The sequence below is a fragment of the Paenibacillus hunanensis genome (genome assembly GCF_014645615.1).
GTDB lineage: Bacteria > Bacillota > Bacilli > Paenibacillales > Paenibacillaceae > Saccharibacillus > Saccharibacillus hunanensis.
The window spans coordinates 173,014-230,684 of the sequence record NZ_BMMB01000007.1 but is presented as its reverse complement, the minus strand read 5'-3'; the positions used below and the strand labels follow the sequence as shown (position 1 = coordinate 230,684).

Sequence of the window (57,671 nt, the reverse complement as noted above, 5' to 3'; positions counted from 1 at the left end):
CTTACGCGCCGCTTCCTGTTGCAGAGACGATGTGGTAAATGGAGCTGCTGGATGACGCAGTCGTTCGCGCTCCTTGATCTCATTCACTTCAAAGGTAGCATTCTCAATCGCTGCCAGAATTTCATTCACATCCTGCTCACTGTGCAGCTCTTTTTTCTCACCGTTCAGCTGATGGAACTTCGCTTCGAAGGTGGTATCGTTAATCGTCAGTCTGGCAGTAATGCTCCAGTACTCTTCCGGTGTGAAGTCTGAAATTTCATTTTCACGATCGATAATGATCTTAACGGCTACCGATTGCACACGACCAGCGGACAAGCCCTTTTTGACTTTCTTCCATAATAGGGGGCTGATTTTGTAACCTACAAGACGGTCAAGTATACGACGTGCTTGCTGTGCGTTGACCAGATCCATATTAATTTGACGCGGCGTTTTGAATGCATCCTTAACCGCTTGCTTGGTAATTTCGTTAAATACAACACGGCATGCTTCGCCTTCATTCACATCCAGCGCATGGGCTAAATGCCAGGCAATCGCTTCACCCTCACGATCCGGGTCAGCCGCGAGATAGACTTTTTTTACTTTTTTTCGTGCATCTTTTAATTCTTTTAGAACAGAACCTTTACCACGGATGGTAATGTATTTGGGATCAAAATCGTTTTCAACATCGACCCCAATCTGGCTTTTTGGCAAATCGCGGACATGGCCCATAGATGCTTTGACAATAAATTTGCTGCCAAGATACTTGCCGATCGTTTTCGCTTTTGCCGGTGATTCCACAATAACGAGTGAATCTGCCACAGGTTTGTCCCCCTTTCCGATATTCTATCTATAATTTGAATTATATTAAGGTATACACAGCGCCAGAGCACTGACTGATCTGTTTTTTTATGATTAAAGATAACAGAACAGTATGCAAAAGTCCAAAATCAAAATTCGATTTGGCCTGAATTTCGTCGATGGTTGCATCGCCCTGCTCCAATATAAGGTATATCGTCTTTTCCTGTTCTGTCAAATGAGAAATATTTGCGAGGTCACCAGAAGGCGGAATATTCGAGGTATTAGCTATTCCATTATCTTCCTGCTTCACGTAAGTTTTATCACACAAATCCTCTAATCTTGAATCATATTCATTTATAATATCATCCGCGCAGGTTACCATAATCGCACCCTGCTTGAGCAAGGATAATGTGCCTTTGCTTTTAGGTGAGGTGATCGGCCCTGGCACTGCAAATACATCGCGATTACTTTCCATAGCAAAATCTGCTGTAATGAGCGAACCACTACGCTCATCAGCTTCCACAACAATCGAACCATGCGATAAGCCAGCAATAATTCGGTTGCGCTGTGGAAAGGTACCGGGAGAAGGACGTGTGCCAAGCGGATATTCGGATACGATTAATCCATTTTCGCGAATTCGTTCATATAATAAACGATTTTCTGGTGGATAGATTACGTCTACACCTGTTCCAAGCACGGCGATGGTTTGGCCATGTGCCTGTAGTGTAGCCTCATGACAGGTGCTATCGATTCCGCGTGCTAATCCGCTAACCACCGTTATTCCTTTGGCAGTTAATCCCTGTACTAACAGCTCGGCTACACGCCGACCGTAGGCAGTAGGTACGCGTGTGCCTACCATGCCGATACAAAAGGATTGGAGTAGCGTACTATTACCACGCATATACAACACCCAGGGGGGCTGAGCAATTTCCTTCATTAATAATGGGTATGTATCATCCATCATCGTTATGATCTCGATGTCTAGATTATTATATCGAGCTAGCTTCTCTCTGATCACTGCTTCGCTTAATTCATGCGGAAGCGCTTGTGCCACTTTTTCGGGCATGCCCAAGCTACGCCAGCGTCCGGCACTCCATGTCGGCAGTTCGCGCAGGTCTACATGCTGTTGTAGTATACCATAGATCCGTTTCCAGCCAATACCGGGTGCTTCATGCAAGCCAATTAACACATGACGTTCATCCATCATATTCCATTTCCTCCAAATAGGAGTTAGATGAGCTCACCTACTCCATTTAATCGTAAGTTGTATTATATTGCAAGCGTTTACTTACTCAGAAAGCTATACGTACATGCAAGATTCATAGTGAAACGCAAAAAAGCAACCTGATCTGCCCGTGGGCATCAAAGGTTGCTTACCTTGCATGAGTGATAATGAACTCCGTATATTCTGTTCCATCTATTATAGATGACGACAGCACAGAAAGTCCATCCCGTTTCGGGACAGACCTTCTGTATATTTATGCACATCTATTGTTTGCTTGATCGCAAGGACAATATTAGTGTGTTGTGCACTCGCTCAGCAGACCACGCTCTTCCAGCACTTCAACAAGTGTAGAACCCATTTCGGATGGTGTTGGAGCAACTTTAATACCGCAAGATTCCAGCTTAGCGATCTTCTCTGCTGCTGTACCTTTACCACCAGAAATGATTGCGCCTGCGTGACCCATACGTTTGCCTGGAGGCGCTGTAGCGCCGCCGATGAAGCCAACAACCGGCTTGGTCATGTTCGCTTGAATCCATTCTGCTGCTTCTTCCTCAGCTGTACCACCGATCTCACCGATCATAATAACAGCACGAGTGTTTGGATCTTCATTGAACATTTTCAGAATATCGATAAACTCGGAGCCCTTCACAGGGTCGCCACCGATACCTACCGCAGACGATTGACCAATGCCACGAGTGGACAGCTGGTGAACCGCTTCGTATGTCAGTGTACCACTACGGGATACGACACCAACATAACCTGGCTTGTGGATGTAACCCGGCATAATACCGATTTTACATTCGCCTGGTGTAATAACACCCGGGCAGTTTGGCCCGATCAGGACGGTTTTTTTGCCTTCCATGTAACGGGATACTTTAACCATATCCAGTACTGGAATACCTTCTGTAATACAGATAACGAGATCGAGCTCTGCGTCAACGGCTTCCATGATGGAATCCGCTGCAAATGCAGGCGGAACATAGATTACGCTCGCTGTTGCACCTGTTTTCTCCTTCGCTTCGATCACTGTATTGAATACTGGCAGGCTTACGTTCTCGCCGTTTTCCAGTGTGATATCAACGGTAGTACCGCCTTTGCCTGGTGTTACGCCGCCTACCATCTGGGTGCCGTAATCAAGCGCGCCCTTGGTGTGGAACAGTCCCGTAGCACCGGTAATGCCCTGAGTGATAACTTTTGTATGCTTATCTACCAGAATACTCATTGTCCAGTCACAGCTCCTATCACTTAAATTGGGTTCGGATGTTAAACGAGTGCAACGATCTTCTGTGCACCGTCAGCCATGGAGTCAGCAGCAACGATATTCAGGCCGGATTCAGCCAGAATTTGTTTGCCGAGATCGACGTTCGTACCTTCCAAACGTACGACCAGTGGACGACTCAGACCTACTTGCTTCGCCGCTTCCACTACACCGTTAGCGATAACATCACAGCGCATGATGCCGCCGAATATATTGATAAAGATTCCTTTTACGTTCTCATCGGACAGGATGATTTTGAACGCCTCGGTAACCTTCTCCGTCGTCGCACCGCCCCCTACATCGAGGAAGTTCGCGGGTTCGCCGCCGTAGTATTTGATAATATCCATCGTTGCCATTGCCAGACCTGCACCGTTAACCATACAGCCGATGTTGCCATCGAGTGCGATATAGCTAAGGTCAAATTTGGAAGCTTCGATTTCTTTTTCGTTTTCTTCTGCAAGGTCACGCAGCTCCAGAATTTCTGGATGGCGGAACAATGCGTTGGAGTCAAAGTTCAGCTTGGCATCAAGTGCCATAACCTGACCATCGCCTGTTACAACAAGTGGGTTGATCTCTGCAATCGAGCAGTCCTTGTCCACAAATGCAGTGTACAGAGACATCATAAATTGAGCTGCTTTGTTCACCAGCTTGGTTGGGATATTGATAGCATACGCCAGCTTACGCGCCTGGAAAGGCTGCAAGCCTACGGCTGGATCGATCGCTTCACGGAAGATTTTTTCCGGCGTTTTCTCCGCCACTTCCTCGATCTCTGTACCGCCTTCTTCAGAAGCCATCATAACGACACGGCCAGTGGCACGGTCGATAACTACGCCTATGTAATATTCTTTTTGAATATCACAGCCCTGTTCGATGAGCAGACGCTTGATTTCCTTGCCTTCAGGGCCGGTCTGATGCGTTACGAGCACCTTGCCGAGCAGTTCCTGTGCATAGGTGCGCACTTCTTCAATGCTCTTGGCTACTTTGACGCCGCCTGCTTTACCGCGACCGCCGGCATGAATCTGTGCCTTAACGACACATACCGGGCTTCCGAGCGATTCAGCCGCTGCTACAGCTTCTTCAACTGTAAAAGCAACCTTTCCCTCGGGTACTGCCACACCATACTCTTTAAGCACTTGTTTTCCCTGATATTCATGGATATTCATCTGGTAAATCCTCCTATCGGCATGAATGCATTCCGGCAAAATTACCCGGCAAATCAACAACCTTTGCTATTGTACCATGTTTTTAAAACGCTTTCCTTAAAAATTTTACCATTTTAATCCACGCCATAGCCAAAATTAAACAGCAGTCGGTTGTCCCTCTAATTGGACAATTCACTCTGCCGTTTCTCGTTCTGACCCGGTGTACCTACAGGGCAGTAGGCCTATAGCTAATATACCATGTATACGTTAACAAAGTAAAAAAATAAATCCCCATTGGCGTTAAATGCCAATGGGGATCGTCTTAAATTAACCCTGCGCAGGGGTTCGATATTTTGCTATATACGATCGAAGAGCAAAACGGATTACTTACCGCTGCTATTCACATTTACTTCGTGTACAGTCTGAAGCAAATGGCGGAATTCATGCAGTAGCTCATCAAGCTTATTCAGATCCATGCAGGTTTTGCTGCGCAGATCATCAGGAATAGATACTGCCTGCTCCTGTAGCTTCCAACCTGCCTCAGTCAGCGTAATATGCACCTTACGCTCGTCCTCGGTTGAACGCTTACGAATAATCAGGCCAGCAGCTTCCAAACGCTTCAATAGTGGCGTCAGTGTGCCAGAGTCTAGATAGAGCGCATTACCCAGTTCTTTTACCGTACATTCGCGATGCTCCCACAGCACAAGCATAACGAGATATTGCGAATATGTGAGTCCAAGATGCTCCAGCAAAGGCTGGTACATTTTGGTCATTTCACGCGAAGATGCATAGATGGCGAAGCAAAGCTGGTTTTCCAGCTTTAATTGCGGATGGGGATATTCCTGTGAAGTATCCATAAATGTGATCACCTGCTTTTAAAATAAATTTGTTGGTACAAGATGTATACAAAATCATGCGCAAATAAACATGCATGTAGCTTGAAAAACTGTGTTGCGATCATTCGGGTGTATAGGGACATCATGCAGATAGAACAGCATGCCTTCCGCACCTGATTGGATCGATCAGCAAGATCAGGTAGAAGACATACGCGGTCTCTACTCCCCTTGAATGCCGACGGATCGGACACCATTACGAGAGGTTCCGTTTTCTAATATATGAACGGATGAGAATACATGATGCTTAGTGGACATTGTATCATAAAATCAATTGTTTGACATTAATATAATCATAACAATTTTACTTTTTTCATTAATTGTGATAAATTATATTTTGTAAAATTTAATTTATGAAAAGGTGGTTTATACTTATGCTGAATATTCAACAAAAAATGTACGAAACTTCTGTAAAAGCTGTGGGCGGTCGTAGTGGTTATGTAGAGTCCTCCAGCCCTGAACTTCGCCTTGATATAGCTACACCCAAAGAAATGGGCGGCGCTGGTGGTGCTGGTACAAACCCAGAGCAATTGTTTGCCGCTGGTTACTCCGCTTGCTTTGATAGCGCCCTGAATATGGTTGCACGCATGCAAAAAGTAAAACACGAAGGCACAGAAGTAACAGGTACAGTCAGCTTTGGTAAAGCGGAAGATGGCGGCTTTGCACTTGCTGTGACACTTGATGTGCTCGTTAAAGGTGTAGAGCGCGAAACAGCAGAGCAGCTCGTAAAAGCAGCTCATGATGTATGTCCATATTCTCGTGCAACTCGTGGCAATATCGCTGTTGAACTGAACGTACTGTAAGCGAAAAGGTAGTGATGCACATAAGCTACTGATGCACATATAATCTGCTTCCGCTGGTACAGCGCTGAACAGGCATTATATACTTTATATCTCCATTGCAATCTTTTGTAAAAAAGCGTCCCACTTGTATCTGTATGGGGCGCTTTTTGCTTTGTAGGCTAACGTAGTCTGTGCTTTATCAAGAGCGGTTCATTCTCCTATATCCAGTTGCATCATTGTCTTATTCCGATGTCATTACTGTAAGCATTGTGTCAAAATTTGCTCTGCCGTTTATGTATGTTATGATGTTGTAAGCCACATCAAGGCTTGCATCCATTTTCAGCAAATGCATACGTTATTCACAGGAGGTCAATCATGACGAAATTGAAAATCACTACACTGCTACTTGCACTAACGGTAGTTGCAGCAACAGGCTGCTCCAACAATAGTAGCATGACACCAACAAATTCCGGAACAACGACAACGAATGAGCAAAGCAGCGAAAACACGGATATGACAACACCAGAAAGCTCGGCTACTGGTAGTACTGAATCGACGACAGATACGACGGAGTCGACGACCAGCACAGAAGGTACGACATCTGCTACAGACAAAGACAACAGCTCGTCTACAACGGCAAACAGTGACCTGACAACAAAAGAAGTTGCTGCTGCGATCAAAAAACAGGGCATTAAGCTCACTTCTAAACCAGAACAGGGCTGGACACTGAACAATGTGAAGCCAGATCGTTATGTAACAGGTAGTGATCCGAAAGAGGCTGAGCCTGTATCGATCTATGTATTCAAATCCAAGGAAGATCTGCAAGCAGGTCTGAAGGATCTGGAGAAACAGGTGAACGGTGTACCTTTCCGTAAAACGGAATATACGAAAGGCAATGTACTGGTCATCTACTGGTTCGAGCCTGCACTGAACAAAGGTAGCACTGAAAAAGGCGTACTGGATGCGAAAATTGCTAAGGCTGTAGAAGGTCTATAATTGACTGATTTTTTCTATAGAATGTCTGTAGAAGAACAGACTGCTTATTTATATCTAAACTAAACATGCCCGCGTACGATTGCCAGATTCTCTACGGAGATAGCTATCGATTCGCGGGCATGTTTGCTATTGGTTTCAGTTTGATAGGATGGGCTGGCTTCATCTTGCACCCGTAAACGGATTAATTTCTTCACTCAGATCTCGTCCAGCTTTACGCTCTTCTTCACTTATACGTTTACCTATTGCGATATAATACCATGCCTGCGGTACAATAATCGCTGCCATAAACAAAATGGTTAATAGCATTTGCATCGTATCCTACCTCCTCATCCACGTAAGGTCATCCAAAAAATGGATTACTCTTTTACTATACGTTCAATTTGACTCATTGGTTACAGAAAATACATATCGCGATACACCAGCTAGATCCAGCATTCTGCATTTATTATAAAAAAGAAAGGGTTAATCTTCACATCAACCCTTTTTCTCGTATTGTCTACATTTTCTGCTAGAATAACAGTTTTAATCCGCTTCACAATACTTCCATTCATCCTCTGGCATTTCATATTCATCTGATGAGAAGCGTTGCTCTTGAAATGGATCGGCAATATTGTGGAAGCCGTGATCTTCCCAGAAGCCGCGGCGGTCTTCCTTCATGAATTCAATGCCGCGCAGCCATTTAGCACTTTTCCAAAAATATAACTGAGGTACGACCATGCGTAGTGGCCAGCCATGCTTGGCAGTGAGAGGCTTACCATCATAATTCCAGGCCAGCAGCACATCATCTGTGAGTAGTGCTTCCAGTGGTAGGTTTGTTTCATAATCCGGATCGGCATGTAGCATCACATAACGTGCCTCTGGCTTGACGTTGAGCTGCTGCATCAGGTCGGCAAAACGCACACCCTCCCATGCCGTGTCGAATTTGGACCAGCGTGTGACACAGTGAATATCACTTACAGTGTGGGTCACAGGTAAGGCTTGCAACTGCTCCATCGTAAATATGCGCTCCTCCTCTACTTCTCCGAACACGCGCAAATTCCAGGTGGATAGATCATATTCAGGCACCTCGCCATAATGCAAAATCGGAAAGCTGTCTGTTAACGTCTGCCCAGGTGGTAAGCGATGCTGTAGTTCATCACCGAGCTGTGGTTGCTGAGGTACACGCGCTTTTTTGAGACGATCGGCTTTATCTGACATCGTTGTCCCTCCTTATTTTAATGTTTTGTATTCTAGTATGTTACCGTTACGCTATAGCGACTCGTAAGTTATCGAATCTAGCCGCATATAATAATCCTTTTATCAGGTTGAGATAAGATCTATACACTAAGCTTGATCCCTACTACGATAATCATAGCATGCTTCTGGTTCATACTCATTGGATGTTTATTCATTCCTGATACGATATATTTATGAAAGCTCTAGCTCAGCGACCACTGGATAGTGATCAGACGGATATTTACCCTCAATCTGACGCCGATCAATGATACAGCTACGTATCTTCCACATCGATTCTGCCAGAATATAATCGATCGGCTCGCCGTCGATACCGCCCTCAAAATTATGAAATGTACGTCCGTATTCACCCTGTAAACTAGAATAGGCATCGTACAATGCAGGCAGTTCTCCTTCTTCTGGTAATCGTCCATGCAGGTATTGCAGAGGCGGATCAGATGGCACACCATTCATATCGCCCATCAGTATGACGGCACTCTCCGGTTCTGCGGCAGCATGCTGCTTCATCATCGCAACGACAAGCTTAGCCCCTTCCATGCGTGCCTGTTCGCCAATATGATCCAGATGCACATTATATACTCGAATGACCGCATTCGTTAATCGATGACGAAACCAGCCCCAGGTGCAGATTCTCGGATAATCGCTATCCCAGCCAAGTGAACCGACAAGCTCTGGTGTTTCCGATAACCAGAATTGTCCTTGCTCCAGCAGCTCTAGCTCTTGTGGACGATAAAAAATAGCACAATGCTCATCCTCACTCCCTCCACGTCGTCCTTCACCAATCCATTGATATTCGGTGAGCTGTGGCTGCATATCGTCCAGCATCACCCGATACGCTTCCTGCACACCGACAATCTGAGGGGCATGATCGATAATCGTTTGTACTACCCACGGTGCACGCTGTGCCCATTCATTTCCTTCATCATAAGCCGTATAGGTACGCAGATTGAAGGTCATGACTTTTACCAACGTATGTGACGATTGATTTTGATTGGTCAACTCGTTCATCCTCCATTCACTCTTCTATGTACATTATGAATTGCTCTCACTATCGTTCAGTTTATCATTCTATGTTGTAGCATTGTTCTATTATTTGATGAACGGAAATGAAAGACAAGCAAGCCAAACAAAGAGTAGCTCCGTCTAAGCTACTCTTTGTTTCAAGCTAAACCATTATTCGTGTTTAAGAGGGAGCATATCGCTTAATTTCTGGTGCACGGCTACCTATTAATGAATAGTACATGAGTTAGATAAGCTAACGATGTATAGACATTGTATCACCACATCAACTGTATTGCTTATTCCTCTACTCCATCTGTATTCTCACTCGTCAGCAGAGGCAATTCAATCGTAAAGGTGAACCATTTGCCCAGATGAGTGAAGTGTAGCTCGCCACCATGCAGCTCGACAATACTTCTGGCAATAGATAATCCGAGCCCCGTCCCTGATTGCATGCCATGATCATGGCGAGACGGATCGACCTTGTAAAATCGTTCAAACAGTCTGCGCTCCTGCTCCTTCGTAAGTGGCATGCCTTCGTTGGCAATCTCGATCATAATCCGTGTATCCGTCTGCTTCATCGCAATCTGGATTGTACTGGGAGTTAGGGAGTAACGAAGTGCATTGCTGAGCAAATTATCAATTGCACGTGCAATCTTCTCACTATCCACTTGAGTATAGATTGGAGTAGGAATGATATGTTTAACAGTGGTGATGCCCATCTCGTGTGCAATCGGTTCAAATTCAAAGTAGAGCTGATTGACCATCTGAGTCAGATCCACTGTTTCCCGATGCAGCTGCGCCTCCTTCCATGCAAGACGCGTATATTCAAACAGATCATCCAGCATTTTTTTTAAATGAATCGCTTTACTGTGCGCATTTTGTACGAAGCGCTGGTACTCCTCTTCATTACGGAAGGAAGCACTTTGTAGTAATTCGATATAGCCAATAATACTCGTCAAGGGCGTACGTAAATCGTGCGAGATTCCGGTAATCAGCTCCATTTTGCTATTTTCGATTTCTCGCTCCTGTGTGATCTTTTGTTGAAGCTGCTCTGCCATCGTATTCACGCTCTGTATCACTCGACCGAGCTCATCCTCACGCTCTGTTGGAATGCGATACCCCATATCGCCCTCTGCAATTGTGGCTAACCCTTTTTCCAGATTAACCAGATCATATACCATTCTGCGCGTCAAAATGTAAAAGGTGGCTACAAAAATACACATAAATAGAACAATAATGAGCACACCATAAAACGGTGCAATACTTTTTAATTGAGGAATGACCGTGCTCAATAAATAAGTGGTGTAAAAAGCTACAAACACGATCGCATATGTGATTATGAAGGTGATTACACAGCTAAATAACAGTCTGAGCTGAATACTTCGTCGGAACTTCACAGGTAAGCGTAGCTTATTCCACTTTATAACCAACACCCCAGACCGTTTTAATATATTGAGGCTCCTTTGGAGAATGCTCGATCTTCTCGCGCAAATTACGAATATGCACCATCACTGTATTATCTGAATAACCTGCCGTTTCATTCCATACACGCTCGTATATTTGCGCTGGACTGAACACCTGCCCCGGGTGACTGGCAAGTAGCTCCAAAATTGAAAATTCACGCGGTGTAAGCGATACAGGCGCTTGTTGAAGCGTAACGATATGCTTTTGGATATCGATAACGAGTTCTCTCACTTCAATTACAGTAGACGATGACGATCCATCCTTGCTCCATAGCGATTGCCTGCGCAGTTGCGCCTTCACTCGTGCAAGCAGCTCCAGCGGATTAAATGGCTTACCGATGTAATCGTCGGCTCCTGTCGTTAAGCCTGTAATTTTATCGATATCCTCTTCTTTGGCAGATAGCATGATAATCGGTACATCGGAGATATCTCTAATTTTCATGCAGGCGCGAATGCCATCCATACGCGGCATCATTACATCGAGAATAATCAGATCAACCGCTGTGCTCGATGTTTTCTCCACCGCTTCGATTCCATCCTCAGCTTCCAGTACCGTATATCCTTCATTACGCAAATAGATATGGATCACATCTCTGATCTCAGAATCATCATCAACCACAAGGATTGTAGGCATCGTTCGCGTTCACTCTTTCTATAGGTTAATAAAATAGTATAATGTATATTTATTGCATGTAGACGAATCGTAGTTTGAACTAGGCTGACTTGTACACATTCACAGAAAGCAGTCCGCATCGCAATTAAAGCTAGAAGCATAGCGGTCTATTCCTTTACTATTCATATACTGGCTTCTTATTTGCAATTCGTGTGCTACTTCTTGCGACATACATATACAAAGGCAGGCGGTATATTAAACGGCACAAAGTGAATGGCTTCGATTATAAATGTATCGGCAAGCATTCTTTTCATTTGCAATGAATACTGATAGGTGATGAATAGTCCGCCCGGCTTGAGTGCCTGAACGACCTGCTCCAGTAAGGCTTGCCGCATCGATACACTGAAATTGAAAAATGGTAGTCCGCTCACCACACAATCTAGCTCCGTAATGTTCAGCTCGTTCATCTTTTGTGTCAAATGACGTGCATTGGTGTAGCAGGGAAATTGTGGATATTGTTTCCTTATATATTCTCTCATTTGCTTGTCCATTTCAAATAAAATGACGTCAACCTCATCTCCCGCATGCTTTTGAATGAAGCTTGTAATCGCTCCCGTACCTGAACCCAGCTCAGCGATTTCACGTACATTGTCCCACGCAATGGGCTTCACCATTTGTTCAGCTAAAAAGCGAGAGCTTGGCATCACACTGCCTACTCTTTTCGGATCGCCAAAAAATCGATGTGCAAATAAAAAACCTTCTCTAATCTTCATCATGTTCTCCTCCACTAACCTGTTTGTTTACCATAGGACTGTGCCAAAATAATGGCCAATGATGAAAAAGAGCCCCGTCCAGAGCAGCGCGCTACTATAGGCAAGTACAGCAAACATGCGATAGCGCATACCATGAAACCCAGCAAATAAAGGCAAAACATAGCGAACGACGGGAATAAAAAATCCGATACATACCGCTTTATTGCCAAAACGCTCAAATAGCTTTTGCACCCTTGCGAGATAAGGCTTTTTCTGCAAATGAGCATAAAGACGTTGACCCGAGCATGTTCCAAGTACATACGAAATGGTAATTGCTGTGATCAGTCCAAGCAGCATACAGCCATATGTCCAGTACGGATTCAGCATGCCCGTACTGCTAAGCACCGCCCCGGTAATAATCGTCACCTCGTTCGGTACAGGAACACCGAAGGGACCTAATGTAAAGGCAAGAAAGAATGCCATATAGCCATAATTTTCAACTAGATGAATAATAATCGTATTGATCATCCTCAGCCTCCGTTCTGTTAAGTGATGAAGCAGCCCTCGCTTCTGTTCCATCATCATAAACAACAAAAATGAATATTCACCTGCTACAAAAATAAAGAAATTCTGAAGATGGGGATAAAAATGTATAAATGGGCGATGTACTGGTGTATTGAAGGGAGAATGTAAAGGAATATTTCAGTACGATAAGCTGAAGTACAGCTCCAGGCTAGAGATCATTGGATGAAAAAAATACAAAAAAGACGGTGCCAGGATGGGCATCGTCTTGAGTGTCATATTGCTATATCGTTTTATCTCATTCTAATCATGCAGTAAAGCTTCAACCTGTGTCATGATCTCCTGCACTATATCGGCAGCAGACTGCCCATCTGTCAGCAATCTGGTTCCCTGTCCTGCCCATAGCGCCATGTATTCAGCATTATTTTGGCGAGCAGCTGCATTGCGAAGCTCGCGTGTTAATGTATTTTGCGTTGGAAAGGCTAATGGCTGAATTCCTGTAGCGTTCCAGTGACGAATAAATTCATTCTGAATACCACGAGCAGGGCGCCCGGAAAAAGCAGTCGTCATTACCGTGCTATCCTCTGTACTACTTAGAAGTGCCTGCTTGTATACGGAATGTGCGCCAGATTCCACCGATGTTAGAAAGCGTGTTCCAAGCTGTACACCCTGCGCGCCGAGCGCAAGTGAAGCGACCAATCCGCGGCCGTCCATAATGCCACCAGCAGCAAGCACAGGAATGCTCACCTGATCAACAATCTGTGGCACCAATGCCATCGTGCCGACATTAGAACCCAGTGGTCTATTGCTGGTATCGAAGGTTCCACGATGTCCGCCTGCCTCACTCCCCTGCGCAACTACAGCATCGCAGCCACTCTGCTCAGCTTGTATCGCTTCTTCCACTGTCGTTGCTGTACCGATCACCTTTATGCCCAGCGATCGGGCTTGCTCCATATGGCTACTGGACAATAAACCAAATGTGGTGCTGATAATGGGCACTTTCTCCTCCAGCAGTACCGCAAATTGAGCTTCCAAATCATCCGGTGTACGAATCTGATCTGGAGATGGCGCCGCAATATCAAGCGCTTGCTGTACAGGCTGCAATTGCTGGAGCACTTCCTCCCAGCCCTCATACCGATCGCTGCCCATATGCGCAAATAGATTAACTGCAAAAGGCGCATCTGTCAGTCGTTTAATTTCTTGAATTGCCTGTCGTATCTGCTCCGGGCTCATATATGCGCCACCCAGCGTACCCAGCCCACCTGCATTGGATACAGCAGCTACAAGCGGCGGCATATTCGCAATACCTGCCATCGGCGCAAGAATGATTGGATAGCGAATCTGAATTTGTTTACAAAAGTCGGTGTTCCACTGAATGGGCATATTAGAGCCTCCTGTGTTATGGAGATGGATGGTGTATTACTGCATATCATATATGTCTACACTGAATAATTAAACTGCTTTGCTCCAACATACGATATATGTACGACTCCAAGCAATGTCTAGCAACCTGATTCCTAATCCAATGGAATCAGGCTATTTCACATGCCATCTAACCACATATAAGAAAATAGAATTCATATTAGCTCCTGAATCACCTCCTTTCAAAATATCCAACACTATTAAAAATTTCATTTTTATAATTGACAACTTGTATATACAGGTATAGAATCAACGAGGCGAGTCATCTTGTATATACAGGTTTGAATCTTATTCCAGCTATACTACCTACTGCTATATAGATAGAGATGTAGTGTAGTTTATGTCGTACAGCTTTGAAGCATTTACAGGAGGAATCATACAGATGAATAGGACGGAGTGGTGGCGCAGATCGACGGTTTATCAGGTTTATCCGCGCAGTTTCAAGGACACAACAGGTAATGGTATCGGAGATATTCGGGGACTGACCGAGAAATTGGATTATTTGCAGGAGCTAGGAATTGATATTATCTGGCTTCAGCCGATCTATGTTTCGCCGCAAAATGATAACGGTTACGACGTTGCTGATTATCGCTCGATTGATCCGATGTATGGCACGATGGACGACTTTGATGAGCTTCTGCAAGGCATTCGTCAGCGAAATATGCGTCTGATGCTCGATATTGTGGTTAATCATTCGTCAACAGAGCATGTCTGGTTCAAGCAATCACGGCAATCCAGAAATAATCCATATCGTGATTATTATATCTGGCATGATCCGGCACCAGGCGGTGGCGTCCCGAATAACTGGCAATCTAAATTTGGCGGCTCCGCCTGGCAATACGATGAGCAGACTGGACAGTATTATTTGGCTCTGTTCGATCCAACTCAGGCAGATTTGAACTGGGAAAATGAGCAGGTTCGTCAGGAAGCAGCTGAGCTGATGCGTTTCTGGACAGACAAAGGTGTGGATGGCTTTCGTCTCGATGTGATCAATCTGATCTCCAAGGATCAGCGCTTTCCAGATGATGAAGGCGATGATCTGATCATTAGTGATGGTCGGCGATTTTACACCGATGGTCCCCGGGTGCATGAATACATTAAAGAATTGTATGAAAAGGTATTTGGCCCCTATCAGCTCGTCACTGTCGGTGAAATGTCCTCCACTACACTGGAGCACTGTATTCGATACTCTAACCCGGAAGAACGCGAATTCTCCATGACGTTTAACTTTCATCATCTGAAGGTGGATTATCCACAGGGGAAGAAATGGGAATTGATGCCGTATGATTTTGAAGCGTTAAAGACACTGTTATCTCAGTGGCAATCCGGCATGTACATAGGCGGTGGATGGAATGCACTGTTCTGGAACAATCATGATCAGCCCCGCGCATTATCCCGTTTTGCCGATGATGGACGATATCGTGTCGAGAGCGCCAAAATGCTGGCAACTACACTGCATGGTCTACAGGGTACACCGTACATTTTCCAGGGTGAAGAGATTGGAATGCCTAATCCGAACTGGAACGATATCTCGGAATTCCGGGATGTAGAATCCAAAAATATGTACCGTATCATGATTGAAATGGGCAAAACGCCAGAAGAAGCCTTCACCATCATTGCACGTCGCTCACGTGACAATGCGCGTACACCGATGCAGTGGGATTATAGCGCTAATGCTGGCTTCACGACCGGAACACCGTGGATCAAGCTGGACGAGCGTTATCCTGAGATCAATGTCAGTCTACAGCAGCAAGATCCGAATTCGATCCTCAGTCATTACAAACGACTGATCGCACTTCGTAAAAAAGAAGATGTGCTGATCGATGGAAGCTATATCCGTCTGGATAAGCAGCATCCACAGATTTACGCGTATGCCCGCCAAAATGATCGTGATACTCTGGTCGTTATGTCCAATTTCACCGATCAGCCTGCTCAATTCGACTTACCTGCCCAGTTACGCGACATCGACTCTGCGTCTGTAGAGTTGCTTGTCCAAAATACGGAGTTCGTTCCTGCTTGGGAGAACACTGTATCGCTTGAATCTTATGCATCTTATATGTGGGTCATCCGGGGGTAGCCCCCCCGGTATTTTGCGACAAAGAATGGAGCTGAACACATGTCGGTAAAAAGAGAAGACGTCGAGAAAATTATTGAAGCCATTGGTGGTAAAGAAAATATTGAGGTCGCTACACACTGTGTCACGCGACTTCGCTTCTCCCTCGTCGATGAGGGAAAAGTCAATAAGCAAGCGCTGGATGACAATGAGCTGGCGAAAGGCTACTTTTCCACACAGGGTCAATTTCAGGTTATTATCGGTCCAGGGATTGTGGATAAAGCGTACGATGAATTGATAGCGATTACCGGAGGTCAGCGTGCCAGCAAAGAAGATGTAAAAGCAGCCGCGATTAAACATAAAAGTCCAATTCAGCAGTTCATCAAAACACTATCCGATATCTTTATCCCCCTGTTGCCAGCACTCGTTACCGCAGGTCTACTGCTCGGTATTAACAACCTGCTGACTGGGACAGATATCTTTTTCAAAGGACAATCGCTTGTACAGGTATATCCGCAATGGGCTGACTTCGCAGCGATCGTCAATACGATTGCCAGCACCGCCTTCACCTTCTTGCCTGCATTGGTCGGCTGGTCAGCAGCGACAAGGTTTGGTGGTAGTCCCTTACTCGGGGTCGTACTCGGTCTGATTCTCGTCAACCCGTCACTGCTTAGTGCCTATGATTATGCAAAGGCATACAATGAAGGTACAGTGCCAACATGGAATTTATTCGGCTTCCATGTGAATGCGGTCGGTTATCAGGGACAGGTTCTCCCGATGCTCGTTGCCGCTTATGTACTCGTGGTGATTGAGAAATGGCTGAATCGTAAAGTTCCTGATTCGCTCAAGCTATTAGTCGTTGCTCCAGTCGCATTACTCGTTACCGGCTTCCTCGCCTTTGTCATTATTGGCCCGGTTACATTTACACTGGGAAATTGGTTAACTGCTGGTGTGGTATGGGTATTCTCTACGGTGCCATGGCTTGGCGGTCTGCTATATGGTGGTCTGTATGCTCCACTCGTTATTACCGGGATGCATCATACATTCCTTGCTGTCGATCTACAGCTTATTAACTCAACTGGTGGTACATTCCTGTGGCCGATGCTGGCACTGTCCAATATCGCGCAGGGTGCAGCCGCACTTGCAATGATGTTCGTGATTCGCTCGCAAAAAATGAAAAGCCTTTCAGCAACAACATCAATTACTGCCTTCCTTGGTGTGACCGAGCCCGCCGTGTTCGGTGTCAATGTACGCTTTAAATATCCGCTGTTTATGGGTATGCTCGGTTCGGCGATTGGCGGTGTTCTGCTGACGATGAACAATGTACGCGCATTTGCTGTTGGTGTAGGCGGTCTGCCTGGCTTCCTCGCGATTGATGTTGCCAATTGGGGCATTTTCTTCATCGGTATGGCAATTGCACTGGTCGTTCCATTTGTAGGTACACTGCTATGGGGTAAGCTGGCTACGCGTAAACAAACAGCAGGCGGTGAAATGAATGCTGCTGAAGCTGAGCTTGCCGATGACGATGTGAAAAAGGTAGAGCATGGTCAAAGCCCTTTGCCAGTAGGTGAAAAAACAGCTTCGGCTACACAAGCTTCGACTGCATCCAATTCACTGGATGTGCTGGAGTTAGCTGCACCGATTACAGGTCAGGCCGTTCCACTGGATCGTGTCCCTGATCCCGCTTTTGCGGAAAAGCAAATGGGCGAAGGCATTGCGATTGAGCCAACTGACGGTAAAGTATATGCTCCATTCGATGGTACAGTGGCTCATGTTATCGATAAAAGTAAGCATGCTGTCATTCTGGAGCATAGCAGCGGTGTACAAATTCTAGTCCACGTTGGCATCGATACAGTTGGACTGAAGGGTGATGGCTTTAAGGTGCATGTCGCTACTGGGGATAAGGTGAGTAAGGGACAATTGCTACTAGAATTCGATATGGATACGATCCAAGCAGCCGGTTACCCAACTATTTCGCCTGTAATTGTACCTGTAGGTCAGACGATGATCGAACAGATCGAAGAAGTAACCGGAGCTGTAGAAGCTGGCAAAACGCCAGTCTTGCGTATTCATCTGACCAAAGCACATGCCTCATAAAGCACATGCTTCGTAAAAGTTTGGCAGGTCGCTTGTAAAAAAACTAATATGCTCCACTTTCATCTGAATCGCCTGTCATCCAGCAAAACTACTGGGCAGCAGGCGATTTTGCTCGTTAGAAGCTAGTCCATGATTATAAAGAAAACACAAAGTTCATAAAAAGAAAACAAAGGCCATGAACCCTCATCACATCCGATTATTTTGCTTTTTTGCATAATTATTCGTACAATAGATGGCGGTGATGCAGATGAACAAAAATATTTTTTCGCAAATTTACAACGATTATACACAGCAGATTGAAGCTGGCACACTCAAGCCCGGTGTTAAGCTTCCTTCCGAAAATGAACTAACCGAGCACTATAGTACATCGAGAGAAACGGTGCGCAAGGCATTACACCTGCTATCTCAAAATGGATATATTCACAAAATGCGTGGCAAAGGCTCATTCGTGCTCGATATGAATCGGATGGAATTTCCAGTCTCCGGTCTGGTTAGCTTCAAAGAGCTATCTCAGCGACTTGGACGCACAGCACGCACACTTGTATATGAAGTCTCCCTCATCCCGTGCCCACAGCATATTGCACGTCAACTTCAAGTGCAGGAAAAAGAGCCTGTATGGAAAGTCGTACGCGCGCGCGAAATAGAGGATGAAAAGGTTATTTTGGATAAGGACTATTTTCTCGCATCGGTTATCCCTTCGCTTACTCAAGATATTGCCAGCGAGTCGATCTACGAATACCTGGAAGGCGAATTAGCACTCAAAATTGCCTATGCTAAAAAAGAGATTTCAGTAGAGCAGGTCACCGCTGAAGACAAGTTATTACTCGATCTAAAGCGTGATACGCATGTGGTGGTCGTGCGGAACTATGTGCATCTGGAAGATACGACGCTATTCGAATATACTGAATCTCGCCATCGATTGGATAAGTTCCAGTTTGTGGAGTTTGCGCGTAGGATGCCGAATGAGGAGTAATGGTTCGATAGACAATAAAGCTAAGTACGATGTAAAGGCTGGTTCTCTAGGAGACCAGCCTTTTGCTATAAATAGTAGCGTATATACTCCTTGTATCAGTCAAAAAGTAAACAATATCCTTGGATAAGATTCAATTAAGTTAAGATTGTATAACAATTCTTATTCTGAATTGATAAAACGTGTCTGAAAAATAATTATTGAGGAAGTCTCGTACGATAAGAAGCAAATAGAGCTTGAATTTACTCTCATTACTCATCATTAGGTTCATAGCATCTTTGAGTGTTAAAAATTTCTTCCTCTCTTTTTTCTTAAGCTTGTCATAAATCAGTTTAGTTTTCAGACACGTTCTAGTTAATTTATAAATCATAATACGAAGGCGAAAATAATGAAACGGTAGTAAAGTAAAAATTCCGCTTTTCGTATTCTTGATTCTCAGGACTTAATTCCGTCAAAAATTCTTTTGAATTCAATATATCGTCTGTCATAACACCTGGTCTCCAAAATGCAAGTCCTAACTCTTGGAAAATAAAATTAAAGCCCATTTGGGATTCATCATCTTGAATATACGAGGCCTGCTTACTTATTGACTCTATAATATCTTTCGCTTTAGTTTTAAATAGATCGACCCCGTTATATATTAATTGCAGATTAAATCCATCAAAAGGATTGCTCATTTCAATGTAATGTAATTTATTAGTAGCATCATATTCTAGCCTGCTAAATAATTCTTCATGATTATCAAATGGCGAATTTTTCAATTCTTCCTCAACTTGTAGTTCAGTCATTCCTAATTTTATTGGATCGATTCCAACTAAAGGAGTTATTTTAATAATTGTCATAATCAAGCTCCTTTTTAATTTAGTGAAGTACCCATGATTGTTAATTCTAATATTAAAATTTAATAAATTCCTGAATCTATAATACTTTTAATCTTCCAGATCAATCGCAGTAAATGTTATGCTTTTTGAAAAAATGTTAATAATCGATCTTAATTGATGATGCTTTATCATTTGTAGTCATTGCAAATAAAAACTAATTAAAAGGTGAAACCACTTATACAGCATAAGTGGTTTCGTTTTTTTGTATCTGATTGTAAACGTCAGTATACGTACTTATAAGTATAGGATAACGGGGAATTCACATAAACTGACTATGATCTATTTTGTATACAATAAAGCCTGCAAATTGACTCTGTGCAGTCAGTAAAATATCCAGTGTATCCGTCACTTTAAGCTGGACGCTTGTATCTACTCCTTTGCGTGCAGCAATCAAACACGAATCTGCAAGCGATACAACGATATCAGCCAACTCGTCATAGTAATAGGAGTTGTGGCTAAGAGAGGTTGTATCAAATGCCGGGTATCCCTCGATGTTCGACAAGACTGTAAGTGGATAACTATGCTGTTGTTGGAGCTGCTGTTTATTAATAAATATAGTCATTTCTTTCAATAGCCCGGTTTCTGAATCGAATGATACATCTAATGGTGGAAAATCGCCAAAATCATATCGCCAATGATAAGGTCTTGCGTCCCAGTAGAGCTCATCACCATGTAGCTCAAGGTTAAGTAATATTAGGTTTTCACTGACTGACTCTACATTTTGAATAGAAGTTGCGTTTATAGAGTATGTTTTTGCCAATGTTAAATTCATATGGATCACTCACTTTGTACAAATGATATAGCCTGCTTATACAGCATACGATCTAATCTTGTACTATAACAGCTTAATCTCACTCTATTCTATGAACTACATTTTTCATCTTCACAAGCTAGATCAGCCCAATCTCTAATCTGCAATAGCAACTTAGTCCCGTAAGCTTAATCTCTTTATGCCCTGTCTTATCTACTCATCCCCGATCCAATTGCCGATACTGAATCGCCTCTGCAATATGTACCGCATCAATCTGCTCTTGCTCCTCCAGATCCGCGATCGTTCTGGCTAATTTCAAAATACGATCTCGTGCACGCATACTCATACCTAGCTGTTCAAAAGCTGTATCCAGTAACGTATTCGCTGCTGGTGTGAGTGGCGCATACTGCCGTAGCCATTTACCAGATAATTGACTATTCCAGTGAATTCCTATTTCTCGATACCGTTCCAGCTGTAGCTCATGCACACGCAGTACACGCTCACGCATACTGGAAGAATTATTACCGTCCACGTCTCCTGCTGCGCTAGATTGAAGCTCACGTTCACTCGGTCTGGGCACCTCAATCTGTAAATCAATCCGATCAAGTAATGGGCCTGAGATTTTAGCGCGATAGCGAGCAATTTTGGCATCGGTACACGTACAAGGATGGAGCGGATGACGACTACCAGCAAATCCGCACGGACATGGATTCATTGAAACCGCGAGCAATATATTTGCTGGAAATGTAAATACGGCTCTGGAACGGCTAATATGGATTTCGTGATCCTCTAATGGCTGACGTAATAGCTCCAAAATCGTACGTGGAAATTCAGGAAACTCATCCAAAAATAAAATACCCTGATGAGCTAGACTGACCTCTCCCGGCTTCGGAATCGCTCCGCCTCCGATCAATGCAGAAGCAGTAATACTATGATGAGGCGAACGAAAAGGACGCTTACGCATCAGTGCATTGCCACTATCCTTCAATCTGCCTGCCACACTCAAAATCTTAGTTACTTCTAGTGCTTCCTCATCTGTTAACGGCGGTAAAATCGTAGGCAGACGCTTAATAAGCATCGTTTTGCCTGTACCCGGCGGGCCGATCAGCATAATATTGTGCATGCCGGATGCTGCGATGGTTAAGGCTCGTTTTACATGCTGCTGCCCAAATACATCTGCATAATCCTCAATCATCGTTGGCTCTGTAGCATAGGTATAGGCTTGAGACTCACGTACAAATAAATGAGGAGCGAGCTGAATATGATGACGCGGATCAGAACTGCTGGATCTTTTCGATAGAGATAGAGCTTGCTTAGCCGATGTAGAATCGGATGCATGCTCAGCTGCTGACTCCGTCTTTGTCGGGTCGTGTTCAGGTTCTTCTTCTTTCACCTGCTGACTGTGATTATAATCTGCTGGAACCCCCGTAGAATGTTCTGCTGAATAAGCACGATCTGTAGGGGATAATACACGTACTTGAATATCAGGCTGACCCGGAATGCGCATGTTAAACTGCTGTGCACCTGCCTCCTGTTGCATGGAAGCTACATTTAGATTTTCCGAATTCTCTTTCTCTTTCTCTTTGGTAGCTAAGTCAGTAATGTCTACTCCAGCGGCTTTAGCAAGTCTGTCGGCTATCGTCATTTGCTCGGAGACGTGTAATAGATCCCGCATATGTCGGATTCCATATACATTAATCCCTTCAACCAATGCAGCCTCAGCCGCATTTTCCTGCGGCACAATGACAGCCTTCAATCCACGCTGACGTGCCACATCCACCATCGACAGTACACCATGCACCGGACGTAGATTACCATCCAGCGCCAGCTCACCGAGTAGTAGGAAGCTTTCCTGCTCTGGAAATATCAGCTGGTCACTCGTGACCAGAATCCCAATAGCGATAGCCAGATCAAACGCCGAGCCTTCCTTGCGTAGATCAGCAGGCGCAAGATTAATAGTTACACGCTGAGCAGGAAAGGTAAAACCGCAATTTTTAATCGCTGACCGTACACGTTCCACCGACTCGCGAATAGCCGAATCTGGCAAGCCGATAATCGAAACAAGTGGCAAGCCATTAGACAAATCCGTCTCCACCTCAACCAGCACACCATGAATTCCTTGAATACAAGCACTGAATTGCTTTCCATACATCACAAAACACCCTTTCTTCTATTCGTTATGAGCTGCGTATCCGTTTGTCTGTCTATGTGTGTATATACGATCTAGTCTGCCAGCTTCTTATCATCTGACAAATTCGTATTTCCATAGCAACAAACGAATCGCATTATAATCTCATTCGAAAAAGGGTGCTTCCTCTATTCTCGTTTTTACTTTTTCTATTAAGCAGTTGTTGTGTATCGATTTCTCGGCTATTGTTGCTTTCTAATTCTACAAGCTATCGATAACGACTAAAATGATCCTTTATCCTCTAACAAAGCTACTATATAAATGCTTCCATACAGTGCTCCAGCTCTACTGCCTGATAATGGTCATTAAGCTTGATCGTAATGACATCATAGCGAAATAAAGCTTCATGCTGACCTGTATGATGAGCATATACTGCCGCAGTCTCACGTAATTGCTTGCGCTTGCGCCAATCTACCGATTCAGCAGCTGTTCCGTGCGTGCTTCCTGTACGGCTACGTACTTCTGCAATGACAATCACAGGTATTGTTTTTGCAGCCATTCTATTAGATTGAACATCCGACGGATCACTGTCATATGTAATTTCTGAATGAGCTACAGACGATTCCCTACTAGCTTGAACCTCGGCTATCTCAACTTCATCTGTATTCCAATCTTCCTCTACTTTTCTATCCCATGCGTTGGCGTATTCATCTGCTTGTCTAGGAGCTAATGCAATAATATCCAGCTCACCACTACGACAACGCCAGTTACGCTCTAATAAATGATAGCCCTGCTGTTCTAAGTAATACGCAGCAACATCCTCGCCGATTTTTCCTTTTTGCTTGCGATCATCTCGGATCGCTTTTTCGTTGTCCTTCATCTTATTCTCCTGACGGGTATAAAGGGGATAAGCTTGTACTTGGCTTGTACTTGGCTTGTACTTGGCTTGTACTTGGCTTGTACTTGGCTTGTACTTGGCTTGTACTTAGCTTGTACTTCGTCTTGATTCAATCTATGTACATCCTTAGATTTATTATAATTATGGTTGAGCCTCTACACATCACTCATGCAGAGACTCAACTGTTATCCAATCTCACCTAGCTTATAAGCTAAATCTACTCCAGCGATCATGCTCACATCATCAACCTGATCTATGATCGATCTTTATTCATTACCAGCCCTGCGGATCGGTTCCAAAGTTCTTATCCGCACGATAGATAAAGCTTAGAATCTCAGCGACGAGATTATATAGCTCACCAGGAATTTGCTGATCCAGATCAAGCTTGGATAGCACCTCAACCAGCGCTGCATCCTCCTGAATCGGTACACCCGCTTCATGTGCCTTTTCCAAAATTGTTTCTGCGATACGTCCACGTCCCTTGGCAACGACTATAGGTGCTTCGCTACGAGAGGGATCGTATTTTAATGCAACTGCGCGCTTACCTACAAGCGAAGAATCTGTATCTTTGGGAGGCTTAGAATTGCTCATATCTTCATGTCTACCCCCTTATATTCAGACGGTGCAAATTGATCGATCAGCTCACCCATATTGCCCGCTGTACCTATTAGATTATCTGCGTTATTGCGTACAGGTAAAGGTGCAACATGCAGCGATAACAATTGATATCCGAGCCCAGCAATCGCCTCTGCGACTTCCTGTCGTTTATTCTCAATTACGGGTCCCAGCTGCTCCAGATCGTTATGCACTTTGAGTGATACGATCCGATCCGTCACCTGAACATCCAGCAACGTATGCCCCAATGCCTTCATATCGAGATCAAACCACAGGCGACAATTAGAAGCATCCAGCTCACCTTTACTGCCACGACGAGATTGGATATGCACTGAAGCCGTCTCCTGACCGTCCGGGCCATTAAATGGAACGAACATCGTCACCTGGGCAAATGGAGCAGTACGATCTGTATTTAACAAAAGCTGCTGTCCGGTTAATTGCTGAACAAGCTGCTGTGCAGCATCCTTTAACATAGGTGGTGCATCGTCTGCGACACTGAGCTGTAATAACAGCCCTTTTAGCGTATCCTGAGCCTTGGACAGTGCTTCCTCTGCTGCGGCTGCATGTGTCGTCATATGAGCTGGATGTGGTAATGCGTCTGTCCGCCCATCAGCTGTCTGCGGTGCAAGCAATGAGCTGGCATTAACCGCATTAGCTGCTTGATTGGTAGCGGACACAGCTACTTTCCCCTCCGCTGATGCTTGCGCTTGAGCTGGATTAGTTGCAGCAGTCGGCGTATCGGGCGCATCTGATAACGAAGCCGCTGTTGCTGGTAGGGGCTGATTCACTGTTGGAGCATTCGGTACAGTCGGTGGCGTTGGGATAGCGGGCTGATTCGGATTAGCTACAATACGCTCACCACCTGCTTGTGTGGCTGCCTGCTGTGCATTCGTTGCTCCAGCTGGATTAGCTGTTCCCTGCTCCTTCGCCGCATCGGCATGCTGTGCAGTGAGCGTTAAAGCTGCACGCACGCTTTGCTGTTCATATTCTGTACCCATCAGCTTGAGTAACTGACCGAGCCATGGTGAAGTCGAGCCGGATGGGGCATTGAAGTTAGCCGTTGCGGGTTGAGCTGCATTTCCAGCATTCGTACCATTTGCAGGTGTCTGCTCGGCTGTTGCTGTGCTCGCTGTCGCAGTTGCCTGCTGTCCAGCATTGCCTGCCACAGGATTAGATGTACCTCCTGTCGAAGGAGGTAGCAGATCATTGATTTGCTGTAGCACCTGCTGAAGCTTGGCTACAATTGTTGCTGTAGCGTTCCCTGATGCAGCATTTGCACCTGTAGGAACCGCCTGCTGTCCATTCGGGTTCGTCGTACTTGCATGTGGTTCATTAGCTGCTGTACTGCCCGAAGGTGTAGCTGTGGATGCTTGCACTGGAGGCATGTTAGCGCCATCCGCTGCTTCATTAAGCGTCGCAGTCGTACCAGACTGAAGCTGTGGCAAAATCGTACGTAACAGATTTTGCATTTGATCCAGCGATTCATGCAGTGGCGGTCCAAAAATCGCCTGCTGCAAGCCTGCTACACTTTGTCCCGTAACAGGTAGACCACGCTGTATCGCTACAGCTGCGGATTGAACCCATTCGCCCACCGATACACTGGCAGGCTTTTGTGCCATGGAGGTCTGAATACTTTTGACATTATCTGCTGTAAGTGCTATACCTGCTGCACGCATCTGAGTCAGCATCTCACGATTATCCTTCGTATCCGGTAATTGAAAAGAATCCAATAGATCATTCATCGTGGATGGAGGAATCGGCGTTTGGCTGGCAGTTACAGGCTTTAATACCGTCATGCCATCCTTGCCCGGCGGCTGCACCTGTAATAGCGTTGTCTCTCCCTGCTGTAACGGCGCTTCCAGACGAGCGCGTACCTTGACGCCCTGAATCTGTACGACCGCCTCCTGTCCATCCTCAGACACACTGGTCACTACTCCGCGAACGACCTGGCCTTCTTTCAATTCCATCTGCTTGGCCTCACCGGGCTTGCTATCTCCCATCATGCCACGGAACAGTGAACCGATATTCATAATCTCTCCTCCTATCATTATCGTTGTCAAAGCATGGCTTTGTTAAGCGATATGTAGCGCCGTTTTCCTTGACGTTTGTATGTTTATTTATCGGTCAAAATGAACAGAATGATGAGTCATAAATGACAAAGCCTGCGATGATCCATGTCCTTTTATATACAAAAAGAACCCGATCTTCAAATAACAAAGATTCGGGTTCTTCCCTGTGCACAAGCACTTCTGTTCCTTATCGTAACGGATTCCGTCTGAAAGAGCAATATTCTTTTGACGATTACCATACAATCGTTCTACATGCTTGCTGTGCTTTTTATACCATACCTATCAGACAATTACTTGCCCTATTTAAAATAGTGTCGGTTGTTCCAGCAGCAGGTTGCCAAGGAAGCTTCTACGATGCAATGGTGTCACACCCAGCTCCAGAATGCGCTCACGATGTAGCTTGGTTGCGTAGCCCTTATGTCCAGCAATGCCATAGCCTGGATACTGCTGCTCCCATTCACCCTCGCACAGACGGTCACGCGTGACCTTGGCGATGATCGACGCAGCCGCAATGCTATGACTGTTCGCATCACCTTTAATAATGCTTTGCTGTGGCTGGGGCATATCAACCGTCTCTGCATCGACCAGAATGTAATCGGGCACAACGCTTAGCTGCTCCAACGCTTGCTTCATCGCTCGCAGTGCAGCCTGACGAATATTGATCTCATCGATCACCTCAGCAGGAACATAGCCTACACCGACAGCGAGTGCCTGCTCCATAATTTCGGTGTACAGACGCTCACGCTTTTTATCAGTCAGCTTTTTGGAGTCGGTCACACCTTCGATGATTACGCCCTGCGGCATAATGACCGCAGCTGCGATCACATCGCCGAACAGGCAACCACGACCGACCTCATCCACACCTGCAATATACTGATATCCTGCTTCCCAGCATGCACGCTCATAATTTAGCAAGTCAGACATCGTATCTCCTCCCATCCTCTAATCGATTCAGGGTCTTTCCATAGAGATTCGACCCAGCTTGCCTGCACGAAGCTCACGCAGGATCACCTTGGAAGCCTTCTCCAGATCAACACGGCCTCCGCTCATCAGACAACCACGTTTGCGACCAATCGCTTCCATGATCTCCACGACATCGTTCGGATTATCCATATCCTGTGGCGGCTCATCCAGTTCAAAGCGCTCTGCCAGTCGATCCCAATAATGCTCGCAAATGTACTTCGTACCAAAGTACGCTACATCCTCAACATTCAGAATCTCCTCGCGAATCGCACCGGTTACCGCCAGACGATAACCAACGCCTTGATCCTCAAATTTAGGCCACAAAATACCTGGTGTATCCAGCAGTTCCATCTCTGTACCGACCTTGATCCACTGCTGTCCCTTTGTTACACCGGGACGATCACCTGTTGCAGCGATGCTTTTACCTGCAAGACGGTTCGTCAGTGTCGATTTACCAACGTTCGGAATACCAACGATCAGTGCACGGATTGCACGCTGGTTCATCCCCTTCGCAGCACGCTTATCGCGTTGCTCCTTTAACAGCACCTTAGCACGCTCTGGAATTTCGCGTGTCCCCTGTCCGCTGGCTGCGTCCAGTGTGAGCACCTCATGTCCTTGGTCTTTAAAATATTGTACCCAGGCATCCGTAATTACCGGATCAGCCAGATCAGCTTTATTCAAAATGATCAATCGCGGTTTATTTTGCAAAATCTCATCAATCATCGGATTACGGCTTGATAACGGCAAGCGCGCATCCAGCAACTCGACTACCATATCGATCAGCTTGAGCTTTGCCTCGATCTGGCGTCTTGCTCTGGTCATATGCCCGGGAAACCATTGAATGGTCATAGGTTTTCCCCCTTACTTCCTAAATAATAATGGCTAGAGTCTATCAATAATGATTGATCCACTCTGCTTTGTTCAATGGCCAGAAGATCACATCGGCCCGTCCAATAATATCGCCAAGCGGTACATAACCGATCATACGGCTATCCTGACTGTTGGAACGATTATCTCCCATTACGAATACATAGCCCTGTGGAACTTTACCATCTGGAATCTGTTCCGTTGGGAAATTGTTAATATTGTAATTACTACCCTGTGCATGTGCATGATCGATAGCGGCTTGAATGTAAGGCTCACTAATCGCCTTACCATTTACCGTTACGGTATCGCCATCTACCTTTACCGTATCGCCACCAACCGCAATAATACGTTTGATGAAGTCACGATTTTGTGAAGGGACTTTCAGCACGACTACCTCGCCCGGGTGTGGATCACGAATATCGTACAAAATTTTGTTTACGATAACACGCTCACCGGTATAGAAGTTTGGCTGCATGGAAGGACCATCCACGATAAATGGCTCAAACAAGAAGCCACGAATGATGATCACAAGCACAAGAGCGACGACAATCGCTTTGATCCACTCTTTTGCTTCACTTTTTTTCTTTTTAGGAGGGTTTTGCTCTGATTCAGGCGTTTCGCTTACTACAGGCTCCTGTACGGCTGTAGCCTCAGCTGCGTCTGCCCGATTCTGATTTTGTTTATCTTGCTCCATCGCAATGCCTTCTTTCCTGGTTGAATTGGCGCTTTGTATATGTACCGGTGGTATGATTCATCCGGAAACAATCCAGTGTCAATGTACCCAAGTACCTATACGATTCCTTAATCTATTTTACACACAATTTTGGAAAAACCAAATTTTGAAGGATTAACCTTGTCAAGCACCGCTCCCATTATAGCATGACAATGTGTACATAAAGAGGGTACAAAAAAATCCGTCTTCAGTTGTAGCGTCATTTTGCCACAGAAATAAACCAATGCTCCATTACATTATGCAGTACAGGAAGCTGCTTATTCATTCAGCTCCAAAGCTAATGACTGCCAGGTTGGTTTCTCTGGAAAAATGCCGTGTCTGTATAACTGTACGGCGGAATAACCATTTTCCTATGCAATTAAAAGGTTTTGAAAATAAAGAAAAGGGCTTGTATGACAAGCCCTTCTCAACCGCAGCTCCCAAAGGATTAACGGCGCAATTCTTTAATTCTCGCTGCTTTACCGCGAAGTTCACGAAGATAGTACAGCTTCGCACGACGCACTTTACCACGGCGAGCCACTTCGAGTTTATCAATCTTAGGGGAGTGTACTGGGAAAGTTCTTTCCACACCTACACCGTAAGAGATTTTACGAACTGTAAAAGTCTCACTAATGCCTCCACCTTGACGTTTGATTACAACACCTTCGAACAACTGAACGCGCTCACGAGTTCCCTCAATAACCTTAACGTGCACTTTCAAAGTGTCACCGGCACGGAAATTTGGAACATCTTTACGCAGTTGATCTTGAGTAATCGCCTGAATGATATTCATCTATGACTCCCTCCTTCCGCACAGATGTTCTTGCGTCTCAGGAAGACCTATTGTCTTCTCATCATTGATCGCAGAGGACCATCGTATTCACACAACATTTGAATTTTAACATATTTACAGGGTGGATGACAATACTTTTTTTGAACGATATTCAGCTTTATTTTACACTCAGCCAAAACGCTCCTGTATCAGCATTTTTTTGAGATCATTCAACCGTTGAATCTCGTCGCTATAGCGATTATAACCGACCCGATCGGACTCCTGCACATTCAGGCGAGCACTTTTTTTGGTGTTCTCCATCTGCTCCAGCAGCTTAATGACCGTGTTGCGACCTGCATAATCAGCAATAAAGTACTTTCTACGTTCATCGGCATGAATATATAGCAAATATTTAAACTCCGGTAGTAGCTGTCCGATAATCTTATCTGCGTCCTGATCGTCAAAAGGCTGATTCAATATAGACGCATAGCCCTGGCTACGCAGATCACTGCCAAGCTGCTGTACCCAACCTGTGGGCTGACCGGTTACTTCATTCGAATTCGACATGTTCCAGACTCCTATCTTATTACCCTGCAAGTAGGGTCGCGGCGTTCATTTCAGCATAAACTGCTGCAAAAAAAGCATGGTAGATATGCATTTTATTTATGATACAGAACGGATATCGATATCGTATGCTTGAGCTTTTATCGACAAAAATAAATCATGGCCTGCAAAAACATAACCGAGTATATAATCATCTTCATCCACTTCCCGATAAACACAGGGCGGATCACCAGCAGCATTCGTATAGGAAGCTAGCCCAGATTCTCTATCGGTGCAATACAAGGAATCAAAACTCGAAAAGCTGAACTCTGCGATACGATAACCCAGATGATTATAGTGCTCATCAGGAATTTGCTGTTCATTCTGAAGATTATACACAGACAGCCATTTACCGATATCCGCATAGCGAATCTCCTGTCCCAAAAATATCATAAACGATACCTTTAATCCGTATTCATCGTAGCTAAATAACGGATCACTACAACTTTCCATTCGCCATGAAAAGTCAATCTTTTGCAGCATGTTCATCACTACACCTGCCTCGTTACCCGTCACATCTTTACCTAAAGTTCGTTATTCCGATGCCTCTGAGCGTTTATCCTGTAGTACAAGCCAGCGACGCTCTGCTTCCGACAGATCAGCGTGTTCCAGCAGATCCGGGCGACGCTGTAGAGTACGCAGTAGCGACTGCTCACGGCGCCATTTCTCCACGTTGCCATGATGACCGGACAGCAATACATCTGGCACCTTCAGTCCACGAAATTCAGCTGGACGCGTATAATGCGGATATTCCAGCAAGCCTGTACTGAACGAATCGGTCACCGCACTCATTTCGTTACCTAGCACACCCGGCAGAAGACGCACCACACTATCCACTATCGTCATCGCAGGTAGCTCTCCACCGGTGAGCACATAATCTCCAATCGATAACTCGTCTGTCACCAGATGCTCGCGAATACGCTCATCATAGCCCTCATAATGACCACAGATGAAAATAAGATGCTGTTCCTGTGACAGCTCCTCTGCCTTCTTCTGTGTAAACGTCTCGCCCTGTGGACACATTAAAATAATACGTGGCTTTGCAGCCTGATCGGGTACAAGATCCTCTACAGCTGCAAAGATTGGGTCTGGCTTCAATACCATTCCCCCACCGCCGCCATAAGGCGTATCATCTACGGTTCCATGCTTGCTGGTCGAATAGTTGCGAAAATTGACCGCATTCAGCTCCACAATGCCTTTTGCTGCCGCTTTACCGAGAATACTGGAGCCGAATACACCCGTAAACATTTCCGGAAAAAGGGTCAATACATCGATCTTCATCATTCCAGTAGACCTTCCATAATCTGAACGATGATCTTCTTGTCATCGATATTGATCTCCTGTACCACATCATGAATGTACGGAATTAAAATATCCTTACCTTGGGCAGGCTTCACAACCCATACATCATTCGCACCGGGTGTCAGAATTTCCTTGATCACACCAAGCGACTTGCCTTCATCCGTAATGACTTCGCAGCCGATAATCTCATGGAAATAGTACTCGTCCTCTTCCAGCTCGACCGCTTCGTCTTTGGATACACGCAGCTCCCAGCCCTTGTATTTCTCGACTTCATTAATGTTGCCAAAGCCTTTAAAGCGCACGACATACATATTTTTTTGCAGGCGTGAGGTCTGGATTTCGACTTCCTGTGAAGTACCTGTTTCTTCATTTAGCATCATCAGCTTGTTACCAGGCGCAAAGCGTACCTCTGGAAAATCAGTGTTCGGATATATTCTTAATTCACCGCGAATACCGTGTGTATTGACGATTTTACCAACATTCAGCCATTGTTTTGACATGTAGCTCTCCTTTGTATCCTTGTAATCTATCATTAGTATAACGGTACTCTATCATCATGTGACTACAAAAAATGTACGAAAAAAGGCTAGGAGTAACCCTAGCCCTTTTTCGTACATTTTTAAGACATGATATCAACCGTAACCCGTTTATGTGTTTTGACGGCTGCGGAGGTCACTACTGTGCGGAGTGCCTTAGCGATACGTCCCTGCTTGCCGATCACTTTGCCGGCATCGTCCGGATGGACGCTCAGTTCGTATACGATCAGGTTCTCCTTTTCCACCACATTTACCGACACATCTTCCGGATGATCCACCAGAGCTTTAGCAATAACGATTACTAATTGTTCCATCGTTTCATCCTCCGGAATAGGCAATATTTTGCGAAGCAAAATCAGTTGTGTCAAGCAGGCTGCAATGTGACAGCCTGATGCGTCGCTGTCGCCGATTTGCTCGCAAAAACGCAGTTCTGTATATACAAAACCGCGTTTCGACCAGCCAATTCAGCGTTAACCAGCGAACGCCTTACAGGGCCAAGCTTGTCAGCAATTATTTTTGCTGTTTCAGCTCATGGAATTTTTTCATAACGCCCGCTTTGCTAAGCAAGTTGCGAACAGTATCAGAAGCTTGCGCTCCATCTTGAAGCCATTTCAGAGCTTTTTCTTCATCAATTTTAGTTACAGATGGTTCTGCAACTGGGTTGTAAGTACCGATTTCTTCGATAAAACGTCCATCACGAGGAGAACGGGAATCGGAAACAACGATACGGTAGAAAGGCGCTTTGTGGGCACCCATACGTTTCAGACGAATGCGTACTGCCAAGAGAATTCACCTCCTTAAACTAATTCATTATCATATCAAACGCTTCATAAAGAAGACGCAGGATTCATTGCCTTCACAGCTGCAATTCGGAACTCAACGGAACGGGAACTTGAAGCCGCCGCCACCCTTGGTCATCTTTTGCATCTGCTTCATCATCTTGCCTTTGCCGCCCTTCATCGCTTTCGGGTCCATCATATCCGAAAATTGCTTCATCATACGGCGCATCTCATCAAATTGCTTGATCAGACGATTGACCTCAGCAACCGAGGTTCCGCTTCCGGCAGCAATACGTTTACGGCGACTGTGGTTGATCACTTCAGGCTGCTGCTTTTCTTGAACCGTCATCGAGTGCACGATCGCTTCAATGCGGCCTACCTGCTTGTCATCCACCTGCAAGTTTTGTGTTTGTTTCATTTTGCCCATGCCGGGTAGCATGTCCATAATTTGATCCAGTGGACCAAGCTTTTTGACCTGCTCCATCTGCTCCAGGAAATCCTCAAAGGTAAATTCAGCGTTGCGCATTTTGCGCTCCATCTCTTTTGCCTTTGATTCATCAATGTTCAATTGCGCCTTCTCGATCAGGGACAGCATGTCACCCATACCGAGGATACGGGAAGCCATACGTTCCGGATGGAACACTTCCAGCGCATCAAGCTTCTCGCCCAACGTCGCAAACTTGATTGGGCAGCCGGTTACTGCTTTGACGGACAGCGCCGCACCACCGCGGGTATCGCCATCCAACTTCGTCAGTACAACACCGGTCAGTGCAAGCTGATTATTGAAGTTCTCTGCGACGTTAACAGCATCTTGACCTGTCATCGCATCGACAACGAGCAATACTTCATCCGGATTCGTCAGCTCGTGAATCTGGCGAAGCTCGTCCATCAGCTCTTCATCGATATGAAGGCGTCCAGCGGTATCAATAATGACATAGTCATTGTTGTTGGCCTTTGCTTCTGCCATCGCCTGACGAGCAATTTCAACCGGGCTTGTCTGATCTCCCATAGAGAAGACAGGAACTTTAATCTGCTCACCCAGAACTTGCAGCTGCTTGATCGCAGCCGGACGATAAATATCGCCTGCTACAAGCAATGGACGATGGTTTTGCTTTTGCAGCATTCGCGCCAGCTTACCAGAGGTGGTTGTTTTACCTGCACCTTGCAGACCGACCATCATGATCACGGTAGGCGGCTTCGTCGCTTTGGCGAGCTTCGCCTGTGTACCACCCATTAGCTCAGTCAGTTCTTTATTAACGATGTCGATAATGACCATACCAGGTGTGAAGCTCTCCATCACTTCTTGACCGATCGCTTTTTCCTTCACCTTGCTGATGAATTCCTTAACGACCTTGAAGTTAACGTCTGCTTCCAGCAACGCAAGTCGTACCTCGCGCATCGCTTCGCCTACATCCTCTTCGGATACTTTGCCTTTACCGCGTAGCTTGCTGAATACGTTCTGCAGTCGTGTTGTTAATCCTTCAAATGCCATCGCTGTCTTCACCTCGCTTCCTGCTTTGATCCTGTATGCCTGAATGCTTCAGATGCATCATTTCATTCTATATTTATTCATCATACCGCTTCTTCATCTAAAAGGACGGTATCTGTATAGTATACCTTATTTGGTGTTACAGTTCTATTTTGAAATGGAGCTTCACATCGTAATGTCTCAGTCCATTCGGTCGATCGCTTCAAGCTGCTCAATGACATTCATTACAGCGCCTGCCTGCTTATCGTTCAGATCACTCTCTTGCAGCTGCTGCTTGAGCTTATCCAGCTCACGCGAGCGACGATAATGCTTGTCCATCAGTCCAAGCTTCTCCTCGTACATCTCCAGCACCTGTTCGGCACGCTTAATGTGCTCATACACCGCCTGGCGACTAATACTAAATTCAGCAGCAATCTCACCCAGTGAGTAGTCATCGTGGAAATAATATTTAAGGAACATTTGCTGTTTATCTGTCAGCAACGGTTCGTAAAAATCAAACAATAAATTGATTCGAGTCGTTTTCTCGAGTCGATTCTCCTGACTCATACGGGGCACTCCCTCCGTCAAGGAAAAACACTTTACAGTCATGTTCAACGTTTTATATCATATCCAAATCTACAGGGGATGTCAAGTGTTTTTCCTTAACATCTTTTGAAGGAGAATGATAGTGAATTGCTATCGTTGCAACATGAGCGTTTATCGGACGTTTATTGACCCTAAAGCATCATTTTTGCTCATAAAAAAGCCACCCTGCAACGAGCAGGAATACACTCCTGTGCTCGCTCGGATGGCTTGCTTTCATTTAACGCCACGGCAGCAAATAGAACAATACAGCGAAGAAGTGCAATACGCTACCGACAAGTACGAATAAGTGCCATACAGCATGATGGAAAGGGAAGCCTCTCCATACATAGAACACCGTGCCCAGTGTGTACATAAGACCGCCTGCCACGAGCAGGACGATTCCTCCTGTCGCTATCGCGGCAGTGAGCGGTGCCCAGGCAAGCACGATCAGCCAGCCCATCAGCAGGTAGAACAGGGTAGACATAAACAGGAAGCGCTTGGCAAAAAATGCTTTGAATGCACAACCGAGTATGGCTATGCCCCATACGGTGCCGAAGATCGACCAGCCGAGTGGGCCTTTAACGGCTAATAACATAAATGGAGTGTACGTACCTGCGATAAACAGGTAGATCGCCGAGTGGTCAAAAATTTCGAATAAATCCTTTACTTTTCCATCGCGGAAGCTGTGTACCAGGGTAGAACAGCTATACAGTAGTAGCATGGTCACTCCATATACGGTAAAGCTGACGATATGCCATGGTGTGCCTTTCAAGCTTGCGAATACAATTAAAATAACTAGCGCTGCTGCACTTAGCGCTGCTCCGATGCCGTGTGTGATGGCGTTAGCCACTTCTTCACGGCGTGTGTACGTATACGTATCGGCCATGATTCACTTCCTCTCTTTATCCTGTCCGTTGTCTGTCTCTGTGTTATTCGGTTCATCCAGCGTGGTGATAAGGCATGACCGGTTTCGATTACATGATCATCGCAGTCACATCAAAGCTAAGTCTGTCATTTTTGTAATGGTCAACTGCATTGTCCTTATAGCTACGATTGTATGTAGCACTGTATCTATTGTAACTCTTTAAGCGGCTGTATTTCCACAATACGTGAAAATAACGTTGAAATGAAAAAGCAACCGACCAGGTAAATGTCACTATTTCGGCATTTACGCGGACGGTTGCTATGTGTAGTATCTGTTGCTATTTGTACTATCTATGGATGCGATTACGCGCATACAAATGGATTCGGTGCGGGGTATCAGGCTATCCTGGCTGTAAAGCGATCACAAGCAAGCTGAAAAAAGGGATTCCTACCTTCCACTACGCTCTTATACTTACGGGCGCCTTGCTATGATGGCCTTCATTGGTGCTTATGCCGATTGCCCATTATTCGGACTTGCTTACGTTACGCTTGCTCTTCTTCCTGTTCTACTTCTTCCTGAATCAGTCCAGCAAATAACGCATGCACAAACTGCTCGCTATCAAATGGCTGTAGATCGCCGATCTTTTCGCCCAGACCGACAAATTTGACCGGAAGATTCAGTTCCTGACGAATCGCAACCACGATACCGCCTTTGGCTGTGCCATCGAGCTTGGTCAATACAAGACCGGTCACGCCACTCTTCTCGCCAAATAGCTTTGCCTGACTGAGCGCATTTTGTCCGGTCGTTGCATCCAGCACCATCAGCACTTCATGCGGTGCATCTGGAATTTCGCGCTGAATAACACGGAAAATTTTGTTCAGCTCTTCCATCAGATTCGTTTTGTTTTGCAGTCGACCTGCGGTATCGCATAACAATACATCCACATTACGCTGCTTGGCTGCACGTACAGCATCATACATCACTGCTGCTGGATCAGAGCCTGCTTGCTGCTTGATCACTTCGACACCTGCACGCTGTCCCCATACCTCAAGCTGTTCAATCGCTCCGGCACGGAATGTATCGCCTGCTGCCAGCATAACCTTTTTACCTTCCTGCTGGAAGCGGTGAGCCATTTTACCGATTGTCGTTGTTTTACCTACACCGTTAACGCCGACAAACAGAATGACCGTGATGCCATCTGGATTCATATTCAGACCCGGATTCTCATCACCACGCAACAATTCGGTCAGCTTCTCCGACAGGACAGGCTGTAGGTCTGCTGCATCCTCGATCCGTCTTTTCTTCACTTCGTCGCGAAGCTCATCGATCAGCTCCATTACGGTATTCACGCCCACATCGGCGCCAATCAGAATTTCTTCCAGCTCTTCGTAAAATTCTTCATCGATCTTCTTACGGCGAATGACCAGATCGGTTACTGCTCCAACCAGGCCTTTACGTGTTTTTTCCAGACCATCGCGGAACTGCTGGGTTACGGCTTCAGTTTTCTGGGAAATGCTTTCCCGCAGTTTTTTGAAAAAGCTCATGAGATTCCTCCGTCAACATCATAGTTATGATTCAGATATTTATTTTGAGAAAAACAAAGCTGATGAAGATTCTGATCATCACATTTATCACACAAGACCGATCAGGACTGCCAAACATTGCTACCACAATTTATATAGATGTGAACGCATCCTATCTAAGCGTATCATTCCCATAAAGTTCAACCGGTATCAAGCAATCTCAACCTCGTCCACATCATCCAGACGAACAGATACCAGCTTGGATACGCCGCCTTCCTCCATCGTCACACCGTATAACACGTCCGCTTCCTCCATTGTACCTTTGCGGTGCGTCACGACAATAAATTGCGTCTGTCCAGCAAATTCACGCAAATACTGCGCAAACCGCGTAACGTTAGCTTCATCCAGTGCCGCTTCCACCTCATCCAGCACGCAGAATGGAACAGGCTTGACCTGCAAAATAGCAAACAGTAGCGCCATCGCAGTCAATGCACGCTCGCCACCGGAAAGCAGCTGTAGATTTTGCAGCTTTTTCCCTGGCGGCTGTGCGACGATATCGATCCCTGTTTCCAGCAATCGCTCCGGATCTGCCAAAATCAAATCTGCACGTCCACCGCCAAACAACTTCGTAAACACCGTACCAAACTGACCTCGAATCGCATCAAATGTATGCTTGAAGCGTTTGGACATTTCATCGTCCATTTCCTTGATCACCTGATACAGGGCGGTCTTCGCTTCGATGAGATCATTTTGCTGCACGGTCAGGAACTCATAGCGTTCATTCACGCGCTGATATTCCTCAATCGCACCCAGATTGACGTCACCCAGCTCCACAATTTGACGCTTCAAGCCGCGTACCTCTTCACCCGTGGCAGCAACGTCCTCCGGTAAGCCATAGCGCTGCTTCGCCTGTTCATAGGTCAGCTCGTATTCCTCCTGAAGCTTCGCCAGAATATTTTCCAGCTCTACATCCAGACGATTGACCTGAATCTCGGTTTTGCGCATCTCGTCCTCGACTGCCTTGAGCTCGCTCCGCTGCTCGCGTGTCTTGTTTTCTTCCTGCTCCAGCTTTTGCTGTAACGCGAGACGCTTCGCACGCGCTTGCTCCAGCTCGGTGCCGGTTTCGGTACGCTGACGGCGCAGACGCTCTAATTGCTCCTGCTGGCGCTGCTGATCCGTAGTATTCTTTTGCAAATCCCGTTCCAGTGTAGCCAGCTGAGCACGGTTACTTTCCAGCTCCTGTCCATAATCCTGCGATTCCTCGCGGGTACGAGACATTTGCTCCTCCAATGAGAAGATTTCCTGTGCCAGCTTGCCTTCACGGATTTTCAGATCGGTCACTTGCTCCTGTAATTGCTCTTTGACCGATTCATTGGATTTACGCTTTTGTTCAGCTGATTGAATATCGTTTTGCAGCTTTTGCTCCTGCTTTTGCAGCTCGGCTAGCTTTTGCTCGGCTTCCTTGCGCTTTTTAGCAATCGCATCCAGCTCCGAGGTGTATGCGGTCTTCTCCTGACCATACAGCTCGTACTGCTCATTCACATGACGGAATTCATGCTCCAGCTGCTTGAGCTCTCCAGCAGTCTGTTGCTCCTCGCCACGCTTACGGTCGCCATCGGCACGCAGACGATCCAGCTTACTTTCTGTCGCTTCCAGTCGCTCTCGTACACTTTCCTGCTCACTGCGTATACGCTTGATCTCCTGTTCGCTCTCCGCAATCTGTTCGCCAAGCTGATCAAGCTGACGTTTCCGCCCTAACAGATTGGTATTCTTTTTAAACTGACTACCACCTGTCATCGAACCACCCGCATTGACCACATCGCCTTCCAGCGTTACGACGCGGTAGCGATAACCAAGCTTGGCTGCGATTCGGTTCGCCTGCTCCAGCGTCTCAGCGATTACAACGCTTCCGATCAAGCTTCCGATAATCGAAGCATAACGCTCGTCATACTCAACCAGCTCTGCACCGATACCGACAAAGCCCTCCGCACCTTCTGCCAGACGCTTATCATTATCTCCAATACGACGTGGACGAATAACGTCCAGCGGTAAAAACGTAGCTCGTCCTAATTGACGCTGCTTCAGAAAAGCAATCGCTCGACGAGACACATCCTCATTTTCCATAACGATATGCTGTACCGATGCACCCAGTGCGGTTTCCATCGCTTGCTCCAAATATTCAGGCACGCGTACCAGTTCGGCAACTGCTCCATGTACACCGGTCAGTGTATTATTACGGGAAGCTTTAAGCACTTCCTTAACACCGAGCATAAAGCCTTCAAAATCTTCCTGCATCTCCTGCATCGTATCCCGGCGTGAAATGAGTGCCTCGCGGCGCTGTTCCCACTGGCGAATCGATGCTTGCAGCTGCTCGGCGGATTTTTGCAGACTATGAAGCTGTTCGCTCTGCTTAATGTAATCGGTACGTACACCCGCAATATCTTTGGCAAACTTCTCTAGCTGCGCCGTTAGTGTCGCCTTACTCTGCTCCAGACGCTGCTTCTCCTCACGCCATTTGCCTGATTCGCTCTCAGCGCGTGCCATACGGCGCTGTGTGGATTCGGTTTCCTGATCAGCATACCGAATCTCGTTACGAAGCTGTGCCATATCGTTCATCAGCTGTAGTAGATCGCCCTTCAGGCTTTCTTCCTGCTGCTGACTGATCCCACCATTAATTTCGTTTAAACGAGCTTCTTCTGCATTCAGTGTGCTACGTAGCTGCTCCAGCTGTCCATTCAGCTCAGTCAGCTTGCTTTGAAGCTGCTCGGTTTCACCCGTACGTTGACTGGTACGCTCTTCGCTTCGCTCCAGTGCGACACCAAGTTGCTTGCGATTTTGCTCCAGATTGTGGCGACGTTCCTTGAGAAGCTCAACCTGACCTTCTGCCTTCTCTGCTTGCTCGCTGTATTGCAGCAGTAGCTCTTGCAGGCGCTCGACCGTTTGCTCGGCTTCACGAAGAGCTGTACGCTCATCCTCCAGCTTGGCATCATGTCCAGCAACGACGCTCGCGAGTGCTTCCTGCGTTTTTTTATACCGTTCCAGCTGCTCACCAGCAGTCGTCCATGTGCTATGAATACGCTCAATATCATGCACATACATCCCGATTTCCTTGTGCTTGAGCTGTTCCTTGAGCTGCTTAAAATGAATAGCCTTTTCCGACTGCTCACGTAGCGGCCCAATCTGATCTTCCAGCTCATGCACCAGATCGTGAATACGTAGCAGATTCTGCTCGGTATCATCGAGCTTGCGCACAGCGTCTTTTTTACGTGATTTATATTTGACAATACCGGAAGCTTCCTCGAAGATTCCACGCCGATCCTCAGAACGCGTGCTCAAAATCTCCTCGATTCGACCCTGCCCGATAATCGAGTACGCTTCTTTACCGATCCCTGTATCCATGAACAGCTCGGTAATATCCTTGAGCCGACAGGACTGACGATTAATCAGATATTCACTATCCCCACTGCGATGCACACGACGTGTAATCGTCACTTCGTTATAATCGAGCGGCAATGCCTGATCCTCGTTATCCAGTGTTAGCGATACTTCGGAATAGCTGACCGGCTTACGCGAATCGCTTCCGGCAAAAATAATATCTTCCATCTTGCCGCCGCGTAGCGACTTGGCAGACTGTTCACCGAGTACCCAGCGGATTCCATCGGAAATGTTACTTTTGCCACTGCCGTTAGGTCCAACGACGGCGGTAATACCCTGGACAAACTCCATTTCTGTTTTGTCGGCAAATGATTTGAAGCCCGATAATTCAATTCTTTTCAGGAACATAATGTATTGTTCACCTCTACTGCTATTGTAGCATAATTGCGTGCCTTGCCATCAATGGAAAAAGAGCAAAAAGCGGTCGTGCCTCTTGTACGCTTGCAAGGGGGCAATGACTGCTCTTTGCTCTTTGTTTGTCCTGTAATCGCCAGAAAAGAGAGAGATGTTATTTCAGCTTCAACTGGTTCAGGGCTGCCGCAGCCGCACGCTGCTCCGCTTCCTTTTTGGAACGGCCTGATCCCTGGCCAAGGCTTTCATCCCCCATATAGACTTCCGAGACAAACTCCCGCTCATGGGCAGGACCTTTTTCCTCAATGATGCGGTATTCCAGTACACCCATATTGTGATGCTGGGTAAACTCCTGTAGCTCCGTTTTGAAATCCATCATCTGAAGCTGTCCGCCAGGTGAAAGACTGGAGAACACATGCTTTTCCAGGAAGACTTTCACTGCATCCAGACCTTGATCCAGATACAGGGCTCCGATAAACGATTCAAATACGTCTGCCAGCAGAGCAGGGCGCTGCCGTCCTCCGGTCAGCTCCTCCCCTTTACCAAGCAACACATAACGTCCGAAATCGAGCACCTCCGCAAACTTGACCAGCGAAGGCTCACAGACGATCGCTGCACGCAGCTTCGTCAGCTCGCCTTCGGGGCGGTCGGGATACTCATTATACAGATACTCCGACACCGTCAGTTCCAGTACCGCATCGCCAAGAAACTCCAGTCGCTCGTTATCCTGATGCTGACTGAACCGATGTTCATTCACATACGAGGCATGCGTAAACGCCTGCTTGAGCAACTGACGATTGTGGAACTGGATTTGAATTTGTTGCTGTAGCTGTTTCACATCTCCGTTCAAGAAACTGACCCCTTACGCTTCGAATTTCTTCAGGACGATCGAGGCATTATGTCCCCCGAATCCAAAAGAGTTGGACATTACGATGTTCAAATCGGCTTTGCGTGCCACATTCGGAACATAATCCAGATCGCATTCCGGGTCCTGGTCATGCAGGTTGATCGTTGGTGCGATGATCTGATGCTGTAAGGACAGCGCACAGATTACCGCTTCGACACCACCAGCAGCACCAAGCAAGTGTCCGGTCATCGATTTAGTGGAGCTAACCGCAATACGGCTCGCATGATCGCCAAGCGCCATTTTGATCGCTTTCGTTTCCGATTTGTCACCTACTGGAGTAGATGTACCGTGTGCATTAATATACTGTACGTCTTCTGGCTGAATACCAGCTGTACGCATCGCCATCTTCATGCAGCGTGCGGGTCCATCTGGATTCGGCTCTGTCATATGGAATGCATCTGCACTCAGTCCATAGCCGATTACCTCAGCATAGATATGTGCACCGCGCTTCTGTGCATGCTCCAGCGATTCAAGAATCAGAATACCCGATCCTTCTGCCATTACAAAGCCATCGCGACCTGTATCAAATGGACGGCTTGCTGTAGTTGGATCATCATTACGTGTAGACATCGCACGCATCGAGCAGAAGCCGGCAAGTCCAGTTGGACGAATCGTTGCTTCCGCGCCGCCTGTGATCATCACATCAGCTTCGCCAGATTGAATAAATTTGAATGCATCGCCAATCGCGTGGCTACCGCTCGCACAAGCCGTTACCGGCGCTACGTTCGGGCCTTTCGCTCCATGAATGATCGATACCTGACCGGAAGCCATGTTTGCAATCATCATCGGAATGAAGAAAGGACTTACGCGTTTTGGACCTTTTTCAAGCAAAATGCTGTGCTGATCCTCGAAGGTACCCAGCCCGCCGATGCCGGAGCCAATAATGACACCCACACGTTCGGGATCGGTATCCTCGCTAACGTTCAGCTTACTATCCTTCAGCGCTTCTGCTGTTGCAGCAACGGCGAACTGAACAAAGCGATCCAGCTTACGTGCTTCTTTACGCTCCAGATAGTCCTCTGGATTAAAATCATGCACCTGACCCGCAATGCGTGTCGTATAGGCACTCACATCAAATCCCTCAATCGGGGTAATTCCGGATTTACCTGCCATCAGGTTATTCCAGAATGTATCTTTATCCTTACCAAGAGCCGTAGTGACTCCAAGACCTGTAATTACCACTCTATGTTTCAAACACATTCACCTCATATCGACTGCATGTGTGTATTTTTGGTTCAATTCTGATAGACGCCATGAATGAGGAGAAGTCCCGACCCGCAATAATATGCAGGTAACGGGACTTTTTAGCCTTAGGTATGAGATTGTATGTAGTTCACAACTTCACCTACGGTCGTAATTTTCTCCGCGTCTTCATCAGAAATTTCAAGATCAAACTCTTCTTCAAGTTCCATAACGAGTTCCACTACATCGAGGGAATCTGCGCCAAGGTCATCTTTGAAAGAAGATTCTAATTTAATATCAGCTTCGTCAGCACCTAAACGGTCGATAACGATGCGTTTTACACGTTCCAAAACATCAGACATCCGGTTCACCTCCTCTTCCAAGTATTATACGTAAATTGTACTTAAAAATCCATACAGGCATCTGTAAGCCAATCCTGTTTCTTACATGTACATGCCACCATCAACATGTAGCGTTTGTCCCGTCATGTAAGACGCAGCAGGCGACACCAGGAAACCAACAACCTGTGCTACTTCATCCGGCTGACCCAAACGTGCAAGCGGAATCTGGCCCAGAATGCGACCCTTCTGCTCCTCGTTCAGCTCATCCGTCATATCGGTAGCGATAAAGCCAGGTGCTACACAGTTCACGGTGATGCCACGGGACGCAAGCTCCTGCGCAGATGCTTTGGTCAGACCGATCACACCTGCTTTGGCAGCTACGTAATTGGCCTGTCCCGGATTACCCAGTACACCTACGACGGATGAAATGTTGACGATGCGGCCATAGCGCTGCTTCATCATTGGACGCGTTACTGCTTTGAGACAGTTGAATACGCCCTTCAGATTCGTCTCGATAACCTGATCGAACTCCTCTTCCTTCATCCGCATGATCAGGTTATCGCGTGTAATCCCAGCATTGTTGATCAAAATATCAATTTTACCAAAGGTATCACTCACCTGCTTGACCATCGCTTCTGCTTCAGCAGCTACGCCAACATTTGCCTTGACAGCAAAAGCCTTCACGCCGAGTGCTTCAATCTGCTGTACCGTCTCCTGTGCAGCAGCTTCGCTGCCTGCATAGTTGACTGCTACATCCGCTCCGGCTGCTGCCAGTGCGAGTGCAATGCTACGGCCAATCCCGCGGGATGCACCGGTAACAAGTGCCGCTTGTCCTGCTAGTGGTTTACTCATTCATACGCACCTCCTTCACGAAATATTCGCTCTTCCAGCTCCAGCATTCGCCTTATAGTTCCAGCGAAGCCAGGCTATCCAGACTGCTGATATTAAACAGACGTACATCCTTGTCTGTCTTCTTGATCAAGCCAGTTAACACATTGCCTGGTCCGATCTCGATAAACGTATCCACACCCTGCTCGATCAGATAGCGTACACTATCCTCCCATAATACAGGGGAATACACCTGTTCTACCAGCAGCTTGCGAACTTCGTCTCCAGAAGTGACTGCCTGCGCTGTAACGTTAGCTACAACCGGTACAAAAGCATCCTCGAAGGTAACGCCTTGCAAACGCTCCTCCAGAAGCTGTGCAGCAGGCTTCATCATAGAGGAATGGAAAGGTCCACTCACTTCCAAAGGAATGGCGCGCTTGCCGCCAATCTCTTTTACCCGCGCACCTGCCGCTTCGACACCCTCACGAGTACCGGAAATGACAATTTGTCCCGGGCAATTCACATTGGCGAGCTCTACCGCATGTCCATCGGCGGTTACGGCTGCACATAGCTCGCTAAGTGCAGTACGCTCGGCGCCAAGCACTGCTGCCATCGCGCCTTGACCCGCAGGTACAGCCTGCTCCATGAATTGTCCACGAGCACGCACGATCGCAACGGCATCCTCGAACGACAATACACCTGCCGCTACCAGTGCACTATACTCGCCCAGACTGTGACCAGCCACATAATCGGGCTGAATGTCATGCGCCTTGAGCGCCTCCAGCAGCGTTACGCTAGCTGTAAGCAGTGCAGGCTGTGTGTTGGCAGTCTGCTTCAATTCATCCTCTGGACCTTCAAATGCCAGCTTGCTGATGTTAAAGCCGAGCACTTCGTCCGCTTTATCAAAATATTGCGCTGCCGCAGGATTGGCATCATATACATCCTTTGCCATTCCTACCTTTTGCGCTCCCTGACCCGGGAATACAAATGCTATTTTACCCATTTGACAGTTACCTCCTGAATAACGCGAGTTACCAGACGATGACGGAAGCTCCCCATGTGAGGCCGCCGCCGAAGCCAACCATAACGACTTTGTCGCCTTCTTTGATTCGTCCTTCTTCTACCGCTTCAACAAGCGCTAATGGAATGGAAGCCGCAGAAGTATTCGCATACTTTTGCACATTGATCATAACGCGGTCTTCGGTCAAATTCAAACGCTCCATCGCAGAGTTGATAATACGCACATTCGCCTGGTGCGGAATGAACAGGTCAATCTCGTCCTTGGATATGCCTGCTTTGTTCAGTACATCCACTGTTGCTGTGTTCATTACCTTCACGGCAAACTTGAACACTTCACGACCGCTCATCTGGATAAAATGCTGCTTCGCTTCCAGTGTATCCGCAGAAGCTGGTGTACGAGAACCGCCAGCAGGTAGCTTGAGCAGCTCGCCACCAGCGCCCTCAGCGCCGAGATCGAATGCTTTGAAGCCGCGTCCTTCGCCCACTTCACCGATCACAACCGCACCTGCCCCATCGCCAAACAGTACGCAGGTGTTGCGATCTGTGTAGTCTGTAATGCGGGAGAGCGTATCTGCACCGATAACGAGTGCATTTTTGTACATGCCCATTTGCAGCATACTTGTTGCCGCACCAAGTGCGTACACAAAGCCAGAGCAAGCGGCAGACAGATCGAATGCCGCTGCCTTTTTTGCACCCAGCTTATCCTGCAAAATGCAGGCTGTAGAAGGGAACGACATGTCTGGCGTGATAGTGGCTACAACGATCAGATCCAGATCAGCCGCTGTCAGACCCGCAGTCTCGATCGCTTTGATCGCCGCTTCATAAGCGAGATCGGATGTTGCCTGATCCGGTGCTGCGATATGACGCTCGCGAATACCTGTACGGCTAACGATCCATTCATCGTTAGTTTCGACCATTTTTTCCAGATCAGCATTCGTTAATATTTTTTCAGGCACATATTTCCCTGTGCCGATAATTCCGATAGGCAAAACACTCATCGTTGTCACTCTTTTCTATACGTACGAATTTCCTTATCGATATGGTAAGGATCAAATAGAGTTCGAACAGCCTCGAGAGACGATTCGAAACAGACCAATGAAGCTGTGAATCAGCCAATAACTTCCTGCGAAATACTTGAAACGAGCTTGCCCTCAATCGCAATACGTGCTTGACGTACTGCATTCTTGATCGCGCCAGCATCCGAAGAGCCGTGACCCTTGATCACCAGTCCATTAAGACCTAGCAGCGGTGCGCCGCCGTGCTCCTTGTAATCCATAATGTCACGCAAGCCGCGCAGCTCCGGCATAATTAAGGCAGCCGCCAGCTTCGTCTTGAGTGATTTGGAAAATTGCTGCTTGAGCAGTGAGAAGATGCCAGCAGCCGTACCTTCCATCGACTTGAGCAAAATATTACCTGCGAAGCCGTCGCATACGAGCACATCGCATACGCCATTCAGCACATCACGCGCCTCTACGTTACCGACAAACTGAATCGGTAAAGCTTCTAGCAGTGGATAAGCTTCTTTGACCAGCTCATTCCCCTTCTTCGCCTCTGTACCGACATTGAGCAGACCGACACGCGGATTGCTCACGCCTTGAACCTTCTCCCGATAAATGCTACCCATCAGCGCATATTGCGCCAGATGCTCCGGGCTTGCATCCATATTCGCGCCAAGATCAAGTGCCAGCACACCCTTGCCATTGATCGTTGGAATGATCGGCGCCAGTGCAGGACGCTCAATCCCTTTAATACGTCCAACGACAAGCAAGCCTGTCGTCATCAGTGCGCCAGTATTCCCAGCCGAGATCATCGCTTCAGCAAGTCCTTCTTTAACCATCCGACCTGCAACGACCATCGAAGCATCCTTTTTCCGACGAACCGAACGTACGGGCTCATCCTCAGGCTCAATCACTTCGGAAGCATGTACCAGTGTCAGGTTAGACGGAATCTCCGGTAACAATGCCTTCATCCTTGCTTCGTCACCGACAAGAATAATCTCCGTATCCTTCCACTCTCTGGCTGCCTCCAGGCCGCCCAATACATTAGTGTCTGGAGCATGATCTCCCCCCATCGCGTCAATCGCGATTCGCATGATCAAGTCCTCCTTCATCGTGTTCTTCTCCATCTGATCGGTATATCACAAAGTTGCCCTGAAATACCATTTCTTCACCGACATAGGTCAAAACCTCAACCTTTGCCTTTCCTCTGCGCGCAGGGCTCGTTTGGACATAAGCCTTGGCAATACATTTTTCACCCAGATTGACCGGACGGACAAAACGCAGATCCGCCGATGCGGTCAATGCGATCGCATCGTTAATGACGGCGACTGCAAGTGAGTTCGCCTGTGCAAAGATGTGGTGACCACGGGCAATATGGTTCCGTGAAAATACATGCTCTTCTCGAATCTCAAAAATCGATATTCCACTTCGATCCAGCTGTAAATCGACAATATCCCCGATCACTTCATCCAGTGGCAAGGATCGAACCTGATCATAGGAACGCTCGGCCATCAGCTTCATACGCTCACGCAGCTCGGGAATTCCCAGCTCCATTCGGTCCAGACGAATCGTCTGAATGCTAACCTTCAGCTGACGAGTCAGCTCCTGGTCCGTCACAAACGGGTTATCTTCAATAATTTTCACGAGCCGCTGCTGGCGTTGCCTTTTCGGCAATCGTTCGATGGTCACAAAGCCTCCCCCCACTTTCAGATGGATTTTGCGAAGCACCCGAGCATGTCCCCTGTCCGGTGCTCCCTGTGTATCAACATCATGATATCTATATAAACCTTTCGGTTTCCGTGTAGCTTTTACAGGAACTTGTATACGACAACAGGTACAAAAGCATCGCCTCTGTCCTTATCGCTTCGTTTTAGAACCTGGTACTAAGATTGTAGTATAAAGCATATTCTCGTAAAAAGAAAGAGGCAGTGTTTTGTTATTATGTAATTTCGGTGTCATACCGCACCAGCTATGGCAAGTGATGCCTTTACGCAAAAAAACAGCGTCTCATCAAACGACGAGACGCTGCCTTTACAACAATTACTGTTGTACGATTTCTCTTTGCTTGTAAGTTCCGCACACTTTGCAAACGCGGTGAGACAATTTCATTTCTCCGCAGTTTTCGCATTTTACCATACCTGGTACTGCCAGTTTAAAGTGTGTACGACGTTTGTCACGGCGTGTTTTGGAAGTTCTCCGTTGAGGTACTGCCATCGTTAAACACCTCCTTCATCTAGTTGAATGCCATTTAACACTCTGAGATCAGAGTTATCAAATCACTTGAAAAAATCCTTGAGCCCTGCCAATCGAGGATCGATCGGCCGGTTATCGCAATCACAATCCTGTTCGTTCAGGTTGACTCCGCATGTCTGGCACAGGCCTTTGCAATCGTCCTTACATAGAACAACCGCCGGCAAGTCCATCAATGCAGCTTCCTCCAGATAAGGACGAAGATCTACTGTATCGCTATTCACGTATATTGTATTATCTTCTTCCGCTACATTTTCCGGTTCTTCGCCGTGTCTGAATTCCTCATCCATGCTGAATTCACGATGGAGTTCAACAGGCTTCAGACAGCGAGCGCATGCCACCTGCAGATCAAGCTTCAACGTTCCGTTCACTTCCACAACTTTATCGACTCGATAACGCGCCTTCACATCTGCCTGCAATGGTTGTGCATGCAGGATGTCGCTACGTTCGAATTTTACAAATTCGGAGTCCAGTGTCTGGTGAAACTCTATAGGCTGATCGCTCTGCGCCATTTTTCGAAATTGGAATTGCATAGTTATCACTCCAAACAAACAAAAATTATTTTACCAATGAATAGAGGTTTTTGTCAATCAAATTTTGTATTTTAACAACCTGTAAGGGTAAATCCCTTTACTGTAGCGGGATTCCCAGTGTTGATGCGGGTTTCTGGCATCTGATATTCACCTGAAATCCATCCAAAATTCGTCCAAATCCACTTGTGCTTCACCGCATATTTTCCAGTTGATCACATGAATTGAAGCCGCTTTTACGCTTCCAAAAGAGGAATGAGGTATAATGGAGCAGCCGCTGTCCAGGACAGCTTCAACCCGATCAGAAATCACACGGGTAGCATTGATTTTACCATACATATCCCTGCTGTATGCTATACAAATTATAATTATATCATGAAGCTTACAAAGGAGAATACCATGATGAATATCGCTGGCGTTATCGTTGAATATAATCCGTTCCATTATGGGCATCAGCTTCATCTGGATCGTACACGTCAGCTTACCGGCTGCGATGCGGTCGTCGCTGTAATGAGCGGCGGCTTCACCCAGCGCGGGGAGCCGGCTAGCTTTAGTAAATGGGCGCGTGCTGAGATGGCGCTACGTGCAGGCTGTGATGTGGTGCTGGAGCTTCCCTCCGCTTATGCCGTACAGCCAGCAGAATGGTTCGCTTATGGCGCTGTAGCGGTGTTAGAGGCGACAGGCGTAGTAGATCAGCTCGTGTTCGGTAGTGAGTCTGGCTCACTGGAGCATTTGCAGACCGTAGCGATGCTAATGGAGCAGGAGCCAGAGCAGCTCCAGCAATCGATTCGCGACTATCTGAATCAGGGATGGAGTTACCCAGCTGCTCTCAGTCGCGCTGCTACGGCTTCTGGTCTGCTATCCACTGAAGCGGTAGCAATGCTCCAGCAGCCGAATAATACACTTGGGTTGCAATACCTGCGAGCAATTCATCAGCTGAATAGTCGGATTACTCCGCTTACGATCCAGCGTGAGCAGTCAGGTTATCATGATCTACAGCCAACACATGAGCAGATTGCAAGTGCAACCTCGATCCGACGTATGCTACAGCATGAACCTGAGCGAGTAGCCGCCTATGTTCCTCCAGCGACATGGGAGATCATGCAGCGTGAAATTGCTGCTGGACGTGGTTCTGTACAAATGGACGCCTTATGGCTTCCCCTGCTGCAACGAATTGCTACTTCATCGCCCGAGATGCTGGCAGAATATTATGATATGAACGAAGGCATTGAGCATCGCCTCAAGCGTCTGCTGCCTTCCTTACCGGAGCCGTCTGTCAATCAATTGATTGACAGCTTGAAAACAAAACGGTATACACGCGCACGATTACAGCGTCTACTCGCTCATCTACTGCTCGGTCATACTAAGAATAGCTTGAATGAACAGATGCTACGTCGTGGCCCAGGCTATTTGCGAGTGTTAGGCTTTACGCAGCGCGGACGCAGTCTACTTAAACAAATGAAAAGTACCGCTTCGCTGCCAATCATCATGCGAGCAGCCGACTGCGAGCATGAGCAGATAATACTTGATATACAGGCAACGGTGATGCAAGCCTCCGGATTCACGGTTCAGCAGATGCGGGATCTGTATTCGGACTACTATTATCCACCGGTTCGTGTGTGATCTGAGCTGGGGAGATCGAAGATGCAGTTAAGCTGCTGTTCACCGTGTTTTATGGAGCATTTCTGACAGCACGGTTATATGCATCTGCGGATATTCGCAGCTTTTATGAACTGCATATGAAGCAATTGAAATGACATTGAGGAGGAAATAGGATGAATCCGATTATGCCAGGTCGCCAGACCGCTTCGATTGAAGGGCCGTTTGTCGTTTTTATTATCGGTGTTCGTATTAATAAATGGCTTGCAATCAGGCAATGGTTTCCTGTCCTGCAAGCGATGGGACCTATGCTCAAGGAGCTGTACGAGAACCGCGAGCTGGGTTTTCTGGATGGGGCTTCTTTTATATCCGGGCGCGGCGTGTCGATTGTGCAATACTGGCGTTCGTATGATCAGCTAGAGCACTATGCGCATGGTGCCAAGCATCTGAGCGCATGGCAAAATTTCAATCGTAAGTCTCGTGCAGGTGAAGCGGTTGGAATTTATCATGAAACGTATCTGGTCGAAAACGGGGCGTATGAATCGATTTATGTGAATATGCCAGCAACCGGGCTGGGACGTGCGGGTGAATTGCGTCCGATTGGTGCAGGACGGGAGACGTCGCGTGAACGGACGAATCTTGGTCATGATCACGAGATGAAGCATGCCCAAGATTCGTTGAAATGATGTTGTAATGTGTGACAGTATCATACGATACATTGTACGAAAAAGAGAAGGCTGCCGTGCGCCTTCTCTTCTTCACGTACTTTTCCAAAATGTTGACCACGCTTAATTTCATTTTGATGCTGGTCTAAGTCGTTCACTCCAGTAATACGGGCAACTCATAACACGACTAGGAGCAGCGATCAATGTACCAGAATGTTTAAAGTCACGACTTATTTTTAGTTAATTTCTGAGGTGTTTTTGGATCTAATTGATACCATGTATTAAGATCAATATCACGATTAGTAAAGATGAATTTTTGTCCGGGATCATCAGCAAATTCTACATAAACTGGATATTTAGGCATGGAGCTCAATTTTGCTTCTACGCTTACAATATCAGATGGTTTATATCCTTCAACTGTAATTAAGTAATTCCGCAGCCCATTTTCAAGAGAAGTATATTTAATTTGCAAGTAGCTGTAGATTGTAACACTTGTCAGAACGATAACTCCTAAAATAATAAAGAGTACTTTCTTTTTCATTATTCCCCTCCTTATTGTATTAAAGCTTTTCATTATGGCGCTTTAAAGGATGTTACGTAAACAAGCTTAGGTGAATTAATAATGTGTGTAGGCGTAACATATCCATTTGTATTTGCATTCAACTCATTTTGCCCAATGTTTACTCCCTCTCCAAACCAAAATGCCTGCCAAATAAATTTTGAACAATAATTAGGATTTAAATCTCCTAATTTTGCAAACGGATTAATATAGTACTCATTTATAGAAGAATAGTTATATGTTGCCCATCGTGCAGCAGCTACTCCCATCCCGTTTTTGGGTCTGTAAACCTTTATCGTTTCACCAGACCCATGTCTTCCCATGTACGTAGACATATTATCTACTACTCCCCCGTCCACAGGTAAAGTGACATGAACCATTTTAAAATTGGAATTAACGATACCAACATGGCCTACAATTTGTGAACTTGCTCCTATTGTTTTAGTTGAATACAGTATGTCTCCAATTCTCATGCTTATATTTGTACTTGGGTATGTAGGGCCAATTTCAGCTTGCGGTTCTATCACATTTGAAGAATTCGGCAATTGCGGTGAAGGAAATGGCAATGATGATTTAGGAAGCTCAGTTATACTATCATGATCTTCTCCGTATACATTCTGCTGAACTGATATGTCTAAGTTATTATGTAATTTTGACTCATTATTTTCGTTGTTAGCAGAAGCTAAAGCTTCATTTGCTCCAAAACAAAACTGTAATAAAAGTATAGCTAACAATGCAACATACGCTAATCTTATCCTCATTTACACTTCTCCTTTTTTGGTTTTATAACCATAAAATAGCATAAATAAAAAATTGTATACAATTACTTGCTAAGTAAATTCACAAAATAGACAAACTCCTTTTGATTTGAGGATGTTGCTCTGTAGATTTAAAACATATTACATTATAAAATCAGGCTCTATATGGATCATTCAACTTGAATCTATGCGCTGAACAATCAATATAGAGCCTTACACTATACTACTTTAAAGTTGCATATCATTATGATTTTGCTGGTAAAGCTGCAATTGCCTTCAGCGCATCATCCATCGTTTGTACGGGAATAAGCTTGATTGTAGAATGCATACGATCCAGCTGTGCTTTGGCATCAGCGTAATTCCCCTGTGGCACAAGGAAAATCTCTGCTCCATTGTTCTGTGCAGCGACCACCTTATGCTGTACACCGCCGATAATGCCTACTGTACCATCCGGGTCGATCGTTCCTGTTCCGGCGATGCGATATCCCTTGGTCAGATCGCCAGGGGTTAATTGATTGTAGATTTCCAGGCTGAACATTAGACCTGCTGAAGGGCCGCCAATGCTCGTATCGGCAAATTTCACCTCGTGTGCTGGATCATCCGGTGTTACCTTTTGTACTTCTCCAATCGATACCCCAAAGCCAACACGAACACGTCCAATCGCATCCTGAAACTCGGTTAATGTAATATTTTGCTCTACGGTAGTGCCAGCGCGGTCGATAACGACCTTGACTACCTCACCTGCTTTTTTACTGCCTAAAATACTCTCCAGCTGCTGGATCGATGTGATCGCCTGTCCATCCACCTGCACGAATTTATCCCCGGCATGTATCGTTGTATTCCCATCCGGTACATTCACGACAAATACATACTGAGGCTCGATTTTGAAAGGAATGTTTGCCTTTTTATAGGCAGCGGCAATCGCATTCGATTGGGAGCTGTTCATATAATAGAGCTGCTCGGCTGCATACTCCTTGCGATCACTTTGAGCTGGCTTAGGGCCAATCTCCTCGTCAGGATCAAATAAACTGCCGATTAGCATCGCCGTATTCGCATAGCTGATTGATACGGTGGTCAGCATAAATGTTCCCTTTTCGGTCGGATCGCCGCCTGATACGCTGACGATCGGCTTTAGCTCATTGGCGCTGCCCGGCGCATTAATCACATAGGGAGTCGGCATATACACAAGCACATAGACAAACAGGAGTAAGCAAAGCAAATAAACCCATATTCGCTTTTGCGAAAACGGGGATTTTAGGGATGAGCCGGACATGCAGTTCTCTCCTTTACACTCTAATGCCTGAACAGGCGGGATATTCGCCACGGCACGTCTTGCCGTTCCATTCCAATCAATACAGGCTATGATCCAGGATGGCTGTACTCGCTGGAAAGGAACGGACAGACCGTTGTCGATAACGACCTATCTGTCCGTCTATTATCCCATGACCAGCGCAGCAAATCCACTTTGACGCTAGCTACTCATTTGGAGCAATTATGAATTGGACATCGCTCCGAATTTGAGCTTCAACTCCTGCTCGATCAGCGGTGGGACGAAGTCAGATACTGGCCCGTCAAAGCGCGCAATCTCCTTCACCATACTGGAGCTAAGGTAGGAATAGCGCGGATTGGTCATCATAAAGATCGTCTCTGCATCAGGATTCAGCTCGCGGTTGATCGAAGCCATTTGCAGTTCATATTCAAAATCGGTCACCGAGCGAATACCACGCACGATAACATGCGCTTCACGCTCGCGAATATAATTCGCCAGCAGATCGCGGAAGCTATCGATCTCTACATTGGGCAAATCTGCCGTAACCTGTTTGAGCTGTTCTACACGCTCCTCCACGCTAAAGAGCGGCTTTTTGCTCATATTGTTAAGTACAGACACTACAAGCGTATCGAATTGACGTGCTGCACGGTGGATGATATCCAGATGCCCCATCGTCACAGGATCGAAGCTGCCCGGATAGACAGCGATCCGCTTGCCACCGTGCGGCACAGACTGGACCAGCTTGCTCTGCTCGTTATTCATCTAACGTTCCTCCCTGCTGTTCCTCATTCTCGTCCGATGCTTCTACAGCATTCTGTGCTGGCTCATAACGGTAGACATATAGCGTGGTGTCTCCATATTCTGCTTGCCGCACGCCGATAAAATGCTGGCATTCCGTTGGATACGGGTGCCCAGTTTCAAATTCCAGTACGATGGTCGCTCCCGGATTCAATAAGCCGCGCTCATGCATTTCCTGCATCAGCTCAATACCATTTTTCATCCGATAAGGTGGATCAAGGAATACGAGATCAAAGGTAGACTCGCGCTTCTGCAATACCTTGAGTGCACGGCCTGCTTCATTGCGGTAAATCTCCGCTTGCTCGGTCAGTCTTGCGGACTGTACATTGCTCTTGATGACCTCGATGCTTTTGTATTCCATATCGATAAATACACCGTGCTCCATCCCGCGGCTTAACGCTTCAATCCCCAGTCCACCCGTTCCAGCAAACAAATCCAGCACATGACCGCCATCAAAATAAGGCCCAATAATGCTGAACATCGCCTCCTTCACCTTATCGGTTGTTGGACGGGTTCCGTTTCCCGGTACCGCTTTAAGCGGTCTTCCTTTTGCACTTCCAGAAATGACTCTCATTCCGATCAATTCACCCTCTATATATAATGTAGAACAGCCTGTTGATCACCGATGGTCGCATCCTTCTACGATTCATCTCCATCATCCGATATCTGTCCGCTCTGATCATTTCGGTCAGCTTGTATAGGCTTTAGCAAACTAATAACAGTCGCTACATACCATGTACAGCCCAACCTTTACGCTTGAGGTTCATTACCCGCAAGGGCGCTACCCACCAAGCAAATACACGACGTTATCGTATCATATCAGACGGTCGTTGCAAAATCATATTACGTTCTGCTTGCCTTTCATGACAGCCATCTGCTACAATACTGAACAAACGTTCAGTATCGAGAATGTCGAGGTGAGAATATGAACAAAAAACAAGCTCAAAGTGAGCAAACACGTAAAAAAATAAGCGACGCCGCCCGTAGTTTATTTGTACAAAAGGGCTATAAGGCGACCTCGATCGAGGATATCGTTGCCGCTACAGGCAGCAGCAAGGGGAACATTTATTACCATTTTAAAAGTAAGGAAGGGCTCTTCTCCTACTTACTGCATGAATGGGATCGTGACTGGCTGGAAAAATGGCAAGCCCGTCTTCCCTCTTACGCAACCGCTACTGCCAAAATGTACGGACTTGCCGAGCAAATTGTACGTGAGGATCTGAACCATCCACTTACTCGTGCAGCGGACGAATTTTTCAGTAATGATGAGCAAAAGAGTGAGATTGAGGAAAAAATGAACACGATGATGCAGGAGCATCTGCTGTTCAATCGCCAACTGATTCAGGAAGGCGTCGATGGTGGCGAATTTAGCGGTGAACAGATTGAGCAAAAGGCGCTTGTGCTGGAGGGCATTATCGTCGGCATGAGCCGTGTTTGCCGTAATCAGCCACTTGAGCAGGTGCTGAAGCATTATCAGTTTGCGATTGATACTTTTTTACATGGCATTGCAGCCGGACCGCAGCAGTCATAGCACGTCTATCGCTCTGTTGCTCATCCGGTATTTTTAACTCTTTTTACTGACCGAATGTTCAGTATGTATTGCTTTCAATTCAATTGTTTCATGTGATTCGGCTCGTGTCCCCATGGCACGCAGTTATTTTACGGAGGAAATCATGTCACTTTTAATGCGTAATCGAGCAGCGCTGTTGCTGCTAATGTTTAATATCTTTCTCGTATTTACCGGGATTGGACTTGTTATTCCGATCATGCCTACGTATATGAATGAGCTGCATATCGGCGGTAGTGTGCTTGGATTGATGGTTGCAGCCTTTTCGATCAGTCAGCTGATCTTCTCCCCGTATAGTGGTCGCTTATCTGACCGAATCGGGCGTAAAAAGTTGATCATTACAGGGATGGTCATCTTTGCGATCTCGGAGTGGCTGTTTGCCATCGCTCATGCGCCAGCGCTGCTATTCGTCTCGCGCGCGATTGGTGGTCTGGGTGCGGCGCTGATTATGCCATCGGTTATGGCGTATGCTGCCGATATTACATCTAATGAGGAACGTGGCTCGGCGATGGGCTTTATCAATGCAGCAATCACAACAGGCTTTATTATCGGGCCAGGAATTGGCGGCTTGCTGGCAGAGTATGGCATTCGCGTGCCTTTCTATGCGGCAGCCATTGCCGGACTCGTGGCTGCGATAGCAACGTTATTGATGTTGCCAGAATCGTTATCACCGGAGCGTCGTGCAGAGCTGACGACGAGCCAGGGTAAAGGCGATAGTCTGGTACGTCAGCTATTGCAATCGTATCGTAAGCCGTATTTCCTTAGTCTGATCATCGTGTTCGTAGCTTCCTTTGGTCTGGCGAATTATGAAACGGTATTCTCTCTGTTCGTTGACCACAAATTCGGCTTTACGGCGCAGGATATTGCGATCATTATTACGTTTGGCTCGATTGCTGGCGCGGTTGTGCAGGCAACGATCTTTGGCTGGATGATGAATCGCTTTGGCGGGCAGAAGCTAATTATTGTCTGTCTGATCGCTTCGGCTATTTTTATCGTGTTGACCCTGCTTGTGCATACGTACTTCCTGATCTTTGCTGTTACATTTGCGGTATTTCTGGCGATGGACATTTTGCGTCCAGCAATCGGTACGCAGCTT

Annotated in this window: 58 protein-coding genes (2 of these 58 only partly in view); 9 read left to right on the top strand and 49 right to left on the bottom strand. The window is 46.4% G+C overall.

What is annotated here, in order from left to right:
* The 5 genes from topA to IEX62_RS16525 form a co-directional block, all read right to left on the bottom strand.
* Nucleotides 1-798, bottom strand: the start of a protein-coding gene (gene topA, locus IEX62_RS16545) for a type I DNA topoisomerase (RefSeq protein WP_188776642.1). 1,311 nt of this gene lie to the left of the window's left edge; only the first 798 of its 2,109 coding nucleotides appear in the window; the start codon lies at nt 796-798; its stop codon lies beyond the left edge, outside the window.
* 40 nt (nt 799-838) lie between these two features.
* Entirely contained in the window at nt 839-1,981 is a 1,143-nt protein-coding gene (dprA, locus tag IEX62_RS16540; RefSeq protein WP_188776811.1) for a DNA-processing protein DprA, read from the bottom strand.
* 313 nt (nt 1,982-2,294) lie between these two features.
* A complete protein-coding gene (sucD, locus tag IEX62_RS16535) occupies nt 2,295-3,224 on the bottom strand; it encodes a succinate--CoA ligase subunit alpha (RefSeq protein WP_188776641.1) in 930 nt (309 codons plus the stop codon).
* Nucleotides 3,225-3,265: 41 nt separating this feature from the next.
* Entirely contained in the window at nt 3,266-4,423 is a 1,158-nt protein-coding gene (gene sucC, locus IEX62_RS16530; protein ID WP_188776640.1) for an ADP-forming succinate--CoA ligase subunit beta, read from the bottom strand.
* 362 nt (nt 4,424-4,785) lie between these two features.
* Complete coding sequence (locus IEX62_RS16525; RefSeq protein WP_188776639.1) at nt 4,786-5,259, bottom strand: MarR family winged helix-turn-helix transcriptional regulator; 474 nt, start codon at nt 5,257-5,259, stop codon at nt 4,786-4,788.
* Between the two features lie 410 nt (nt 5,260-5,669).
* Here IEX62_RS16525 and IEX62_RS16520 point away from each other — a divergent pair, with 410 nt between their 5' ends.
* Both IEX62_RS16520 and IEX62_RS16515 read left to right on the top strand, forming a co-directional pair.
* On the top strand, nt 5,670-6,098 hold the full coding sequence (locus tag IEX62_RS16520) for an organic hydroperoxide resistance protein (protein WP_188776638.1): 429 nt from the start codon (nt 5,670-5,672) through the stop codon (nt 6,096-6,098).
* A gap of 354 nt (nt 6,099-6,452) precedes the next feature.
* Nucleotides 6,453-7,073 carry a hypothetical protein gene (locus IEX62_RS16515; RefSeq protein ID WP_188776637.1) on the top strand — a complete coding sequence of 207 codons (621 nt, stop codon included), beginning with the start codon at nt 6,453-6,455 and terminating at the stop codon, nt 7,071-7,073.
* A 159-nt stretch (nt 7,074-7,232) separates the two neighbouring features.
* On the opposite strand, the gene IEX62_RS16510 is transcribed toward IEX62_RS16515, so the two are convergent.
* The 8 genes from IEX62_RS16510 to IEX62_RS16475 form a co-directional block, all read right to left on the bottom strand.
* Nucleotides 7,233-7,385: a hypothetical protein gene (locus IEX62_RS16510; protein ID WP_188776636.1), complete on the bottom strand. Its 153-nt coding sequence runs from the start codon at nt 7,383-7,385 to the stop codon at nt 7,233-7,235.
* A 210-nt stretch (nt 7,386-7,595) separates the two neighbouring features.
* Complete coding sequence (locus tag IEX62_RS16505; protein WP_188776635.1) at nt 7,596-8,270, bottom strand: sulfite oxidase-like oxidoreductase; 675 nt, start codon at nt 8,268-8,270, stop codon at nt 7,596-7,598.
* A 210-nt stretch (nt 8,271-8,480) separates the two neighbouring features.
* Nucleotides 8,481-9,305 carry an endonuclease/exonuclease/phosphatase family protein gene (locus IEX62_RS16500; protein WP_188776634.1) on the bottom strand — a complete coding sequence of 275 codons (825 nt, stop codon included), beginning with the start codon at nt 9,303-9,305 and terminating at the stop codon, nt 8,481-8,483.
* Between the two features lie 299 nt (nt 9,306-9,604).
* A complete protein-coding gene (locus tag IEX62_RS16495; protein ID WP_229685861.1) occupies nt 9,605-10,738 on the bottom strand; it encodes a sensor histidine kinase in 1,134 nt (377 codons plus the stop codon).
* Nucleotides 10,719-11,405 carry a response regulator transcription factor gene (locus IEX62_RS16490; protein WP_188776633.1) on the bottom strand — a complete coding sequence of 229 codons (687 nt, stop codon included), beginning with the start codon at nt 11,403-11,405 and terminating at the stop codon, nt 10,719-10,721. The genes IEX62_RS16495 and IEX62_RS16490 overlap by 20 nt, the downstream gene beginning before the upstream one ends.
* 194 nt (nt 11,406-11,599) lie before the next feature.
* A complete protein-coding gene (locus IEX62_RS16485; RefSeq protein WP_308422654.1) occupies nt 11,600-12,160 on the bottom strand; it encodes a class I SAM-dependent methyltransferase in 561 nt (186 codons plus the stop codon).
* Between the two features lie 24 nt (nt 12,161-12,184).
* Complete coding sequence (locus IEX62_RS16480) at nt 12,185-12,664, bottom strand: DedA family protein (RefSeq protein ID WP_188776632.1); 480 nt, start codon at nt 12,662-12,664, stop codon at nt 12,185-12,187.
* Between the two features lie 297 nt (nt 12,665-12,961).
* Nucleotides 12,962-14,041 carry an NAD(P)H-dependent flavin oxidoreductase gene (locus tag IEX62_RS16475; protein ID WP_188776631.1) on the bottom strand — a complete coding sequence of 360 codons (1,080 nt, stop codon included), beginning with the start codon at nt 14,039-14,041 and terminating at the stop codon, nt 12,962-12,964.
* Between the two features lie 421 nt (nt 14,042-14,462).
* Between IEX62_RS16475 and treC the strand changes: the two genes are divergently transcribed.
* The 3 genes from treC to treR all read left to right on the top strand — a co-directional run bounded on the left by treC (nt 14,463) and on the right by treR (nt 19,203).
* Nucleotides 14,463-16,157 (top strand): alpha,alpha-phosphotrehalase, encoded by a 1,695-nt coding sequence (treC, locus tag IEX62_RS16470; protein ID WP_188776630.1) that lies wholly within the window; start codon nt 14,463-14,465, stop codon nt 16,155-16,157.
* Between the two features lie 39 nt (nt 16,158-16,196).
* Nucleotides 16,197-18,230, top strand: coding sequence for a PTS system trehalose-specific EIIBC component (gene treP / locus IEX62_RS16465; protein WP_188776629.1), 2,034 nt, complete (start codon nt 16,197-16,199; stop codon nt 18,228-18,230).
* Between the two features lie 247 nt (nt 18,231-18,477).
* Nucleotides 18,478-19,203 carry a trehalose operon repressor gene (gene treR / locus IEX62_RS16460; RefSeq protein ID WP_188776628.1) on the top strand — a complete coding sequence of 242 codons (726 nt, stop codon included), beginning with the start codon at nt 18,478-18,480 and terminating at the stop codon, nt 19,201-19,203.
* A gap of 356 nt (nt 19,204-19,559) precedes the next feature.
* On the opposite strand, the gene IEX62_RS16455 is transcribed toward treR, so the two are convergent.
* The 31 genes from IEX62_RS16455 to IEX62_RS16305 all read right to left on the bottom strand — a co-directional run bounded on the left by IEX62_RS16455 (nt 19,560) and on the right by IEX62_RS16305 (nt 49,362).
* A complete protein-coding gene (locus IEX62_RS16455; RefSeq protein WP_188776627.1) occupies nt 19,560-20,042 on the bottom strand; it encodes a hypothetical protein in 483 nt (160 codons plus the stop codon).
* A gap of 298 nt (nt 20,043-20,340) precedes the next feature.
* Complete coding sequence (locus tag IEX62_RS16450; RefSeq protein WP_188776626.1) at nt 20,341-20,853, bottom strand: hypothetical protein; 513 nt, start codon at nt 20,851-20,853, stop codon at nt 20,341-20,343.
* A gap of 196 nt (nt 20,854-21,049) precedes the next feature.
* On the bottom strand, nt 21,050-22,984 hold the full coding sequence (locus IEX62_RS16445; protein ID WP_188776625.1) for a YifB family Mg chelatase-like AAA ATPase: 1,935 nt from the start codon (nt 22,982-22,984) through the stop codon (nt 21,050-21,052).
* A gap of 289 nt (nt 22,985-23,273) precedes the next feature.
* Entirely contained in the window at nt 23,274-23,840 is a 567-nt protein-coding gene (locus IEX62_RS24040; protein ID WP_188776624.1) for a YraN family protein, read from the bottom strand.
* A gap of 291 nt (nt 23,841-24,131) precedes the next feature.
* Nucleotides 24,132-24,449 carry an EscU/YscU/HrcU family type III secretion system export apparatus switch protein gene (locus IEX62_RS16435; protein ID WP_188776623.1) on the bottom strand — a complete coding sequence of 106 codons (318 nt, stop codon included), beginning with the start codon at nt 24,447-24,449 and terminating at the stop codon, nt 24,132-24,134.
* Complete coding sequence (locus IEX62_RS16430) at nt 24,446-26,503, bottom strand: TP0910 N-terminal domain-containing protein (protein WP_188776622.1); 2,058 nt, start codon at nt 26,501-26,503, stop codon at nt 24,446-24,448. The genes IEX62_RS16435 and IEX62_RS16430 overlap by 4 nt, the downstream gene beginning before the upstream one ends.
* A gap of 342 nt (nt 26,504-26,845) precedes the next feature.
* Nucleotides 26,846-27,466: a ribonuclease HII gene (gene rnhB, locus IEX62_RS16425; RefSeq protein WP_188776621.1), complete on the bottom strand. Its 621-nt coding sequence runs from the start codon at nt 27,464-27,466 to the stop codon at nt 26,846-26,848.
* A 27-nt stretch (nt 27,467-27,493) separates the two neighbouring features.
* Nucleotides 27,494-28,354, bottom strand: a complete 861-nt coding sequence (ylqF, locus tag IEX62_RS16420; RefSeq protein WP_188776620.1) for a ribosome biogenesis GTPase YlqF — start codon at nt 28,352-28,354, stop codon at nt 27,494-27,496.
* A 43-nt stretch (nt 28,355-28,397) separates the two neighbouring features.
* A complete protein-coding gene (lepB, locus tag IEX62_RS16415; protein ID WP_188776619.1) occupies nt 28,398-29,066 on the bottom strand; it encodes a signal peptidase I in 669 nt (222 codons plus the stop codon).
* A 466-nt stretch (nt 29,067-29,532) separates the two neighbouring features.
* Complete coding sequence (gene rplS, locus IEX62_RS16410) at nt 29,533-29,877, bottom strand: 50S ribosomal protein L19 (protein ID WP_188776618.1); 345 nt, start codon at nt 29,875-29,877, stop codon at nt 29,533-29,535.
* 168 nt (nt 29,878-30,045) lie between these two features.
* Nucleotides 30,046-30,423, bottom strand: coding sequence for a hypothetical protein (locus tag IEX62_RS16405; protein WP_188776617.1), 378 nt, complete (start codon nt 30,421-30,423; stop codon nt 30,046-30,048).
* Between the two features lie 96 nt (nt 30,424-30,519).
* On the bottom strand, nt 30,520-30,948 hold the full coding sequence (locus IEX62_RS16400; protein WP_188776616.1) for a hypothetical protein: 429 nt from the start codon (nt 30,946-30,948) through the stop codon (nt 30,520-30,522).
* Nucleotides 30,949-30,993: 45 nt separating this feature from the next.
* Nucleotides 30,994-31,740: a tRNA (guanosine(37)-N1)-methyltransferase TrmD gene (trmD, locus tag IEX62_RS16395; RefSeq protein WP_188776808.1), complete on the bottom strand. Its 747-nt coding sequence runs from the start codon at nt 31,738-31,740 to the stop codon at nt 30,994-30,996.
* Nucleotides 31,740-32,261: a ribosome maturation factor RimM gene (rimM, locus tag IEX62_RS16390; protein ID WP_188776615.1), complete on the bottom strand. Its 522-nt coding sequence runs from the start codon at nt 32,259-32,261 to the stop codon at nt 31,740-31,742. Before rimM ends, trmD begins: the two co-directional genes overlap by 1 nt.
* A 119-nt stretch (nt 32,262-32,380) precedes the next feature.
* The gene (locus tag IEX62_RS16385; protein ID WP_188776614.1) at nt 32,381-32,611 is read right to left on the bottom strand and encodes a KH domain-containing protein; all 231 of its coding nucleotides are present in this window, start codon (nt 32,609-32,611) and stop codon (nt 32,381-32,383) included.
* A 196-nt stretch (nt 32,612-32,807) separates the two neighbouring features.
* Complete coding sequence (gene rpsP, locus IEX62_RS16380; RefSeq protein WP_188776613.1) at nt 32,808-33,080, bottom strand: 30S ribosomal protein S16; 273 nt, start codon at nt 33,078-33,080, stop codon at nt 32,808-32,810.
* A gap of 93 nt (nt 33,081-33,173) precedes the next feature.
* On the bottom strand, nt 33,174-34,568 hold the full coding sequence (gene ffh / locus IEX62_RS16375; protein WP_188776612.1) for a signal recognition particle protein: 1,395 nt from the start codon (nt 34,566-34,568) through the stop codon (nt 33,174-33,176).
* A gap of 177 nt (nt 34,569-34,745) precedes the next feature.
* Nucleotides 34,746-35,111: a putative DNA-binding protein gene (locus tag IEX62_RS16370; protein ID WP_188776611.1), complete on the bottom strand. Its 366-nt coding sequence runs from the start codon at nt 35,109-35,111 to the stop codon at nt 34,746-34,748.
* Between the two features lie 256 nt (nt 35,112-35,367).
* Nucleotides 35,368-36,015, bottom strand: a complete 648-nt coding sequence (gene trhA, locus IEX62_RS16365) for a PAQR family membrane homeostasis protein TrhA (protein WP_188776610.1) — start codon at nt 36,013-36,015, stop codon at nt 35,368-35,370.
* Nucleotides 36,016-36,536: 521 nt separating this feature from the next.
* Nucleotides 36,537-37,538: a signal recognition particle-docking protein FtsY gene (gene ftsY, locus IEX62_RS16360; protein ID WP_188776609.1), complete on the bottom strand. Its 1,002-nt coding sequence runs from the start codon at nt 37,536-37,538 to the stop codon at nt 36,537-36,539.
* Between the two features lie 189 nt (nt 37,539-37,727).
* Nucleotides 37,728-41,300 carry a chromosome segregation protein SMC gene (gene smc / locus IEX62_RS16355; protein ID WP_188776608.1) on the bottom strand — a complete coding sequence of 1,191 codons (3,573 nt, stop codon included), beginning with the start codon at nt 41,298-41,300 and terminating at the stop codon, nt 37,728-37,730.
* Between the two features lie 160 nt (nt 41,301-41,460).
* Nucleotides 41,461-42,153 (bottom strand): ribonuclease III, encoded by a 693-nt coding sequence (gene rnc / locus IEX62_RS16350; RefSeq protein ID WP_188776607.1) that lies wholly within the window; start codon nt 42,151-42,153, stop codon nt 41,461-41,463.
* A gap of 12 nt (nt 42,154-42,165) precedes the next feature.
* The gene (gene fabF, locus IEX62_RS16345) at nt 42,166-43,404 is read right to left on the bottom strand and encodes a beta-ketoacyl-ACP synthase II (protein WP_188776606.1); all 1,239 of its coding nucleotides are present in this window, start codon (nt 43,402-43,404) and stop codon (nt 42,166-42,168) included.
* Between the two features lie 116 nt (nt 43,405-43,520).
* Nucleotides 43,521-43,754, bottom strand: coding sequence for an acyl carrier protein (gene acpP / locus IEX62_RS16340; RefSeq protein WP_188776605.1), 234 nt, complete (start codon nt 43,752-43,754; stop codon nt 43,521-43,523).
* Between the two features lie 81 nt (nt 43,755-43,835).
* Nucleotides 43,836-44,585, bottom strand: coding sequence for a 3-oxoacyl-[acyl-carrier-protein] reductase (fabG, locus tag IEX62_RS16335; RefSeq protein ID WP_188776604.1), 750 nt, complete (start codon nt 44,583-44,585; stop codon nt 43,836-43,838).
* A gap of 52 nt (nt 44,586-44,637) precedes the next feature.
* On the bottom strand, nt 44,638-45,564 hold the full coding sequence (gene fabD, locus IEX62_RS16330) for an ACP S-malonyltransferase (protein WP_188776603.1): 927 nt from the start codon (nt 45,562-45,564) through the stop codon (nt 44,638-44,640).
* Nucleotides 45,565-45,592: 28 nt separating this feature from the next.
* Nucleotides 45,593-46,579, bottom strand: coding sequence for a beta-ketoacyl-ACP synthase III (locus IEX62_RS16325; protein ID WP_308422653.1), 987 nt, complete (start codon nt 46,577-46,579; stop codon nt 45,593-45,595).
* Nucleotides 46,580-46,689: 110 nt separating this feature from the next.
* On the bottom strand, nt 46,690-47,673 hold the full coding sequence (gene plsX / locus IEX62_RS16320; protein ID WP_188776602.1) for a phosphate acyltransferase PlsX: 984 nt from the start codon (nt 47,671-47,673) through the stop codon (nt 46,690-46,692).
* On the bottom strand, nt 47,657-48,253 hold the full coding sequence (gene fapR, locus IEX62_RS16315) for a transcription factor FapR (RefSeq protein WP_188776806.1): 597 nt from the start codon (nt 48,251-48,253) through the stop codon (nt 47,657-47,659). The genes plsX and fapR overlap by 17 nt, the downstream gene beginning before the upstream one ends.
* A 366-nt stretch (nt 48,254-48,619) precedes the next feature.
* On the bottom strand, nt 48,620-48,793 hold the full coding sequence (gene rpmF / locus IEX62_RS16310) for a 50S ribosomal protein L32 (protein WP_081604133.1): 174 nt from the start codon (nt 48,791-48,793) through the stop codon (nt 48,620-48,622).
* A 62-nt stretch (nt 48,794-48,855) separates the two neighbouring features.
* Nucleotides 48,856-49,362, bottom strand: coding sequence for a YceD family protein (locus IEX62_RS16305; protein ID WP_188776601.1), 507 nt, complete (start codon nt 49,360-49,362; stop codon nt 48,856-48,858).
* Between the two features lie 396 nt (nt 49,363-49,758).
* On the opposite strand from IEX62_RS16305, the gene IEX62_RS16300 reads away from it, so the two are divergent.
* Both IEX62_RS16300 and IEX62_RS16295 read left to right on the top strand, forming a co-directional pair.
* Nucleotides 49,759-50,982, top strand: a complete 1,224-nt coding sequence (locus IEX62_RS16300; protein ID WP_308422652.1) for a nucleotidyltransferase — start codon at nt 49,759-49,761, stop codon at nt 50,980-50,982.
* Nucleotides 50,983-51,134: 152 nt separating this feature from the next.
* On the top strand, nt 51,135-51,644 hold the full coding sequence (locus tag IEX62_RS16295) for a DUF4188 domain-containing protein (RefSeq protein WP_188776600.1): 510 nt from the start codon (nt 51,135-51,137) through the stop codon (nt 51,642-51,644).
* A gap of 202 nt (nt 51,645-51,846) precedes the next feature.
* Here IEX62_RS16295 and IEX62_RS16290 read toward each other — a convergent pair whose 3' ends face one another.
* The 5 genes from IEX62_RS16290 to rsmD all read right to left on the bottom strand — a co-directional run bounded on the left by IEX62_RS16290 (nt 51,847) and on the right by rsmD (nt 55,582).
* Nucleotides 51,847-52,164, bottom strand: coding sequence for a DUF3139 domain-containing protein (locus IEX62_RS16290; protein ID WP_188776599.1), 318 nt, complete (start codon nt 52,162-52,164; stop codon nt 51,847-51,849).
* 32 nt (nt 52,165-52,196) lie between these two features.
* Complete coding sequence (locus IEX62_RS16285; protein ID WP_188776598.1) at nt 52,197-52,943, bottom strand: hypothetical protein; 747 nt, start codon at nt 52,941-52,943, stop codon at nt 52,197-52,199.
* A gap of 241 nt (nt 52,944-53,184) precedes the next feature.
* Nucleotides 53,185-54,213: a YlbL family protein gene (locus tag IEX62_RS16280; RefSeq protein ID WP_188776597.1), complete on the bottom strand. Its 1,029-nt coding sequence runs from the start codon at nt 54,211-54,213 to the stop codon at nt 53,185-53,187.
* A gap of 219 nt (nt 54,214-54,432) precedes the next feature.
* Nucleotides 54,433-54,972: a pantetheine-phosphate adenylyltransferase gene (gene coaD / locus IEX62_RS16275; protein WP_188776596.1), complete on the bottom strand. Its 540-nt coding sequence runs from the start codon at nt 54,970-54,972 to the stop codon at nt 54,433-54,435.
* Complete coding sequence (gene rsmD, locus IEX62_RS16270) at nt 54,965-55,582, bottom strand: 16S rRNA (guanine(966)-N(2))-methyltransferase RsmD (protein WP_188776595.1); 618 nt, start codon at nt 55,580-55,582, stop codon at nt 54,965-54,967. Before rsmD ends, coaD begins: the two co-directional genes overlap by 8 nt.
* 351 nt (nt 55,583-55,933) lie before the next feature.
* Between rsmD and IEX62_RS16265 the strand changes: the two genes are divergently transcribed.
* Both IEX62_RS16265 and IEX62_RS16260 read left to right on the top strand, forming a co-directional pair.
* Complete coding sequence (locus IEX62_RS16265) at nt 55,934-56,539, top strand: TetR/AcrR family transcriptional regulator (RefSeq protein WP_188776594.1); 606 nt, start codon at nt 55,934-55,936, stop codon at nt 56,537-56,539.
* 142 nt (nt 56,540-56,681) lie between these two features.
* Nucleotides 56,682-57,671, top strand: partial view of an MFS transporter gene (locus IEX62_RS16260; protein ID WP_188776593.1) — the 5' portion only. 249 nt of this gene lie beyond the right edge of the window; the window shows 990 of its 1,239 coding nt (coding positions 1-990); its start codon is at nt 56,682-56,684; the stop codon falls past the right edge of the window.

Bases quoted from the DNA above. Each gene is read 5' to 3' on its own strand.
- sucC (WP_188776640.1), bottom strand. From the start codon at position 4,423: ATGAATATCCATGAATATCAGGGAAAACAAGTGCTTAAAGAGTATGGT.
- IEX62_RS16480 (WP_188776632.1), bottom strand. From the start codon at position 12,664: ATGATCAATACGATTATTATTCATCTAGTTGAAAATTATGGCTATATG.
- IEX62_RS16475 (WP_188776631.1), bottom strand. From the start codon at position 14,041: ATGCCCATTCAGTGGAACACCGACTTTTGTAAACAAATTCAGATTCGC.
- IEX62_RS16280 (WP_188776597.1), bottom strand. From the start codon at position 54,213: ATGTCCGGCTCATCCCTAAAATCCCCGTTTTCGCAAAAGCGAATATGG.
- IEX62_RS16400 (WP_188776616.1), bottom strand. From the start codon at position 30,948: ATGAACATGCTGCAAAAGATTGACTTTTCATGGCGAATGGAAAGTTGT.
- fabG (WP_188776604.1), bottom strand. From the start codon at position 44,585: ATGAGTAAACCACTAGCAGGACAAGCGGCACTTGTTACCGGTGCATCC.
- IEX62_RS16515 (WP_188776637.1), top strand. From the start codon at position 6,453: ATGACGAAATTGAAAATCACTACACTGCTACTTGCACTAACGGTAGTT.
- trmD (WP_188776808.1), bottom strand. From the start codon at position 31,740: ATGAAGATCGATGTATTGACCCTTTTTCCGGAAATGTTTACGGGTGTA.
- IEX62_RS16435 (WP_188776623.1), bottom strand. From the start codon at position 24,449: ATGAGCAATTCTAAGCCTCCCAAAGATACAGATTCTTCGCTTGTAGGT.
- rsmD (WP_188776595.1), bottom strand. From the start codon at position 55,582: ATGAGAGTCATTTCTGGAAGTGCAAAAGGAAGACCGCTTAAAGCGGTA.
- treR (WP_188776628.1), top strand. From the start codon at position 18,478: ATGAACAAAAATATTTTTTCGCAAATTTACAACGATTATACACAGCAG.
- fabD (WP_188776603.1), bottom strand. From the start codon at position 45,564: ATGGGTAAAATAGCATTTGTATTCCCGGGTCAGGGAGCGCAAAAGGTA.
- treP (WP_188776629.1), top strand. From the start codon at position 16,197: ATGTCGGTAAAAAGAGAAGACGTCGAGAAAATTATTGAAGCCATTGGT.
- dprA (WP_188776811.1), bottom strand. From the start codon at position 1,981: ATGGATGAACGTCATGTGTTAATTGGCTTGCATGAAGCACCCGGTATT.
- ftsY (WP_188776609.1), bottom strand. From the start codon at position 37,538: ATGAGCTTTTTCAAAAAACTGCGGGAAAGCATTTCCCAGAAAACTGAA.
- IEX62_RS16430 (WP_188776622.1), bottom strand. From the start codon at position 26,503: ATGAATATCGGTTCACTGTTCCGTGGCATGATGGGAGATAGCAAGCCC.
- IEX62_RS16445 (WP_188776625.1), bottom strand. From the start codon at position 22,984: ATGTATGGAAAGCAATTCAGTGCTTGTATTCAAGGAATTCATGGTGTG.
- smc (WP_188776608.1), bottom strand. From the start codon at position 41,300: ATGTTCCTGAAAAGAATTGAATTATCGGGCTTCAAATCATTTGCCGAC.
- IEX62_RS24040 (WP_188776624.1), bottom strand. From the start codon at position 23,840: ATGAAGGACAACGAAAAAGCGATCCGAGATGATCGCAAGCAAAAAGGA.
- IEX62_RS16295 (WP_188776600.1), top strand. From the start codon at position 51,135: ATGAATCCGATTATGCCAGGTCGCCAGACCGCTTCGATTGAAGGGCCG.
- IEX62_RS16405 (WP_188776617.1), bottom strand. From the start codon at position 30,423: ATGTCGAATTCGAATGAAGTAACCGGTCAGCCCACAGGTTGGGTACAG.
- coaD (WP_188776596.1), bottom strand. From the start codon at position 54,972: ATGAATAACGAGCAGAGCAAGCTGGTCCAGTCTGTGCCGCACGGTGGC.
- IEX62_RS16510 (WP_188776636.1), bottom strand. From the start codon at position 7,385: ATGCAAATGCTATTAACCATTTTGTTTATGGCAGCGATTATTGTACCG.
- IEX62_RS16485 (WP_308422654.1), bottom strand. From the start codon at position 12,160: ATGATGAAGATTAGAGAAGGTTTTTTATTTGCACATCGATTTTTTGGC.
- IEX62_RS16285 (WP_188776598.1), bottom strand. From the start codon at position 52,943: ATGAGGATAAGATTAGCGTATGTTGCATTGTTAGCTATACTTTTATTA.
- plsX (WP_188776602.1), bottom strand. From the start codon at position 47,673: ATGCGAATCGCGATTGACGCGATGGGGGGAGATCATGCTCCAGACACT.
- IEX62_RS16385 (WP_188776614.1), bottom strand. From the start codon at position 32,611: ATGGAACAATTAGTAATCGTTATTGCTAAAGCTCTGGTGGATCATCCG.
- IEX62_RS16265 (WP_188776594.1), top strand. From the start codon at position 55,934: ATGAACAAAAAACAAGCTCAAAGTGAGCAAACACGTAAAAAAATAAGC.
- trhA (WP_188776610.1), bottom strand. From the start codon at position 36,015: ATGGCCGATACGTATACGTACACACGCCGTGAAGAAGTGGCTAACGCC.
- IEX62_RS16520 (WP_188776638.1), top strand. From the start codon at position 5,670: ATGCTGAATATTCAACAAAAAATGTACGAAACTTCTGTAAAAGCTGTG.
- rplS (WP_188776618.1), bottom strand. From the start codon at position 29,877: ATGAATATCATTCAGGCGATTACTCAAGATCAACTGCGTAAAGATGTT.
- IEX62_RS16305 (WP_188776601.1), bottom strand. From the start codon at position 49,362: ATGCAATTCCAATTTCGAAAAATGGCGCAGAGCGATCAGCCTATAGAG.
- ylqF (WP_188776620.1), bottom strand. From the start codon at position 28,354: ATGACCATTCAATGGTTTCCCGGGCATATGACCAGAGCAAGACGCCAG.
- treC (WP_188776630.1), top strand. From the start codon at position 14,463: ATGAATAGGACGGAGTGGTGGCGCAGATCGACGGTTTATCAGGTTTAT.
- IEX62_RS16455 (WP_188776627.1), bottom strand. From the start codon at position 20,042: ATGACAATTATTAAAATAACTCCTTTAGTTGGAATCGATCCAATAAAA.
- lepB (WP_188776619.1), bottom strand. From the start codon at position 29,066: ATGGAGCAAGATAAACAAAATCAGAATCGGGCAGACGCAGCTGAGGCT.
- IEX62_RS16490 (WP_188776633.1), bottom strand. From the start codon at position 11,405: ATGCCTACAATCCTTGTGGTTGATGATGATTCTGAGATCAGAGATGTG.
- IEX62_RS16505 (WP_188776635.1), bottom strand. From the start codon at position 8,270: ATGTCAGATAAAGCCGATCGTCTCAAAAAAGCGCGTGTACCTCAGCAA.
- sucD (WP_188776641.1), bottom strand. From the start codon at position 3,224: ATGAGTATTCTGGTAGATAAGCATACAAAAGTTATCACTCAGGGCATT.
- IEX62_RS16300 (WP_308422652.1), top strand. From the start codon at position 49,759: ATGATGAATATCGCTGGCGTTATCGTTGAATATAATCCGTTCCATTAT.
- ffh (WP_188776612.1), bottom strand. From the start codon at position 34,568: ATGGCATTTGAAGGATTAACAACACGACTGCAGAACGTATTCAGCAAG.
- IEX62_RS16370 (WP_188776611.1), bottom strand. From the start codon at position 35,111: ATGAGTCAGGAGAATCGACTCGAGAAAACGACTCGAATCAATTTATTG.
- IEX62_RS16450 (WP_188776626.1), bottom strand. From the start codon at position 20,853: ATGAATTTAACATTGGCAAAAACATACTCTATAAACGCAACTTCTATT.
- IEX62_RS16325 (WP_308422653.1), bottom strand. From the start codon at position 46,579: ATGAGTGTTTTGCCTATCGGAATTATCGGCACAGGGAAATATGTGCCT.
- acpP (WP_188776605.1), bottom strand. From the start codon at position 43,754: ATGTCTGATGTTTTGGAACGTGTAAAACGCATCGTTATCGACCGTTTA.
- rnhB (WP_188776621.1), bottom strand. From the start codon at position 27,466: ATGTCTGACTTGCTAAATTATGAGCGTGCATGCTGGGAAGCAGGATAT.
- IEX62_RS16525 (WP_188776639.1), bottom strand. From the start codon at position 5,259: ATGGATACTTCACAGGAATATCCCCATCCGCAATTAAAGCTGGAAAAC.
- rimM (WP_188776615.1), bottom strand. From the start codon at position 32,261: ATGTCAAAACAATGGCTGAATGTTGGTAAAATCGTCAATACACACGGT.
- rpmF (WP_081604133.1), bottom strand. From the start codon at position 48,793: ATGGCAGTACCTCAACGGAGAACTTCCAAAACACGCCGTGACAAACGT.
- IEX62_RS16290 (WP_188776599.1), bottom strand. From the start codon at position 52,164: ATGAAAAAGAAAGTACTCTTTATTATTTTAGGAGTTATCGTTCTGACA.